We start from the raw sequence: 57175 nt of genomic DNA, 5'->3' as shown, positions 1-57175 counted from the left end.
GGTCGGTGCTGGGCGCCCGGGCCGGCTGGTCGGTGACCGTCTACTGCGCCACCATCTGCGGCCTGTTCGGGATCAGCGCGCTGTACCACCGGCGGCGCTGGTCACCGCGCGGCTGGAAGCTGATGAAGCGGCTCGACCACTCGATGATCTTCCTGTTCATCGCCGGCACGTACACGCCGTTCGCCCTGCTCGCGGTCGACCAGCCGACCGGCTACTGGGTCCTCGCGGGCGTCTGGGCGGGAGCGCTGGCCGGCGTGTTCCTCAAGCTCACCTGGCCGACCGCGCCGCGCTGGGTGGGCGTGCCCCTGTACATCGGGCTGGGCTGGGTCGCCGTCTTCATCCTGACCGACATCCTGCACATCGCCGGCGTGACCTCGCTGGTGCTGCTGGCCGTCGGCGGCGTGCTGTACACGCTCGGCGGGGTGGCCTACGCGATCAAGCGGCCCAACCCCTGGCCCGGCACCTTCGGCTACCACGAGGTCTTCCACGCGATGACCGTCGTGGCCGCGATCTGCCACTACATCGCCGTGTACTTCGCGATGTACTCGTCGCCGTTCGTCGGCGCGGGACGACAGCCGGCCGGCGGTGCGCCAGGCGCGGGCGACGAGGTCGCCGTCCTCGTCGGTCACGAGGTTGCCCATCACCCGCAGGGCCACGGTCATGAGGGACCGCGAGCGCATGCCCACCGGGCCGGCCGCGGGCAGGAAGCGGGGCACGGTGAGCAGCCCGGCCAGCCGGCGGGCGATGGAGAACGCCTCGCCGTAGTGGCGCCGCAGCTCCGCCGGCCAGGCGGCGGTCCAGTCGTCCTCGCCGAGGAGCTCCACCACGCTGCGGCCGGTCTCCAGGCCGTAGTCGATGCCCTCGCCGTTGAGCGGGTTCACGCACCCCGCGGCGTCACCGACCAGCGCCCAGTTCCGCCCGGCCACGCCGGAGACCGCTCCGCCCATGGGCAGCAGCGCCGACGCCGGGGCCTCCACCGGCCCGTCGAGCCGCCAGTCCTCGCGGCGGGCGTCGGCGTAGACCTCCACCAGCGCCTTGAGCTGCACCCCCGCCGGACGGCGGGCGGTGGCCAGCGTGCCGACGCCGATGTTCACCTGCCCGGCCTCCGCACCCAGCGGGAACACCCACCCGTAGCCGGAGAGCAGCTCCCCCTCGGCGCCGCGCAGCTCCAGGTGCGAGGAGATCCACTCGTCGTCCGCCCGCCCGGAGCGCACGTAACCGCGGGCGGCGACGCCGTACGCGGTGTCGCGGTGCCACTCGCGGCCGAGCACCCGGCCCAGCGGTGAGCGGACGCCGTCGGCCACGACCAGCCGCCGGCAGCCGACGGTGACCGTCTCCTCGTCGGCGAGCTCGAACACCACGCCGGTCACCCGCTCGCCGTCCCGCTCGACGTCGACGGCGCGCGCCCCCTCGAACGGGACGGCGCCGTCGGTCAGCGCCACCCCGCGGATCCGGGCGTCGAGCTCCGTGCGCGGCACCGCGCTGCCGTGGTCGGGGAAGGCACCGCCGGGCCAGGGCAGCTCCCAGGTCCGGCCGAAGCCGGCCGCACGCAGCCCGCGGTTGCGCGCCCGCGAGCGGGCCCAGTCGCCCAGGCCCAGGCGGTCGAGCTCGGCGATCGCGCGCGGGGTCAGCCCGTCGCCGCAGGTCTTGTCGCGGGGGAAGACCGCCGCGTCGGCGAGGACGACGTCGTGCCCCGCGCGCGCGGCCCACCCGGCGGCCGCCGCACCCGCCGGTCCGGCCCCGACCACGAGGACGTCGGTGTCGGTCGGGACGGCGGCGCTGGCTGGCACGGCCCCAGTGTCCCTGGCTGGGAGGAGTGGGGCCCGGAGGGTCCCCGACGAGTAGCCGATGGAGCTCAGCACAGGCGGGGGACGGCTCCTGGCCGCGGTGCGGTCCGGAGGACCGCGGTGTCATCCGAACAGAGGGAACCGCTCCGCGGCCGCCCCCAGGACGGCGCCGTCGCGGTCGTCCAGCGGTTCGCGGCCGGTGCCGCGCCGGGCCGCGGTGGCGTCGTCCCACGCCTCGGGCAGCGGGCCGCCGAGCAGCCCCTCGAGCACCCGGCGCACCTCCGCGAGGGCGTCCGGCGAGGGGCCGGGCCGGTCCAGGTGCGCCACCAGGTCCAGGTGGTGCACCGCGGCCTCCACGGCGAGCGAGGACAGCAGGTCGCCGGCGCGCAGGACGTGGCCCTGGGTGGCGACCAGGTCGTCGGGCAGGGTCCGCCCGGCGAGCACGGTCACGGCCGCGACGAGCTCCGCATACACCCCGGACAGCTCGGCGAGCCCGCCGGCGACGCTGGCGCGGACGCGGGTGCGCCAGGCGACGTCCTCGTCCTGCGCCGCGGTCGGCTGCCAGGACCGCCAGTAGGCGACCGCGTCGCTGGTGGCCGGCCCGTCCGCCGGGGTGGCCAGCGCGACCAGGCCCCGGCGGGCGTCGTCGACCAGGTGCAGGGTCAGGTCCAGGACCGCCCACCCGGCGCACCCGGTCGGCTGCCAGGCCTCCTCCGGCCGCAGGTCCGTGACCAGCGCGGACAGGGACCGGTAGGTGGCCGGGAGCAGCTCCGTCGACGAGGACACCCGGGCAGCGTGGCAGAGCTCAGTCCACCTGGGGGCCGCGGGCCCGGACCTCCTCGACCGAGGCCATCGCCGCGCGCAGCTCGCCGAGCCAGTCGTCGGTGTGCTGTGCGACCAGCCGGACCGCCCAGGCCAGCGCCTCGGAGCGGGACCGGGCGACCCCGGCGTCCACGAGGGTGTCGAGGACCAGCCGCTCGGGCTGGCGCAGCCGGGTCATCACCGGCACCGAGAGGTTGGTGAAGACCTCCCGGACGTCGCCGCAGGCCGCGCCCCAGGCGACCGAGCGGCCGTAGCGGGCCTGCGCGGCATCGGCGATCGCCATGCGCTGCTCGCGGGTCTCCTCGCGGAAGCGGGCGATCCGGCCGGCCCGCGCCGCCGCGGGGTCGCCCTCGCCGGCCTCCGGCTCGGCCAGGGTGCCGATGACGGTGATCTCGTCGCGGTCGACGGTGAGCTCGACCGGGCCGGTGAACCAGTCGTCGGGCAGCCGCCCGGCGAACCAGCCGGCGACCTCGCCGCGCTCGGCGGGCGGCGGGGCGTCCGGGCCCCGGCCGCGACCGCCGGGGCCGCGACCCCGCGGGCCGCGGAACCCGCCGCGCATCCCGGCGAAGGGGTTCTCGGAGGGGAATCGGTGGTGTCCGTGCACGACGGCCTCCCGTGTCGAGTGATTACACACTTACACGGTAAGCCCGGCGGGCGACGTCAGGAAGGGGCCATCGCTGCGCCCAGAGCGGACACGTCCGTGACGGGCGCGGAGCAGACGAACCCCCGGCACACGTAGGCGACCGGCCGGCCGTCGACCAGCGGGCGGCCGGCCAGCAGCGGGACGCCGGGCTGGTCGGGCTCGCCGACGACCACCACCGCGCCCGGGCTGGTCGAGGCCCGGGCGGCGGCCGCGAGGGCATCGCGCTCGGGCCCGGCCGGTCCGCTCACCGCGACCTCCAGTGGGCCGGTCACGAGCGCCTCCCCCACCGCGAGGGCCCAGCCCACCGCCTGCGGCGCGCGCTCGGCGAGCCGGGCCAGCGAGCCCACGGCCGCCTCACCGAGCTCCCGGTGCCGTGGCGCGCCGGCCGACGCGGCGTAGGACACGGCGGCCCCGGCCACGGCGGCGATGCCGGACGGCGTGGGACCGTCGGCCGGGTCGAACGGCCGGTGCACCAGCGCCTCGGCGTCGGCCGCGGTGTCGTGCCACCCGTCGGCGTCCACGAACTGCTCGGCGACGACGTCCAGCAGGTCGCCGGCCAGGTCCAGCCAGCGCCCCTCGCCGGTGGCCTGGTGCAGCGCGAGCAGCCCCTCGGCGAGGTCGCCGTAGTCCTCGAGCACCCCGGCCGGCGCGCCTGCGACGCCGTCCCGCGAGGCCCGGCGCAGCCGCCCGTCGACCCGGTGCACGTCGGCGAGCAGCGCCGCCGCCCGCCGCGCCGCGTCGACCGAGGACGGCGTCCCGGTGAGCACGCCGTGCTCGGCCAGGGCGGCGATCGCCAGCCCGTTCCAGGCGGTCACCACCTTGTCGTCGCGCGCCGGCTGCGGTCGCTGCGCCCGGGCCGCCATGAGGCGCTCCTGCACGGACGCCAGCCGGGCCGGGTCGTCGGGGTCGCGCAGCAGCTGCAGCGTCGAGGTGCCGTGCTCGAAGGTGCCGTGCTCGGTCACCGCGAACACCTCGGCGGCCCAGGCCCCGTCGTCCGCGCCGAGCACCTCGACCAGCTCTGCCCGCGTCCACACGTAGGTGAGCCCCTCGACGCCCTCGGTGTCGGCGTCCAGCGCGGAGGCGAAGCCGCCCTCGGGCGTGCCGAGGTCGCGGACGAGGAAGGCGGCGGTCGCGTCGGCGACCCGGCGGGCCCACTCCTCGCCGGTCGCCCGCCACAGGTGCAGGTAGCCGCGCAGCAGCAGGGCGTTGTCGTAGAGCATCTTCTCGAAGTGCGGCACGACCCACTGCGCGTCGACGGAGTAGCGGGCGAAGCCGCCGGCGAGCTGGTCGTGGATGCCGCCGCGGGCCATCGCCTCGAACGTGCCGCGCGCCATCCGCAGCGCCCGCTCGTCGCCGGTGCGGGCGGCGTGGCGGAGCAGGAACTCCAGCACCAGGGACGGCGGGAACTTCGGGGCACCGCCGAAGCCGCCCCAGCGCTCGTCGTACCCCTGGGCCAGCGCGGCGACGGCGCGGTCGAGCAGCTCGGCCGTGATCGGGGTCGGCGTCCCCAGGTCCAGCCGGGCGGAGATGCCCTCGGCGATGCGGGTGCCGGCCCCCTCCAGGTCCGCGCGCCGCGTCCGCCAGGCGTCGGTGACCGCGGCCAGCAGCTGGCGGAACGACGGCATCCCGTGCGCGGGCCGGGGCGGGAAGTAGGTGCCGCAGTAGAACGGCCGGCCGTCGGGTGTGGTGAACACCGTCATCGGCCAGCCGCCGGAGCCGGTCAGCGCCTGGGTGGCGGCCATGTAGACGCTGTCGACGTCCGGCCGCTCCTCGCGGTCGACCTTCACGCACACGAACCCGTCGTTCATCTGCGCCGCCGTCGCCTCGTCCTCGAAGGACTCGTGCGCCATCACGTGGCACCAGTGGCAGGCGGCGTAGCCGACGCTGAGCAGGACGGGCACGTCCCGGCGCCGGGCCTCGGCGAAGGCCTCCTCGCCCCACTCCCACCAGTCGACCGGGTTCTCCGCGTGCTGCAGCAGGTAGGGGCTGGTGGCGGCGGCCAGGCGGTTGGTCACGGCGGTCGCTCCTCACGTCCCGAGCTCACCGTCCCTTGCCCCGCAGGTCGCCGTGCCAACCGGACGCGGCGGCGCGACACCTCGAGGGGACCGACTCTCCGTCCGCGCCGGCGACCGCGTGGCACCCGGCGAGCGACTCCCCTCCACGGGGTCGGGAGCTTGATGCGAGAATGGTTCTCATGGCCATCTCGTCGATCCGTTCCCACAGCACGTTGGCAGCCGCCGCTGCCACTGCCGGCACCCTCCTCCTGACCGGGTGTGGAGGCAGCGCAGGGAGCGGCGGATCCGCCGAGCCGGCGGTGGACGGGTCGGGCGGCCTGGCCGTGGTCGCCGGCTTCTACCCGCTGGAGTGGGCCGCGGCCCGCGTGGGCGGGGAGCGGGTCGACGTCTCCTCGCTGACCCCGCCCGGCGCGGAGGCGCACGACCTGGAGCTGGCCCCGCAGGACGTCGCCGCGGTCGCCGAGTCCGACCTCCTCGTCTACCTGGAGGGCTTCCAGCCCGCCCTGGACGAGGCCGCGACGACCGAGGCCGCCGACACCGCCTGGGACGCCGGCCAGGCCGCCGACCTCTCCCTGACCGCGGAGGAGGACGGGCACGAGGGGGAGACCGCCGAGGAGCACGCCGAGCACGCCGAGGAGGGCGAGGCGCCCGTCGACCCGCACTTCTGGCTGGACCCGGTGCGCCTGGCCGCCGTCGGTGACGCCCTGGCCGCGGAGCTCGGTGAGCGCGACCCCGACGGCGCGGCGAGCTACGAGCAGAACGCCGCCGCACTGCGCGCCGACCTGGAGGCGCTGGACGGCGAGATGCAGGCCGCCCTGGCGAACTGCGCGGTGGACACCCTGGTCACCGGCCACGACGCGTTCGGCTACCTGGCCGACCGCTACGGTTTCGAGGTGGTCGGCATCAGCGGGCTGAGCCCGTCGCTGGAGCCCGACCCCGCGCAGCTGGCCGAGATCGCGACGCTCGTGCGGGAGCGCGGGGTGACCACCGTCTACACCGAGACCCTCGTCGACCCGGCCGTCGCCGAGACCGTCGCCGCCGAGTCCGGGGTGGCCACCGCCGTCCTGGACCCGCTCGAGGGGCTGACCGACGAGTCGGCCGGCAGCGACTACCTCGAGGTCATGCGGGCCAACCTGGCCACGCTGCAGGAGGGCCAGTCCTGCGCATGAGCGCGATCCGGCTGCGCGGGGCGCGCATCGGCTACGGCGACGTGGCCGTCGTGCAGGACGTCGACCTGACCGTGGCGCACGGCGAGGCGGTCGCCGTCCTCGGCTCCAACGGATCGGGCAAGACCACCCTCGCCCGCGGCCTGCTCGGCCTGGCGACCGTGCTCGGCGGCCAGGTCGAGGTGCTCGGCGCCCCGGTCGGCCGGCCCCGCGCCCGCGGCCGGATCGGCTACGTCCCCCAGCGGCACACCGTCACCGGCGCGGTGCCGGCCACGGTGCGCGAGGTGGTCGGCGTGGGCCGGCTGGCCCGGCACGGGCTGTTCGGCCGGCTGCGCCCGGCCGACCGGGCCGCGGTCGCCGACGCCGTGGCCGCCGTCGGGCTGGCCGACCGCATGCACGACCCGGTCGCGTCGCTGTCCGGCGGGCAGCAGCGCCGGGTGCTGGTGGCCAGGGCACTGGCCGCCGAGCCGGAGTTGCTGGTCATGGACGAGCCCACCGCCGGGGTGGACGCCGCCAGCCAGGACGCGCTGGCCGCGGTCCTGGCCGCCGTGTCCGCCGCGGGCACCACACTGGTGGTCGTGACCCACGAGATCGGACCGCTCAGCGGAGTGCTGTCCCGGGCGGTCGTCGTCGACCACGGGCGGATCGCCTTCGACGGGCCGCTCGCCGGGGCCGAGGCCACCGATGACGGGCACCACCACCCGGAGGACACGGGCCTGCCGCCGGCGCGCGGGTACCGCCAGGACCAGCCGCGGGTGACGACGGACGGAGGCCGCTGAGGTGGAGGTCCTGGAGTACGGGTTCATGCAGCGGGCGCTGCTGGCCTCGCTGATGGTCGGGCTGGTGGCGCCGGCGGTCGGCGTGTTCCTGGTGCAGCGCCGGCTCTCCCTGCTCGGTGACGGCCTCGGCCACGTCGCGCTCACCGGGGTGGCGGTCGGCGTCCTGACCGCCACCGCCCCGGTCGGCACGGCACTCGTGGCGGCCGTGCTCGGCGCCGTACTCATCGAACTGGTCCGCGCCCGCGGCCGCACCAGCGGCGACGTCGCGCTCGCCGTCCTCTTCTACGGGGGCATCGCCGGCGGCGTGGTGCTGCTCAGCCTCGCCCCGCGCGGGCAGGCGACCAACCTCGAGGCCTACCTGTTCGGCGCGATCACCACGACCACCGCGGCGGACGTCGCGGTGTTCGGCGTCATCACCCTCGTCGTGCTCGCCGTCGTGTGGCTGCTCGGACAGCGGCTCTACGCGGTCAGCGACGACGAGGAGTACGCCCGCGCGGTCGGCCTGCCGGTGCTGGCGCTCAACACCGTGCTCGCCGTCCTGGTCGCCGCCACCGTCGTGCTGTCCATGCGGGTGGTCGGCCTGCTGCTGATCAGCGCGCTGATGATCGTGCCCAGCGCGGTCGCGCAGCTGCTGGCCCGCAGCTTCCGCCAGACCGTCTACCTGGCCTGCGGGATCGGCCTGGGGGTCAGCGTCGCCGGCACCAGCGCCTCCTACTACACCGGCACCCCCTCCGGCGGCACGATCGTGCTGCTGGCCATCGCGCTGTTCCTGCTGGTCACCACCGTGACCGCGGTCCGCGAGGCGACCGCCCGCCGCCGGCACCAGCGGCAGGCCGAGGTGCACGCCGCCCACCCGCACGAGCACGGCGCCGGCTGCGGACACCCGGCGGTGCCGCACGGCGACCACGTCGACTACGACCACGACGGCCACCTGCACGCCCCGCACCACACCGGCGCCGGCGTGCACTACGACGAGCACGGCGAGCACCCGGCCCCCGCGCCGGTCGCCGGGAAGGCGGGGCGACCGTGACCCATCCCGAACCCGCGGGGGTGCCGGCCCGCCGGAACACCCGGCAGCGCAGCGCCGTGCTGGCCCTGCTCGAGGAGCTCGACGACTTCCGCAGCGCCCAGGACCTGCACGCGATGCTCCGCGCCCGCGGCGACTCGGTGGGCCTGGCCACGGTCTACCGGGCGCTGCAGGCCCTGGTCGACGACGGGCAGGTCGACCTCCTGCGCGGCGCCGACGGCGAGGCGGTCTACCGGCGGTGCTCGCCGGTGCACCACCACCACCTGGTGTGCCGCTCCTGCGGCCGCACCGTCGAGGTCGCCGACCCGCCGGTCGAGCGCTGGGCCGCCAAGATCGCCGCCGAGCACGGCTTCGCCGACGTCCAGCACCAGCTCGAGGTCTTCGGCACCTGCGCGGCCTGCGCCGCACGCTGAGGACTCCGGCGCGCGACCGAGGACGAGCAGGCCGGGCACCCACCTCACCGGGTCCGACCCGAGTCTCGATGGTGCGGACGACCGGCGGTGCTCTCCAGGCGCACGACCGGCCGGGTGCCGGTGGCGCGGGCCATCAGCCGGTCCCGCCCGGGCCGAGCCGGCGGCGGACGTCGGGGTCGGTGGCACGCAGCCGGGCCACCGTCTGCAGGAGACCGTGCGGGATTCCCGCGGCGTCCTCGCGGGTGGCTGCGCACCGGACGGCGACCCGGGCGCCGGCCTGCCCGTCCCGCTGGTGGAGGCGGTCGTCGGTCTCGGCCCACCGGTACGGATCCACCGCGACGCCGGCCGACCGTGCACCCCGGCCCGGACGGCGCCGGGGTGCAGGGGACACCGGCCGGCTACCCGGGCGACTCCGCGGCGGGCTCCGGCGCCGGGGTGGGGCCGCCGCCCTCCCCCTCGTCCGGCTCCCGCTCCTTGCGGCGCAGCAGCCACGACGTGCCCCCCAGCAGCAGCACGAGCACGCCCAGGACGCCGATCTCGGTGATGCGGTCGGTGAAGCCCGCCCCGTCGCCGACGACGCCCGCGGCCTCGACCGACAGGACGACGATCTCCTTGATCGAGGCGATGATCCCGATGACCAGGAACGGCTCGGCGACGAGCTCCCGCTTCTCCACCGTCGTCCGGACGGCGAACAGCAGCTCGACCACGATGAACACCAGCAGCAGGACGTCGAGCAGCTCGAGCATCGGCGCCTGCGAGAGGTCCCCGGTCAGCGACCACGTCGTCCGTGCGGCCAGCACCAGCAGGGCCAGCGCGGCCAGGACGAGGAACAGCGCGATGCCGGCGTAGACGACGTTCTCGGCCACCTCCAGCACCCGGGTGCCGACCCGGCCGAAACCCGGCGGGGGGACGCGCTGCTCGGGGTCGTGCCGTCGCTGGGCCATCCCGGGATCCTGGCCCGTCCGACGGCGCGTGGCGACCCCCAGGAGTCGGGGGGTCACCTGGATGGTCCATATCACGAGCTGACGAGAAGCAGTCGGAGGCGCGCCCGAGACACCTGTCAAGTCCTGCCGGGAGGAGGCGAGATGCTTCGTCGAGTCGACATGTCGACAGCCATGGCGCCGGGTGCCGTGTCGGGCGGATCCTGCCGTCGCCACCACTCCCCAGGAGGCCTGCCATGAGCCGGTCCCGGTTCCTCGTCCTCGCCGTCTCCACCCTCGCTGTGCTGGGGGTGGTCGCGCCCGCCTCGGCGGGTGCGAGTCCCTACTGCGGGATCACCTGGGGCTCGCAGCCGGAGAGCGCCGACCGCGGCGACCGGGAGGTGGTGTTCGACGTCCGCTCCGGTCGGCACGACTGCTTCGACCGGCTCGTCGTCGACGTGGGCGGGGAGGACGCCACCTTCGGCTCCTACTCGGTGCGCTACGTGCCGGTCGTGCGGCAGGACGGCTCCGGGGACGCGGTGCCGGTCCGCGGCGCCGCCGACCTGGAGATCGTGGTGCGCGCACCCGCGTACGACGAGCAGGGCCGTCCGACGTTCCTGCCGGCCGACCCCCGGGAGGTCGTGGACGTCGCCGGCTACCGCACGTTCCGCCAGGTGGCCTACGCCGGCTCCTTCGAGGGCTCCACGACCCTGGCCCTCGGTGTCCGCGCCCGGCTGCCGTTCCGCGTGTTCACCCTCGACGGCACGCCGAACTCCGACCACACCCCGCGCCTGGTGATCGACGTGGCGCACCGCTGGTAGCCGCACCTCCCGGCGACGGCCGGCCGGTCAGCCCGCCCCGGCGCCCGGCCGGTCGTCGTCACGGCGGGGCCCCTCGATGGCCCGGGGCGCCCGGCGCAGCGTGTCGAGCAGCGCCTGCCCCGGCTCGGGCCGGGGGTCGAGCAGTTCGGCCGGGGTGTCGGGCACGACGACCCGCGGGGCGTCGTCCTCGGTGTCGAAGCTGCGCGGCACCCGCTTGAGGTGCGTGGTCATCGACTTCACCAGCAGCAGGACGGCGAGGAAGAGCAGCACGGTCAGCAGGGCGCCGATGGGGCCCGCCTTGCCGACGTCCTCGGGTATCTGCTGCTCGGCGGCCAGCAGCACGACCTCCATCATCGGACCACCACCTCACTCCGCACGCCGGCGAACAGGTCGTCCTCGGGCACCGGCGAGTCGACGACCGACCGGGCCAGCTCGTAGTCCTCGGTGGGCCAGACCCGCTGCTGGACCTCCAGCGGGCAGGCGAACCAGCGGCCGTTCGGGTCGATCTGGGTGGCGTGCGCGATGAGTGCGGCGTCCCGGACGGCGAAGTACTCGGCGCAGGGCACCTTCGTGGTGACCCGGTGGGACAGGTCCCGGTCGGGGTCCCAGTTCTCCAGCCACTCGGCGTAGGGCGACTCCGCACCCGAGGCGAGGATGGCCTCGTGCAGCGCCCGCGTCCGCGGCAGCGTGAAGCCCATGTGGTAGTAGAGCTTGAGCGGCTGCCAGGGCTCGCCCAGCTGGGGGTAGCGGTCGGGGTCGCCGGCGGCGTCGAAGGCGTGCACCGAGACCTCGTGGGTCTTGATGTGGTCCGGGTGCGGATAGCCGCCGCGCTCGTCGTAGGTGGTGATCACGTGCGGCCTGAACCGGCGGATCAGCTCGACCAGCGGCGCGGCCGCCTCCTCGGTCGGCACCAGCGCGAAGCACTCCTCGGGCAGCGGCGGCAGCGGGTCACCCTCGGGCAGCCCGGAGTCCACGAAGCCGAGGAACTCCTGCTCGACGCCGAGGATCTCGCGGGCCCGGGCCATCTCCTCCCGGCGGATCTCCGGCAGGCGCTCCCAGACGTCGGGCCGGTCCAGCGCCGGGTTGAGCACCGACCCGCGCTCACCCCCGGTGCACGTCGCCACCATGACGCGGACGCCTTCCGCGACGTACTTGGCCATGGTCGCGGCGCCCTTGCTCGACTCGTCGTCGGGATGGGCGTGCACGGCGAGCAGGCGCAGCGGGTCTGCTTCGGTCACCCCGACATCATCCCCCGGCCGCACCGGGTGCCGCCGCCGCCGGGGCCCCCGATCGGGTGTTCGTGGCGCTCGTCACGCTGCGGTCCGCTACCGTTCCGGATTCCCGGCGGCCGACGCGGGTGGGAACACCGACCCGGCCGACGGTGTTACGTTGGCCGTTCTGAACGCGGCCGCTCCCCACGCGGGGGGCGGCCACCGACATTTCAGGAGCACCGCCGTGTCCACCCCCACTGACGAGCAGAACCAGGGCGTCTGGCTGACCCAGGAGGCCCACGACCGGCTCAAGGCCGAGCTCGACCAGCTGGTGGCGGGCCGACCGGCCATGGCCGCCGAGATCAACGCCCGCCGCGAGGAGGGCGACCTCCGCGAGAACGGCGGCTACCACGCCGCCAAGGACGAGCAGGGCAAGCAGGAGGCCCGCATCCGCCAGCTGGAGGACCTGCTGCGGAAGGCCCGTGTCGGCGACGCGCCCACGACGGCGACGCACGCCGCCACCGGCACCGTGATCACCATCCGCTTCCGGGGTGAGGACGAGACCGAGAAGTTCCTCCTCGGCTCACGCGAGATCGCCGGGACGACGGGGCTGCAGGTCTACTCCCCCGAGTCGGCGCTCGGCTCGGCCATCCTGGGCGCCGCCCCCGGTGCGACGGTCACCTACCAGGCGCCCAACGGCCGCGACATCACCGTCGACGTCGTCGCCGTCGAGCCCTTCGTCCCCTGACCGAGGGCGCTGCGTGACCCGTCCGGTCCGCTCCCGGAGGGCGGAGAACACCGGGTTCGCCTGCGTGCACTGCGGGTCGGCGGTGCCGGCGAACACCGACGGCCACTACCGCAACCACTGCCCGGTGTGCCTGTGGTCGCTGCACGTCGACGACCTCCCCGGCGACCGGGCGAGTGACTGCCGGGCGCCGATGGAGCCGATCGGCCTGGTGGAGAAGTCGGGCAAGGGCTGGCAGGTGGTCCACCGCTGCACGGCGTGCGGCCACCGCCAGCCCAACCGGCTGGTCCGCGAGGGCGACGCCCCCGACGACCTCGACGTCGTCCTCTCGCTGCCCTGGCTCTGACATCGTCGGCCTACCGGCCGACACCGCGGCCAGGCGCCGTCCCCGACCGCCGTCGAGCCGCTGCGTCGCTCCTCGCGGGGACCCTCCTGGCCCCCACTCGTCACGACAGAGCGTGTCGGCTCAGGCCGGCAACAACCCCCGGCGGCGGAGCAGGGGCGTGGGGTCGGCATCCCGGCCGCGGACGGCGCGGAAGGCCTCCAGCGGGTCCACCGACCCGCCGACGGCGAGCAGCCGCGACCGGAAGACCTCGCCGTTCTCCCGCCGCAGCCCGCCGTTCTCCTTGAACCACTCCACGGTGTCGGCGTCCAGCACCTCCGACCAGATGTAGGAGTAGTAGCCGGCCGCGTAACCCCCCGCGAAGACGTGCTGGAAGTACGTCGTCCGGTAGCGCGGCGGCACCAGGTCGTAGGCGACGCCGGCCGCCTCGAGCGCGGCCCGCTCGAACTCCTGCGGGTCGCCGACCTCGGTCTCCGGGGTGATGCGGTGCCAGGCCTGGTCGAGCAGCGTGGCCGCCAGGTACTCCAGCGTCGCGAAGCCCTCGCCCCACAGCTGCGCGGCCTCGATCGCCTCGACGACGCTGGCCGGCAGCGGATCGCCGGTGTCCACGTGTCGCGCGTAGCCGGCCAGCACCTCCGGCCACAGCGCCCACATCTCGTTGACCTGGCTCGGGAACTCGACGAAGTCCCGCGGCACGCTGGTGCCGGCGAACCGGGGGTAGGTGACGGCGGAGCTCAGGCCGTGCAGCGTGTGGCCGAACTCGTGGAAGAGCGTGTTCACCTCGTCGAGGGTGAGCAGGGTGGGCTGCCCGTCGGCCCCGCGGGTGACGTTGAGGTTGTTCACCACCACCGGCCGGGTGCCCAGCAGCCGCGACTGGGTGACGAACGAGCTCATCCAGGCCCCGCCGCGCTTGCCCTCACGGGCGTAGAAGTCGCCGAGGTACAGGCCGACCGTCTCCCCCGCCGCGCCGGTGACCTCCCAGACGCGGACGTCGGGGTGGTAGCCGGCGAGGTCTGGGCGGGGCGTGAAGCGGTAGCCGTAGAGCCGCTCCGCGGCGGCGAAGACGCCGTCGACGAGCACCCGGTCCAGCTCGAACCACGGCCGCAGCGCCGTGGTGTCGACCGAGTACCGCTCGGCGCGCACCCGCTCGCTGTAGAAGGCCCAGTCCCAGGGCGCCAGGTCGGTCACGCCGTCCCGCGCCGCCACCTCGCCCAGCGCAGCGGCCTCGGCCTGCGCGTTCGCCAGCGACGGGCCGACCATCCGGCCGAGCATCGCGTCGACGGCCTCGGTGCTGCGTGCGGTCTGGTCGGCGAGCACCAGGTCGGCGTGGGTGTCGAAGCCGAGCAGGCGGGCGCGCTCGGCGCGCAACCGGGCGATCCGCACCGCGACCGGCCCGTTGTCGTGCTCACCGCCCGACGCCCGGGTGACCGAGGCCTCGAAGACCCGGCGGCGCAGGTCCCGGTTGCGCAGCTTGGTCAGGACTGGCTGGCCGGTGGGCAGCAGCAGCGGGATGAGGAACCCGGCCACCCCGCGGTCGGCGGCGGCGCGGCCCGCGGCGGCGACCTCCTCGGGGCTCAGCCCGTCGAGCTCGGCAGCGTCCGAGACCACCACCGCGGCCGCCTCCGTGGCCAGCTGCAGGTTCTGCCCGAACCGCGTCGACAGCTCCGACAGCTCCCGGTTGAGCTCGCTCAGCCGGGCGCGGCCGGCCTCGTCGAGCCGCGCACCGGCGAGCACGAAGTCCAGGTGGTAGCGCTCCACCAGCCGGACGGCCTCGGCGTCCGGACCGGACTCGTGCCGCCGCGCGTGGACGGCATCGATCCGCGCGAACAGGTCGGGGTCCAGCCGCAGGGCGTCGGCGTGCGCGGCCTCCAGCGGGGCCAGCTCCCGCTCGATCTCCCGCAGCCGGTCGGTGGCGACCGAGGAGGCGAGGTTGTGGAAGACCGCGCCGGCGCGGCGGTACAGCCGGCCGGACCGCTCCAGCGCGACGACGGTGTCCTCGAACGTCGGCGGCCCGGGCGAGGCCACGATGGCGGCGGCCTCGGCCCGCTGCTCGGCCATCCCGGCCAGCACCGCCTCGCGGCAGTGCTCGAGGGTGATCGCCGCGAAGGGCGGCAGCTGCAGCGGCAGTGTGGACGGCTCGAGCAGCGGGTTGTCGGCGGCTGGGGCGGCGGAGGCAGGCACGGGCACACTGTGACACTCCGGGGTCGTGCCCGTCGGCGGGCCCGGAGGGCCCGCGGCGGGGCTCAACGCTCGCCGGGGACGGCTCCTGGTCGCGGTGCGGTCCGGTAGGGCTGCGGTGTCACCGCGTCGCGGTGCGCTGGTAGAGCCGCACCGACAGCGGCACGAAGACCGCCAGGATGACCGCCGTCCAGATCAGCGTGTAGAGCACCGGGTTCTGCAGCGACCACACGTCGGGCACCGGGGCGCCGGCCGGGAAGTTGCCGAAGAGCTCCCGGGCTGCCTGCGCGACCGCCGACACCGGGTTCCACTCCGCGAAGGTCCGCAGCACCGACGGGAAGGTCTCCAACGGGACGAAAGTGCTGGCCACGAACGTCAGCGGGAAGATGACGATGAAGCTGGCGTTCTGCACCACCTCCGGTGTCCGGACCATCAGCCCGACCACCGCCATCAGCCAGGAGACCGCGTAGGCGAACACCAGCAGCACGAGGAAGCCGCCGACCGCCTCGCCGAACGACGAGTTGATCCGCCACCCGACGACCAGCCCGGTCAGGGCCATGACGGCGATCGAGATGGCGTTGAGGCCCAGGTCGGCGACCGTGCGCCCGACGAGCACGGCCGAACGGGACATGGGCAGGGAACGGAACCGGTCGATCAGGCCCTTCTGCAGGTCGTCGGCCAGCGAGGCGCCGGTGATGGTGCTCCCGAACACCACGGTCTGGGCGAAGATCCCGGGCAGCAGGAACTCCGCGTAGCTGACTCCCGGGGGCAGTCCGCCGATCGCGCCGCCGAACACGTAGCGGAACATCACCACGAACATGATCGGCGAGAGCGTCGCGAACACGATGAGGTCCGGCACCCGCTTCACCTTGATCAGGTTGCGCTTGGTGATGACGACGCTGTCCGACAGCGTCGTCGCGAGGCTGTTCATGCCATCCCCCCGGTCGTGGCCGGCTGTGCCTGCGGGTCGGTGGCGGTCTCCTCCGCCGCGTGGCCGGTGAGGGCGAGGAAGACGTCGTCGAGGTCGGGACGCCGCAGGCCCACGTCGACGATCTCCGCGGTGTACCCGTCCAGCCGCTGCAGGGCCTCGGCCAGCACCTCCGCCCCGCCGGACACCGGCAGGCTGAGCCGGCGCGCCTGCTCGTCGACGTGCGGCTCGTCGACGGCCAGCCCGCGCAGCCGCGCCACGATGTCGGGCAGGACGGCGGCGGTCGTCACGGTGAACTCCAGCCGCTGGCCACCCACCTGCGCCTTGAGCTCGTCGGCGGTGCCGCGGGCGATCACCCGGCCGCGGTCGATGACCACCATCCGGTCGGCCAGCCGGTCGGCCTCCTCCAGGTACTGGGTGGTCAGCAGGATCGTCGTCCCGCCGTCGGCGAGGTCGGCGATGAACTCCCACATCGCCAGCCGGCTGCGCGGGTCCAACCCCGTCGTCGGCTCGTCGAGGAACAGCACTCTCGGCCGGGCGATCAGCGAGGCCGCGATGTCCAGCCGGCGGCGCATGCCACCGGAGTAGGTCTTGGCCGGCCGGTCGGCGGCCTCGGTCAGGTCGAAGCGCGCCAGCAGCTCGCGCGCCCGCGACCGCGCCTCGCCGCGGCCCAGCCGGTAGAGCCGGCCGACCATCTCGAGGTTCTCCGCGCCGGTGAGGTACTCGTCGACCGCGGCGTACTGACCGGTCAGCCCGATGGCGGCACGCACCGCGTCGGCGTCGCGCACCACGTCGAGCCCCACCACCTCGGCCCGCCCCTCGTCCGCGCGCAGCAGCGTGGTGAGGATCCGCACCACCGTCGTCTTGCCCGCGCCGTTGGGCCCCAGCAGCCCGAGGACGGAGCCCTCCTCCACGGTCAGGTCCACCCCGCCGAGGGCGGTGGTCGCGCCGAAGCGCTTGACCAGCCCCTCGACGACGATCGCGTCGCTCATGACCGCAACGCTAGATGCGAGGACCGACAGTTCCGACCGGTTTTCGGGTTCTCCACGCGACGGCAGACCCGGGCCGGCGCCGGGACTCATCGTTCAGCCGGTGGTCACCGCGTACCCGGCCCGGTCGAGCCGGGCCAGCACCTCCTGGGCGTGCTCGGGCCCGCGGGTCTCCAGGACGACGAAGACCTCGACCTCCCCCAGCCCCAGCCGGGTCGCCGTCCGCTCGTGCTCGACCTCCAGGACGTTGGCGCCGACCTGGGCCAGCTCACCGAGCACCGCGGCCAGCGACCCCGGCCGGTCGGGCACCCGCAGCCGCAGCGACTGGTAGCGCCCGGCCGCGGCCATGCCGTGCTGCACGACCTTGAGCAGCAGGACCGGGTCGATGTTGCCGCCGGAGACGATCGCGACCACCGGCGGCGCGAAGGCGGCGGGGTCGGCGAGCACGGCGGCCACCGCGGCCACGCCGGCCGGCTCGACGACGAGCTTGGCCCGCTCCAGGCAGAACAGCAGCGCCTGGGACAGGTCCTCCTCGCTGACCGTGCGCACCTCGTCGACGAGGTCCCGGACGTGCGCGAACGTCAGCTCCCCGGGCGCGCCGACGGCGATGCCGTCGGCCATCGTGGTCATCTCCGGCAGCGCCACCGGCCGGCCGGCGGCCAGCGACCCGGGGAACGCGGCGGCCGCGGCGGCCTGCACGCCGACCACCCGGACGCCGGGACGGCGCGCCCGCACCGCCGCCGCGATGCCGGAGACCAGTCCGCCGCCGCCGGTGCACACGACGACGGTCGCGACGTCGGGGCACTGGTCGAGGACCTCCAGGCCGACCGTCCCCTGCCCGGCGATCACGTCCGCGTGGTCGAACGGGTGGATGAACACCGCGCCGGTGCGCTGCGCGTGCTCGGCCGCCGCCGCCAGGGCCTCGGTCAGCGAGGCGCCGCCCAGCCGCGCCTCCGCGCCGTAGCCGCGGGTGGCCGCCACCTTGGGCAGCGGCGCGCTCTCCGGCATGAACACGGTGGCCCGGATGCCGAGCAGCTGGGCGGCGAGGGCGACGCCCTGCGCGTGGTTGCCGGCGCTGGCGGCGACGACGCCCCGCGCCCGCTCCTCGAGGGGGAGCCGCGCCAGCCGGGTGTAGGCGCCGCGGATCTTGAAGGAGCCGGTGCGCTGCAGGTTCTCGCACTTGAGCCACACCGGGCCGCCGACCCGCTCGGCCAGCGCGCGGGAGTGCTCCAGCGGCGTGTGCCGGACGACGTCGTCCAGCAGCGCGGCCGCGGCCTCGACGTCCGCGCCGCTCACCAGGGGGGTGTCCGTGGGACCCACGCGGCGATCCTCGCAGGCCGACGAGCCGGACCGGTGACCGCAGAGTGCTCCGCGTCGTACCGTGGCTGGGGTGACGGACCCCGGCGTTCCCGCCTCCGCTCCCCCCGCTCCCACGACCCTGGGCGAGCTCCGCGACAGCGGGGCCGCCTTCCGGCCCGTCAAGGCCGAGATCCGCGCCAACCTGCTCGCCCGCCTGGGCGCCGGCGAGCCGTCCCTGCCCGGCATCGTCGGCTTCGACGACACCGTCGTGCCCGAGGTCGAGCGGGCCCTCATCGCCGGCCACGACCTGGTCCTGCTCGGTGAGCGCGGCCAGGGCAAGACCCGGCTGATCCGCACCCTGGTCGGCCTGCTCGACGAGTGGACGCCGGTGCTCACCGGCAGCGAGCTCAACGAGCACCCGCTGGCCCCGATCAGCGTGTGGGCGCACCGGCAGATCGCCGAGCACGGGGACGCCACCCCCGTGGGCTGGCTGCACCGCAGCGAGCGGTTCGGCGAGAAGCTGGCCACCCCCGACACCAGCGTCGGCGACCTCATCGGCGACGTCGACCCGATCAAGGTGGCCGAGGGCCGCACCCTGGGCGACCCCGAGACGGTGCACTACGGCCTGGTCCCCCGCACCAACCGCGGCATCTTCAGCGTCAACGAGCTGCCCGACCTCGCCGAGCGCATCCAGGTGGCACTGCTCAACGTGCTCGAGGAGCGGGACATCCAGATCCGCGGCTACCGGGTGCGGCTGCCGCTGGACCTGCTGCTGGTCGCCAGCGCCAACCCCGAGGACTACACCAACCGCGGCCGGATCATCACCCCGCTCAAGGACCGCTTCGGCGCCGAGGTGCGCACCCACTACCCGATCGAGCTCGCCGACGAGGTCCGGCTGCTGCACCAGGAGGCGCGCACCGGCTGGCTGTCGGACGGCGCGCTGGACAGGCCGCTGATCCCGGAGCACCTGGCCGAGATCGTCGCCCGCTTCACCCGGCTGGTCCGCGACTCCAACCACGTCGACCAGCGCTCCGGCGTCAGCGCCCGCTTCGCCATCGCCGGGCTGGAGACGGTGGCCGCCTCCGCCGTCCGCCGGGCCGCCGTCGCCGGGGAGACCCGGCCGGTCGCCCGCGTCGTCGACCTGCCCAGCATCGTCCCGGCCAGCCGCGGCAAGGTCGAGTTCGCCGACTCCGGCTCCGACCCGGACGACGAGCGGGAGCTGGAGGTGCTCGAGCACCTGCTGCGCCAGGCGACCGCCCAGACCTTCCGGGCCCGCTGCGCCGGGCTGGACCTCACCGGCCTGCAGGAGCACTTCACCGGCGGGGAGACCGTCGAGTCCGGCGAGCTGGTGCCGGCCGCCGCGCTGCTCGGCCAGCTGGGCACCATCCCGAAGCTCGCCGAGCTGCTGGGACGCCTGGGCGTGCCGGAGGGCGAGCAGTCGGCCGAGCAGGCCGCCGCCGCGGTGGAGTTCGCCCTGGAGGGGCTCTACCTGACCCGCCGGCTGGCCAAGGACACCGACGGCCCACGCACGGTCTACGGGGCCTGACGATGGTGAGGCGGCCCGGGAAGGGCTACCGGTACGGGCGCTGGCGGGGCGGGCCCGATCCGCTGGCGCCGCCGTACGACCTGGGCAGCGCGGTCGACGAGATCGGCGACTCGGTGCTCGGCGGCAGCGGCGTCCGTGAGGCGCTGCGCGAGCTGCTGCGCCGGGGCATGGACGGCCGGCGCGGGCTGGACGAGCTGCGCCGGTCGGTCCGCGAGCGGCTGCGCCAGGCGCGCAACGCGGGGCGGCTGGACGGCACGCTGCAGGAGGTCCGCGAGCTGCTCGACCGCGCCGTCGAGGCCGAGCGGCGGGAGCTGTTCCCCGACCCCGACGACATGGCCCGGCTCAAGGAGGCCGAGCTCGACGCGCTGCCCGAGGACACGGCGGGCGCCGTCCGGGCGCTCAAGGAGTACGACTGGCGCTCGGCCGAGGCCCGCCAGGCCTACGAGCGGATCCAGGACCTGCTGCGCCGCGAGGTGCTCGACAGCTCCTTCGCCTCGATGAAGCAGGCGCTGGAGAACGCCACCGAGGGTGACGTGCAGGCGATCAAGGACATGGTCGCCGACCTCTCGCAGCTCATCGACGCGCACAACCGCGGCGAGGACACCGACGAGCGGTTCCGCGACTTCATGGACAAGCATGGCCAGTTCTTCCCCGACGACCCGCAGTCGGTCGAGGAGTTGATCGACTCCCTGGCCCGGCGGGCGGCCGCGCAGGAGCGGATGATGGCCGGCCTCTCCCCCGAGCAGCGGGCCGAGCTGGCCGACCTGATGGCCCAGACGATGCAGGACATGGGCCTGGCCAGCGAGATGGCGCACCTGCAGGACGCCCTCCGCCAGGCCCGGCCCGACCTGCCGTGGGGCCAGCGCGGGCAGGTGCCCGACGGCGAGCAGTCCCTCGGCCTGGGCGACGCCACCACCGCCGTCGCCGAGCTGGCCGACCTCGAGGCGCTGTCCAACCAGCTCTCCCAGGGCTACGCCGGGGCCTCGCTGGCCGACGTCGACGAGGAGCTGCTCGAGCGGGCGCTCGGCCGGCCCGCCGTCGACGACCTCGCCGCGCTGCGCCAGATGGAGCGCGAGCTAGAGCGGCAGGGCTACCTCAACCGCTCCGACGGCAAGCTGGAGCTCTCCCCCAAGGCGGTGCGGCGGCTGGGCGCGACCGCGCTGCGCCGCGTCTTCGCCCAGCTCGACGCCACCGGCCGCGGGGAGCACGACGTCGCCGACGCCGGTGCCGCCGGGGAGCTGACCGGCAGCTCGCGGGAGTGGCGGTTCGGCGACGAGCAGCCGCTGGACGTCGTCCGGACGGTGAAGAACGCCGTGCTGCGCACCGCGCACGAGCCGCGTGCGGACGACGACCGGGCGGTGCGCATCGCCGTCGAGGACTTCGAGGTCGTCGAGACCGAGCGGCGCACCGGGGCCGCGGTCGCGCTGCTGGTCGACCTCTCCTACTCCATGGCGCTGCGCGGTACGTGGGGCGCGGCCAAGTCGACGGCGATGGCGCTGCACTCGCTGGTGACCACCCGCTTCCCGCAGGACGCCATCCAGATCATCGGCTTCTCCTCCACCGCCCAGGTGCTGCGGCCGGAGACCCTCGCCGAGCTGAGCGTGGACACGCTGCAGGGCACCAACCTGCAGCACGGGCTGATGCTGGCCCGCCGCTTCCTCGCCCGGCACAAGGACGCCGAGCCGGTGGTGCTCGTGGTCACCGACGGCGAGCCGACCGCCCACCTGGAGGACGACGGGACGCCGTTCTTCTGCTGGCCGCCGATGCCGGAGACGATCGCCCGCACCGTCGCCGAGGTGGAGCGGGTGGCCCGCTCGGGGGCGACGATGAACGTCTTCGCCCTCGACCCGGAGCCGGGGCTGGTGCACTTCGTCCACGACATCACCCAGCGGGCCGGCGGGCGGGTGTTCACCCCCGACAGCGAGCGCCTCGGCGAGTACGTCGTCGCGGACTACCTGCGCACCCGACGGGGCCGCCGGGCGCGCTGAGCGGCGGTAGGTGGGCTCAGCGCCGGACCGGGTGCGAGCCGCTCGAGCTGATCCCGGGGATCCGGCCCGCCCGGAAGGCGTCGACGAACAGCCGGAAGTCGTCCTGGGTGCGGTGGGCGTAGTCGTGCGCGAAGCCGACGATGTCGGCGACGAACTCCTCCTGCCGGTCCCCGACCAGCTCGGTGACCGCCTCCTCGGTCTGGAACGGCACCAGGGTGTGGTCGCTGTCGACGTCCCCGACACAGTGCATCTTCGCCGTCGCCCGGCCCAGCTGGACCAGCACCGGGGCGATTTCCTCCGGCTCGGTCAGGTCGTCCCAGTCCAGGTCGACCTCGTACGGCGAGAGCTCCTGGACGACGAAGCCCACGCCGTCGATCTCGGTGTGGCCGAGGAACTGCGAGGCGTTGGCCTGGAGCGCACGCTGCGAGATCGCCGTCCGGTGACCCTCGTGCTCGAAGGACGCCCGGATCTCCGGATCGCGCACGATGCGGCTGGGGGCCGGCACGTTGCCCTGCTTGAGCGAGAGGACGACGTCGTTCTCCAGGGCCTGGTCGTACCCCTCGAGCAGCACGTTGTAGGCCGGCAGCCCGGCGCTGCCGATGCCGAAGCCGCCGGTGGCGACGACGTCCTTGACGTCGTAGGCGACGTCGCGGCGCCGCCGGGGCGGGAACACCGTCTCCCGGTAGCGGGCCAGGGCGTCGAGCACCCGCGCGCGCTCGGCGTCCTCGAGCCGCCGGGTGCGCGGACCGTCGGCGAAGCGCCGCTGGTAGTCCTCGACGACGGTCATCCGGTCCAGCAGCGCCGAGCGGCTGCGGGCGCTGGTCCGCAGGATCGCGTCGTGCACCGCGCCCTCGGTGTTCTCCCGGACCAGCGCGAAGGACTTGTCGTCCTCGAGGCGGGTGAACGCGCGGACCTGGTCGAGGTAGCCGGTGAGGTAGCCGCGCAGCAGGTCGGAGATGACCTCGTCGCCGAAGGCCTTGCGCCAGGCGAGCAGCGCGAAGCTGGCGGCGAACCGGCGCAGGTCCCAGCTGACGTGCCCGACGTAGGCCTCGTCGAAGTCGTTGACGTCGAAGACGATCCGTCCCGCGCCGTCCATGTAGGTGCCGAAGTTCTCCGCGTGCAGGTCGCCCTGGATCCACACCCGGCTGGTCCGCTCGTCGGACCAGCGGTCTTCGAACGCGGCCATGTCGGCGTAGAACAGGCAGGCGGTGCCCCGGTAGAAGGCGAACGGGTCGGCCGCCATCTTGCGGAACTTGGCGCGGAACGCGTCGGCGTCGGCGCTCATCAGCTCGGAGAAGGCGTCGACGAGCACGTCCACGATCTGCTGGGAGCGATCACCCTGGGTGACCCGTGCGAGGGATTCAGCCACGAGGCGACCGTAGGGGGCGGTTAGCCTGCTGGGACAGGTGTGCACCACTCCCGAGCGGACGGAGCGGCGGTGACTCGAGCGACCACGGCATGGCGGCTGGCCACGGGGGCCGCTTACGGCGGCGGCGGGCTGGGCCTGGCCGGGGCCGGGATGCTCGCCGTGCTCCGGCAGCAGGCCCGCTCCGCCCGGCGCCACGTGGAGTCCCGCACCGTCAAGGCCACCCCGCCCCCGGGTGACGGCGTCTACGGTCGCGGCCGCGGCCGGCCCATCGTCCTCGCCGTGCTCGGTGACTCCACCGCGGCCGGCCTCGGCGTCGAGCGCGCCGCCCAGACCCCCGGCGTGCTGCTCGCCGCGGCGCTGGCCGAGCTGGCCGAGCGCCCCGTCCGGCTGGTGCGGCTGGCCGTGTCCGGCGCGAAGTCCTGGCAGCTGGACGAGCAGGTCGACAAGGCCCTCCTGGAACACCCGACCGTCGCCCTGATCATGATCGGGGCGAACGACGTCACCAGCCGCACCGCGCCCGAGGTCTCCGTCCGGCACCTGCGCGACGCCGTCCACCGGCTCACCGAGGCCGGCACGCAGGTCGTCGTCGGCACCTGCCCCGACCTCGGCACCGTGCGTCCGATCGGGCGGCCGCTGCGCTGGCTGGCCCGCCGGTGGAGCCGGCAGCTGGCCGCCGCGCAGACCATCGCGGTCGTCGAGGCCGGCGGGCGCACCGTGTCGCTGGGCTCGGTCCTCGGCCCCTCGTTCGCCGAGGACCAGGACCTGTTCAGCGTCGACGAGTTCCACCCGAGCGCGGCCGGCTACGCCGCGGCGGCCGCCGTCCTGCTGCCCTCCATCGCCGACTCGCTCGGCGTCTGGCCGGCCGCGGCCGACCGGGGGCTGCGCAACCTGCGCCGCGACACCGTCCGCCCGGTCGCGACGGCCGCCGCCCGGGCGGCCGGCCGGACCGGCACCGAGGTCCAGGCGACCGCCGTCCGCGGTCAGGAGACCGGTCCGCGGGGCCCGTGGGCCCGGCTGCGCCGCCGCCGGCCGCCGGACCTGCCGACGCCCGAGCAGGCCGAGCGCGCCGCGGAGGGCACGCCGCTCGGCTGAGGCCGGTGTCCCGCTACCGGGGAGTAGGTTCGGGGGTGACCCGACGTCCGGCGCCCCGTCGTCGGATCCCCTCATCGTGGAGGACCCATGCCCGAAGCCGTCATCGTCGCGACCGCGCGCTCGCCCATCGGCCGCGCGTTCAAGGGCTCGCTCAAGGACCTGCGACCCGACGACCTCACCGCCACCATCGTGCGCGCGGCCCTGGACAAGGTGCCCGCCCTCGACCCCACCGACATCGACGACCTGATCCTCGGCTGCGGCCTGCCCGGCGGAGAGCAGGGTCACAACATGGGCCGCGTCGTCAGCGTCCTGCTCGGCATGGACCACTTGCCCGGGACGACGATCACCCGGTACTGCTCCTCCTCGCTGCAGACCACCCGCATGGCCATGCACGCGATCAAGGCCGGCGAGGGCGACGTCTTCATCTCCGCCGGCGTCGAGATGGTGTCCCGTTTCGTCAAGGGCAACAGCGACTCGCTGCCCGACACCCAGAACCCCGCCTTCGCCGACGCCCAGGCCCGGGTGGCCAAGACCGCCGAGAGCGGCGCGGACTCCTGGACCGACCCGCGCGGGAACGGCGAGGTCCCCGACGTCTACATCGCCATGGGGCAGACCGCGGAGAACCTGGCGCTGCTCAAGGACGTCTCCCGGCAGGAGATGGACGAGTTCGCCGTCCGCAGCCAGAACCTGGCGGAGCAGGCGCTGGGCGCGGGCTTCTGGGAGCGGGAGATCACCCCGGTCACCACGCCCGACGGCACCGTGGTCAGCAAGGACGACAGCCCGCGCGCCGGCACCACGCTGGAGGGCATCGCCGGTCTCAAGCCGGTCTTCCGCCCCGACGGCCGGGTCACCGCGGGCAACGCCTGCCCGCTCAACGACGGCGCCGCCGCGGTGGTCGTCATGAGCGACACGAAGGCCCGCGACCTCGGCCTCACCCCGCTGGCCCGCATCGTCTCCACCGCGGTCACCGGACTGTCGCCGGAGATCATGGGCTACGGCCCGGTCGACGCCTCCAAGCTCGCGCTGCAGCGGGCCGGGATGAGCATCGGCGACATCGACCTGGTCGAGATCAACGAGGCGTTCGCCGCGCAGGTGATCCCCAGCTACCGCGACCTGGGCATCGACATCGACCGGCTCAACGTGCACGGCGGCGCGATCGCCGTCGGGCACCCGTTCGGCATGACCGGCGCCCGGATCACCGGCACGCTCATCAACGGCCTGCAGACCGAGGACAAGACCTTCGGCCTGGAGACGATGTGCGTCGGCGGCGGCATGGGCATGGCGATGGTCCTGGAGCGCCTCTCCTGACAAAGGACCCCCTTGCCCCCCGCCACTCGCGAGCTCGCGGCGGGACCCTGCAAGGGGGCCGTTCCAGCACGTCACCTCCAACGGCCAGTGGCCCGGCCCCCTCGCGGGGACCGGGCCACTGCTGTTCCACGGCCCCGTCCCGGGTCCCACCCTGAGCCTGCGAAGGGTGGGGAGGACGGGGTCCTTCTTCAGTCGTTCTGGAAGTACGACAGCAGCCGCAGGATCTCCAGGTACAGCCAGACGACCGTGATGAGCAGGCCGAAGGCGATGTACCAGGCGAACTTGGCGGGAGCACCGCGACGGATCGCCTCGTCGGCCATGTCGAAGTCGAGCAGCAGCGAGAACGCCGCGACACCGATCACGACCAGGCTGAAGACGATCGACAGGGTGCCGCCGTCACGCAGGCCCAGGCCGCCGGGGACGAAGAAGCCGGCCACCAGGTTGACCAGGACCAGCGCCAGCACACCGAACATCGCGCCGACGATCCAGCGGGTCAGCTTGGGGGTGACCCGGATGGCGCCGGTCTTGTAGACGACCAGCATGCCGGCGAAGACGCCGAAGGTGCCGACCAGCGCCTGCATCACGATGCCGGGGTAGACGGCGTTGAACGCCTCGCTGATGGCCCCGAGCGCGATGCCGTACAGCGCGCCGTAGGACAGGGTGGCGACCGGGTTGGCGATCTGCTTGAACGAGATCACCAGGCCGAGCACCAGGGCCACGAGGACCGCGGGCAGGGCCAGCCCGAACGCCAGCTCCTGCGGGAGCAGCGCCCAGGTGACGGCGGCCGAGAGGACGGTGACCAGGAAGGACAGGCCCGTCTTCTGGACGACGTCGTCCATCGTCATGTAGCGGGTGGTGGGCGGCGCGTACGGCGACTGGGCGTACGGCGCCGGCGCGGCGTAGGGGTCCTGCGTCCCGTAGCCGTACTGGGGAGCTCCGTACTGCGGCGTGCCACCCCACGGGGCGGACTGCTGGCCGTAGCCGGGGCCCGTGTTCTGGAACCCCCGGCCGAAGACCGGGTTGTGGCTGGGCATCGTCATCTCCTCGAGGTGACCGGGCTGTCGTGGGGCCCACGGTCCTGCACCCCACTCGTCCAGGTCAACGCCAGAACGTCCCGGTGCGTTCCTGGACGTCGGCCGGACACCCGGACGAGGGGTGCGACAGACGCCACGCGGGGCCGACGGCATCGACCGCCGGCCCCGCGGACCGGGTTCAGATGGCGTCGCCGCCGTGGTCGTGGTCGTGCTCCAGACCCCCGCCACCGGCCGGCCGCTGCGCCCCGATGCGGTACTGGCGGTCCGTCGGGTCCTCCTCGAAGGTGCCGCCGGGGACCGGCTCGCCGACGACGCCGTTGACCCGCTGGGTGTCATGGGCCAGCGTCAGCACCGCGTAGGCGATGGCGTCGGAGTTCTGGTCCAGCGCCTCCTCGGACAGGTTGGTGATGTCGTCCCCGACCTGGTGGTAGTTGGGGTCGTAGGCGACGCCCGCCTCACCGCCGTAAGCCGCCGCCTGGTACTCCTGCTTGAGGACCTCCGCACCGGTGAACAGGCCACCGGAGGGGATGCCCGCCTCGATGAAGGCCTGGTAGTCGCTGCGGCCGCTGAACTCCGAGCCCTCGTAGAAGAGCTCCTGCGCCTCGTAGAAGTCCTCGAAGACGTACTCGATCTGCGCCGAGCCCTCCGGGACGGCGACCGGTGCCGCGAACGCGGACTGGTCCCCGTCGTAGATCATCCGGGCGAAGTTGGGCGAGCCGACCATGTCGAAGTTCAGGTACAGCCCGATGTCCTCGCGCTCCTCGGCGGTCAGCGACGCGACGTAGTGCTCCGAGCCCAGCAGCCCGAGCTCCTCGGCACCCCACCAGGCGAACCGCACGGTGTTGGGCAGTTCGGTGCCGGCGAGGTTCTCCGCCACCGCCAGGAGCGCCGCACTCCCGCTGCCGTTGTCGTTGATGCCCGGGCCCGCGAGCACCGAGTCGAGGTGGGCACCGGCCATGACCACGTTGTCCGACGTCGCACCCGGCAGTTCGGCGACGACGTTCTCGGTGGTGCGGACCTCGCTGGTCGCGTCCACGGTGAGGTCGACCGTCGTGCCCGCGACGGCGAGGTCCCGCCCGAGGGTGGTCGGGACGCCGAGGACGGGGATGCCGACCCCGGGGTTGCCCAGGGTGCCGTTGAGCGGACCCTCCACGTTGTTGAACACGATGACCGCGGAGGCGTTCGCGGCCTCGGCGTTGGCCGCCTTGACGCCGAAGGCGCAGGCGCCCCGCTGGACGAGGGCCACGGACCCGGCGGGGAAGGCGGCGAAGTCGGCCGCCTCGCAGCCGCTGTTCGCGGAATCGATGTCGACCGGGGTGACGGCGCCGTCGTCCACCGAACCGCTGCCGGTGTAGGTCATGGGCACGTAGTCGGTGCCGACCGCGTACGTCGTCGCGGTGGGGGCGACGCGGCTGAACGAGCTGCCCCGCAGTTCGAAGAAGGGGAACGGGAACTCCTGCCGGGAGACCTCCCAGCCGGCCTTCCCGAGCATCCGCTCGACGTAGTCCACCGAGGCGTCGTAGCCCGGCGTCCCGGAGGCGCGGGTCCCGGAGTTTTCGGTGGCGATCTCCTGGAACTCCTCCAGGTGCTCCATGACCCCGTCGAGGGTCACGCAGCCGGTCAGCTCGGCGACGGTGAGGCCGGTCCGCTCGCCGCAGGCCGGAGCGGCGACCGGTGCGGCCGCGGCCGGGCCGGCCGCGGCGACGGTGCCCGCCAGTGCCATCGCGCCGGCGGCGCCGAGCGCCACCAGTCGTGGCCGGCGGGCGCGGGTTCGGGTCATGCAGGGTCTCCCTCTGCTCGCGGGTGCCTCCACGGTGAGACACCCTGGGTGACCCCTGCGACTCTCCGTCGTGTCACAGTGCGTAGTCAAGTCCTGACTCGTCCGCCCTGGTCCACTCGTGCCCCCGGTCGGGTTCGAACCGACACTCGGACCCTTTTAAGGGGTCTGCCTCTGCCAGTTGGGCTACGGGGGCGGCCGGTCAGCCGGCCTTCGCCGACCCCGACTGGTCGAGGTCCTCCCGGGACGGCGGGGGAAGCGACCCGGTGCGGCCGGTGTTCGCCGCCTGCACGAACTCGCGGCGCGGGTCCTGCAGCTGGCCGAGCGAGATGATCTCCCGGCGGAAGAGCGCGGCCATGGTCCAGTCGGCCACCACCCGCGCCTTGCGGTTGAAGGTGGGCACCCGGCTGACGTGGTAGGTGCGGTGCATGAACCAGGCCGGCCAGCCCTTGAGCTTCACGCCGTAAACCTGCGCGACCCCCTTGTGCAGCCCCAGGCTGGCCACCGACCCGGCGTAGGCGTGCCGGTAGACCTCCGGCTCCCGGCCCTCGATCGAGGCGACGATGTTGTCGGCCAGCCGCTTGGCCTGCCGGACGGCGTGCTGCGCGTTGGGCGCGGTGGTCGCACCCGCGGTCTCCTTGGTGAGGTCCGGGACGGCGGCGAGGTCACCGGCCGACCACGCATCGGGCAGCCCGCGCACCTGCAGGGTCGGCTCGCACACGACCCGCCCGCGCTCGTCCACCGGCAGGTCGGTCTCCCGGAGCATCGGGTTGGGCTTCGTGCCCGCCGTCCACACCAGGGTGTCGCTGTCGAACTCGTCTCCGTCGCTGAGCCGGACGTGGCAGTCGGTCACGGACTCCAGCCGGGTGTTGAGCCGGACGTCCATCCCGCGCGCGGTCAGCTGCTTGACCGTCCACGCGGCCATGTCCAGGTCCACCTCGGGCAGGATCCGGCCCATCGCCTCGACCAGCACCCAGCGCATGTCCGTCGGGGACAGCCGCGGGTAGTAGTGCGTGACGGCGTAGTGGGCCATGTCCTCGAGCTCGGCGAAGGCCTCCACGCCCGCGTACCCGCCCCCGACGAAGGTGAAGGTCAGCGCGCGGCGGCGGACCTCCGGGTCGTCGGTGGAGCTGGCGGCGTCGAGCCGGGCCAGCACGTGGTTGCGCAGGTAGATGGCCTCGCCGACGTTCTTGAAGCCGATGCCGTGCTCGGCCAGCCCCGGGATGGGCAGGGTGCGGGCCACGGAGCCCGCCGCCATCACCAGCACGTCGTAGTGGATCTCGTAGGGCTCGCCCTCGAGGGGGGCGATCCGCGCCCGCTTGTCGGCGTGGCTCAGGCCGGTGACCGCCCCGGTGACCACCCGGCAGCGCGGCAGCGTGCGGCGCAGCGGGACCACGACGTGCCGCGGCTCCACCGAACCGGCCGCGGCCTCGGGCAGGAAGGGCTGGTAGGTCATGTGCGGCTGGGGATCGACGACGACGACCTCCGCCCGCCCGTGCGAGAGGCGCTTCTGCAGCCGCAGGGCGGTGTAGAGCCCGACGTAGCCGCCGCCGACGATGAGGACCACGGGTCGGTCTGCCATGCGCCGAGCCTAGGGCCGCGGGGTGGTACCGGCACGGTCGCGGCCAGCTCGGTGGCGCGGGTGAGGACGGCGTCCAGCATCGGCTCGGTGAGCCGGCCGGTGAAGGTGTTCTGCTGGCTGACGTGGTAGCTGCCCAGCAGGGTCAGCGGCCCGCGCGGCCCCTCCAGCGACACCTCGACGCCGTGCCCGAACGCCGGTCGCGGCCGGGGCAGCGCGTAGCCGGCCTCGGCCAGCACCGGCCACAGCGCCGTCCAGCCGAACCCGCCGAGGACGACGGCCACCCGCAGCCGCGGCAGCAGCGCCAGCTCCCGCGCCAGCCACGGGGAGCAGGTGTCCCGCTCCTCGGGCGTGGGCGCGTTGGCCGGCGGCGCGCAGCGGACGGCGGCGGCGACCCGCACGTCGGTGAGCTCCAGCCCGTCGCCGACGTGGGTGGACGTCGGCTGGTTGGCCAGCCCGGCCCGCCACAGCGCGGCGAAGATCCAGTCCCCGCTGCGGTCGCCGGTGAACACCCGCCCGGTGCGGTTGCCGCCGTGCGCGGCCGGCGCCAGCCCGACGACCGCGATCCGGGCGTCCGCCGGACCGAGGCCCGGCACCGGGCGGCCCCAGTAGTCCTCGTCCCGGAAGGAGGCCCGCTTCACGCGGGCGACCTCCTCCCGCCAGGCGACCAGGCGGGGACAGGCGCGGCAGCCGGAGACCCGGGCGTCGAGGACGGCGAGGTCGCGGGCGCCCCGCGCCGAGCGGACGACGCCGGCCGGGCTGCGGGTGACCGGGAAGCCGGCCGCGTCGGTTGCCACGCCCACCAGCAGACCACCTGGACGAGCGCGGGTGCGCCGGGGGGCGGCATGATCGCCGCATGGCTCGGAAGGCGAAGCAGAAGGCCCCGCTGACCTGGAAGCTCCTGGGCGCGGGCACGGCGGTCCCCGCGGGGATCGCCGTCCGCAAGCTCAGCGACGCCGCCTGGTACGCCGTGCGCGGCACGCCGCCGCCGAAGAACCCGGCCGCGCCGGGCGTCGGCTGGGGCGAGGCGCTGGCGTGGGCCGCGGTGTCCGGGGTCGCCGTGGCGGCCGGCCGGCTGGTCGCCGCCCGCGGCGCGGCGGCGGCCTACCAGTCGCTGACCGGCAAGCTGCCGCCCGGCCTCAACGAGGGCTCTCCCTGACCGGTCCCCGGGCCAACTGCAGCGCGATGCCGTCGAGGATGTCGTGCTCGCTGACCACGACGTGGTCCAGCGCGAAGGCGTCCATGAGCACCCGCAGCACCAGCGAGCCGGCGCCGATGACGTCGACCCGGCCGGGGTGCATCACGGCGTACGCCGCGCGCCGCTCCCGCGTGGCGGTGAGCAGCCCGGCGGTCACCGCGCGGACGGCGGACACCGGGATGCGCGAGCCGTGGATGGCCACCGGGTCGTAGACGGGCAGGCCGAGGGCGAGCGCGGCGACCGTCGTGACCGAACCGGCCAGGCCCACGAGGGTCGCGGCCTCCTCCACCGGGACGGCGGCGGCGACGTCGGCCAGCGCGGCTCGGATGTCGGCCTCGGCGCGCTGGATCTCGTCGGCGGACGGCGGGTCGCCGTGCAGGTGCCGCTCGGTGAGCCGCACGCAGCCCACGTCGACCGATCGGGCGGCACGCACCCCGCCGGAGTCGCCGAGCACGAACTCCGTGGAGCCGCCGCCGATGTCGACGACCAGGTACGGCGGATGCGGCCGCGGCTGGCCGTGGGCGGCGACGGCGGCGTCCAGCGAGGCGGTCGCGCCGAGGAAAGACAGCCGCGCCTCCTCGTCGCCGGCGACGACGTCCGGGAGCTGCCCGAGGGTGGCCAGCACCATCCCCTCGAAGTCGGCGCGGTTGGCGGCGTCCCGGCTGGCGCTGGTGGCGACCATGCGCACCGCCGTCGCGCCGAGGTCGCGGGCCTGCGCCGCGTACTCCGCCAGCACCACCCGGGTGCGCTCGATGGCCTCCGGGGCCAGCCGCCCGGTGGCGTCGACGCCCTGGCCGAGCCGGACGACCTCCATCCGGCGCAGCAGGTCGGTGTGCGGGCCCTCCGGCGGCACGTCGGCCACCAGCAGGCGGATCGAGTTGGTGCCGCAGTCGATCGCGGCGACGCGGGTCATGGACGGTCTCCTCCGGGGAGCGCGCAGGGGCCGTGGGCCCACCACTCCCCCATCTCGGCCACGGCCCGGTCGCCGACCGGGTTGACCCCGGGGCCGGCGGCGAGCGCATGAGCGGCCAGGGCGTGCAGGCACTTGACGCGGTCGGGCATCCCGCCGGCGGTGTGGCGGGTGGACAGCTCCCCGAGGGCGTCGCGCTCGGCGAGGTAGGCCTCGTGTGCGGCGCGGTAGCCGGCGGCGAGGTCGGGGTCGGTGGCGAGCTGGTCCTGCCACTCGCGCATCCGGCCGGTGGACTCCAGCCGGCTGGCGGCGGCGGTCGCGCGCGGGCAGGTGAGGTAGTACAGCGTCGGGAACGGGGTGCCGTCCTCCAGCCGCGGGGAGGTCTGCACGACGTCCGGCTGGCCGCAGGGGCAGCGGTGCGCCACCGCGCGCAGGGCACGCGGCGGCCGCCCGAGCTGGCGGGCCACGACCTCCCGCTCCTCCGGCGTGATGGGTTCGCTCACGCGGCCTCCTCGCTGACGCTCGTCGGCCGCGTTCCCGTCGCTGCTGTACCCACTGGTGAGCTCGCGAGCTCGCTCACTGGCTGGGCTCCTCGTCGCCGTCGGCGACCGCGACCGACTGCAGCAGCGCCTCGTACCAGGGCAGGTCGCCGTCCTCGGGCTCCGGCACCGTGCCGGCGTCCCCCTCGACGGCCTCGCCGTCGACCACGACCACCAGGCGGTCACCGGGCAGCACGTAGGCCAGCCGCTCACGGGCCTGGCGCACGGTGTAGTCCGGGTCGGCCTGCCGCTCCAGCTCCTGCTCGAGCTGCTCGACCCGCTGGTCGAGGGCCGTGCCCTCCGCCGCCAGCCGGGTCAGCTCGGCCCGGCCGGCCAGGAACTGGCGCACCGGGCCGGCCAGCGTCAGCAGCAGCACCAGGACCAGCCCGGCCAACAGGACCGCCCGGCCGGTGACCAGCGGACGGCGCGCCGCGCCGGACGCCGCCGCGGTCCGTGCCGTGCGACGAACGGCGCGCCGCGGCTCCGGCCGGATGCCCGCACCCGAGCGGGAGCCGGCCGGGACCGGGCGGGACGCCGCACCCGACAGCGGGCGTCCGGTGGAGCGCCGCCAGCCGGAGGGAGCCGCGCCCGACCCGCCGCGGCGGCCGCGCGCCGCGCTCATGGGCGGGCGCGGCCGGTCACTCGCCGGCCGCCGCGCCCAGCCGCGGGAAGGCGGCCGCACCGGCGTAGCGGGCGGCGTCGTCCAGCTCCTCCTCGATGCGCAGCAGCTGGTTGTACTTGGCGACGCGCTCGCTGCGCGCCGGCGCACCTGTCTTGATCTGCCCGCAGTCGGTCGCGACGGCGAGGTCGGCGATCGTGGTGTCCTCGGTCTCGCCGGAGCGGTGGCTCATCATGCAGCGGTAGCCGCTGCGGTGCGCCAGGTTCACCGCGTCCAGCGTCTCGGTGAGCGTGCCGATCTGGTTGACCTTGACCAGCAGCGCGTTGGCCGCGTTGCGGGCGATGCCGTCGGCCAGCCGAGCGGGGTTCGTGACGAAGAGGTCGTCCCCGACGATCTGCACCCGGTCGCCGAGGGCGGCGGTCAGCGCGATCCAGCCGTCCCAGTCCTCCTCGGACAGCGGGTCCTCGATCGAGACGATCGGGTAGGAGTCGACCAGGCCGCGGTAGTAGTCGGTGAGGTACTCCGCCGACCGGGTCTGGCCCTCGAAGTCGTAGCCGCCGTCGGCGTGGAACTCGGTCGCGGCCACGTCGAGGGCGAAGGCGATGTCCGAGCCCAGGCTGTAGCCGGCCTTCTCCACGGCCTCGGCGATGAGGTCGAGCGCGTCGCGGTTGCTCGGCAGCGAGGGGGCGAAGCCGCCCTCGTCGCCCAGGCCGGTGGCCAGGCCACGGCCCTTCAGCACCGACTTGAGCGCGTGGTAGGTCTCGGTGCCCATGGCCAGCGCCTCGGCGAAGGTCGGCGCGCCGATCGGGGCGATCATGAACTCCTGCACGTCGACGTTGCTGTCGGCGTGGGCGCCACCGTTGAGGATGTTCATCATCGGCACCGGCAGCAGGTGCGACGAGGGGCCGCCGACGTAGCGGAACAGCGGCAGCCCGGCGGACTCCGCGGCGGCCTTGGCCACCGCGAGGCTCACACCGAGGATCGCGTTCGCGCCCAGGCGCTCCTTGTTCGGTGTCCCGTCCAGGTCGAGCAGCCGCTGGTCGACCAGGCGCTGCTCGCTGGCGTCGTAGCCGACCAGCTCGGGGCCGATGACGTCGAGCACGTTGTCGACCGCCTTGGTCACGCCCTTGCCGGCGTAGCGCTCACCGCCGTCGCGGAGCTCCACCGCCTCGAAGGCGCCGGTGGAGGCACCGCTGGGCACGGCGGCCCGCGTGATCGTCCCGTCGTCGAGGGCGACCTCGACCTCCACGGTGGGGTTTCCGCGCGAGTCGAGGATCTCCCGCGCGCCTACGGCGTCGATGCTGGGCACGGGGATCAGCCTAGCGACGCCGGAGCAGGCTGCTCACGCACCGCGCGTCCACGGGGCCGCGCCATCACCCTCCGGCTCCCACTCGCGCTCTCGCGTCGACCTCGACAGGGCGGGAGGTCGAGGTCGGTGCCGAAGCGGGGCGGGTGACCGACCCGGACCTCGCCGTTGGGCAGGGGACGACCAGGCCGCCGTCGTCGGCCGCCTCGAAGCGCCAACCTGGGGCCTGGTGCTCGAGCCGGTGGTGGTGCTCGCACAGGCAGACGGATTGGCGTGCGCGGCCGACCCGTCGGGCCAGCGGCGGCGGTGGTCCAGGTCGCAGGTGCGGGCGCGGGTACACCCCGTCGAACCCTGCCGCGCCACCCTCGACGGCCGGCGGCTCCAGCACCGCGGTCAGACCCCGCTCGACCGACGAGGCACCACCCGGCGACACGTCCACGTCATCGGACACCTGTTCGATCACATGCCCACGGATGACCGCCTGACCAGCAGAAACGACCCCGTGGATGGCGCAGGACCCTGTGGACGGACGGATCCGCGACGGCTCGCACCGCTAGACCGCGCGGGACTCCGCCTCGGCGTCGAGCTCCCCGGCGTAGCGGCGCACCGCCTCGCGCAGCGCGTCCTCCACGTCCCACCCGCGCTGCTCGGCGGCGGTGACGACGGCGAGCAGCCGCTCCCCCAGCTCCTCGGGACTGGCCGACCCGAGCTCCGCGGGCTCGGGCGTGGACAGCCCGGCGCGGGTCGCGCGGCGCACCAGCGCCGCGCCCCACGACGCCGCGGGCTGCGAGCGGGACACCCCCTCGGTGGGGGAACGCCGCTGCTTCTCCGCCTTCTTGATCTCCTCCCAGCCCGCCTCGACCTGGGCTGTGTCCGGGCGAGGCCCCGCGTTGCCGGCGTCGCCGAACACGTGCGGGTGCCGCCGGACCAGCTTGTCGACCAGGTCGCCGGCGACGTCGTCCACCGTGAACCGGCGGGACGGGTCGGCCTCGGCCGCGACCCGGGCGTGGAAGACCACCTGCAACAGCACGTCGCCGAGCTCCTCGCGCATCGCCGCCGGGTCGTCGTCGACGATCGCGTCGTAGGCCTCGTGCGCCTCCTCGAGCAGGTAGCCGCGCAGCGAGGAGTGCGTCTGCTCGGCGTCCCATGGGCAGCCCCCGGGCGAGCGCAGCACGTCCATCACCCGGACGACGTCGAGCAGCCGGTCGCCGGGGAGCGACGGGGCGTCGACGACCTCCCCGGCGTCCACCTCCGTACCGGCCGGGACGAGGGCGACGACGCTGTCGGGGCGGGCGGCGGCGGCCGCGGCGTCGGGGACGTCGTCCACCGCCCAGCCCTCGCCGCGCAGCGCCTCGGCGGTCGGGGCGGCGCCGGGCAGCGCGACGACCGGGCGGCCGCTGGACACGGCCCGCCAGGCGGCGGGAGCGAGCAGGCCCGGGAGGGCCGGGTGGACGACGACGGCGAGCGCGACGGGCACCCGGTCAGTCTCCGGCAGCCGCCGGTGCGGTGCCGCCCGCCTCCTCGAGGATCTCGACGACCCCGCCGTCGGACGGGACGATCGCCCCGTCCTCGATGACGCCGAACCGCGGGTTCACCGTGACGTCGATGCCGGCGCGGACGTCGGCGACCAGCTCCTGCGCGGCGGCGTCGGCGTCGCCCCGGGCGCCCTCCTCCAGCTGGGGGCGGACCTCCTCGAAGCTCGGCACGACCGGCTCGCCGACGAAGACGACGAGGACGCCGGGCAGGTCGGCCACGGTGAGCGAGGTGGCCGTGTTCGGCGCGGCGGACGTGACCACGTCGGCGATCGGCGCCGGCACCTGGTCCGGCGCACGGGGCGACACCTCGGGCAGGGTGGCCTCGCCCGGGAACTGCGCGGCGATCGCCGGGTAGGCGCCCGGGTCGGCCTGGAGCGCGGCGACCGCGGCGTCGGCGGCCGCCTGGTCGGGCACGTTGACGTACCCGAGGCGCACCTGCGTGAGGCCGGGCAGCGCCTCGGCGTAGGCGGCGCGCAGCTGCTCCTCGCTGACCCCACCGAGGCCCTGGGACTCGGCGACCCGCTGGCGCAGCAGCTGCTGCCGGATCGTCTCGAAGACGTCGGCCCGGGCCACGCCCTGGGCGGCGGCCTGCGCGTAGACCGCCTCCGGGTCCTCCCCGGCGAGCAGCTCGTCCAGCCGGGCCTGCACGTCGCCGTCGTCGACCGTGACGTCGTAGCGCTGTGCGAACCGGTCGTACAGCTCAGCCTGGACCAGCCGGGTGAGGACCAGCCGGGTGAACTCGTCCTCCCGGCCCGCGGCGGCCTGCGCCAGGGCCGGGTCCTCCAGGCGCGAGTCGACCGCCGTCGTCAGCTCGTCGACGGTCACCTGCTCCTCGCCCACGTAGGCCGCCACGCCCGGGTCGGTCCGGCAGCCGGCCAGCCCGGCGAGCGCCACCAGTCCGGCGGCCAGCGATGCGGTCAGGCGACGGGTCTGCACGGTTCGGAGGGTGCCACACACGGTGTGACCCACAGCGCAGGCGCCAGTGGCTCAGCCGGCCTTCGCGACCGGCTGTTCCAGGACGGCGGCCAGCAGGGAGTGCAGGTGCTCCAGCAGCGCGACGTCGCGCAGCGGCGTCCGCCGGTCGGGGCCGACGGGCACCTTGAGCGAGATGGTGTCGGCGGCGGCCTTGTAGGTGGCGCCGTCGGCGAGGCGGGCCAGCCGCATCTGCTTGGACTCCGGCAGCGGCACGGGGCTGATCCGGATCGCCCGGCCCTGCAGGGACACCTCGGTGATCCCCCACTGCCGGACGGCGGCCCGGAAGCGGGCCACGGCCAGCAGGTTGAGCACCGGCGCCGGCGGGCTGCCGTAGCGGTCGGTGAGCTCGTCGAGCACCGCCTGCGCCTGCTCGTCGGACTGCACCGAGGCCACCTTGCGGTAGGCCTCCATCCGCAGCCGCTCGCCGGGCACGTAGTCGTGCGGCAGGTGGGCGTCGACCGGCAGGTCCACCCGGACGTCGGCCGGCTCGGCCGGCGGCTCCTCCCCGTGGAGCTGCGCCCGGTAGTCGGTGACCGCCTCGCCGACCAGCCGCACGTACAGGTCGAAACCGACGCCGGCGATGTGCCCGGACTGCTCGCCGCCGAGCAGGTTGCCCGACCCGCGGATCTCCAGGTCCTTCATCGCCACCGCCATGCCGGCACCGAGGTCGGTGTTGTGCGCGATGGTGGTCAGCCGGTCGACCGAGGTCTCGGTGAGCGGGCGCGACGGGTCGTAGGTGAAGTAGGCGTAGGCCCGCTCCCGGCCGCGGCCGACCCGCCCGCGGATCTGGTGCAGCTGGGAGAGCCCGAAGGTGTCGGCCCGGTCGACGACCAGGGTGTTGGCGTTCGGGATGTCCAGGCCGGACTCGACGATCGTCGTCGCCACCAGGACGTCGTACTCCTTCTCCCAGAAGCCGACCATGATCCGCTCCAGCTCGTGCTCCTTCATCTGCCCGTGGCCGACGGCGACGCGGGCCTCGGGCACGAGGTTGCGGATCTTCGCCGCGGCCTTGTCGATCGACTGCACCCGGTTGTGGATGACGAACACCTGCCCGTCGCGCAGCAGCTCCCGGCGGATCGCCGCGGCCATCTGCTTGTCGTCCCACGCGCCCACGTAGGTCAGCACCGGGTGCCGCTCCTCCGGCGGGGTGAGGATCGTCGACATCTCGCGGATGCCGGTCAGCGACATCTCCAGCGTGCGCGGGATCGGGGTGGCCGACATCGACAGCACGTCGACCGCCGTCCGCATGGTCTTCAGGTACTCCTTGTGCTCGACACCGAAGCGCTGCTCCTCGTCGACGATGACCAGGCCGAGGTCCTTGAACCGGGTGGTCGGCTGCAGCAGTCGGTGGGTGCCGACGAGGATGTCGACCTCGCCCTTGGCCAGCTCGTCGAGGATCTGCCGCGACTCGGCGTCGGACTGGAACCGGGAGAGGACGCGCACCTTGACCGGGAACTGCGCGACCCGCTCGGAGAAGGTCTTGTAGTGCTGGTTGGCCAGCAGCGTCGTCGGCACCAGGACGGCGACCTGCTTGCCGTCCTGCACCGCCTTGAACGCCGCCCGGACGGCGATCTCGGTCTTCCCGTAGCCGACGTCCCCGCAGATGATCCGGTCCATCGGGACCGGGTTCTGCATGTCGGCCTTGACCTCGTCGATGGCCGCCAGCTGGTCGGGCGTCTCCTGGAACGGGAAGGCGTCCTCGAGCTCGCGCTGCCAGACGGTGTCCGGGCCGAACGCGTGCCCCTTGGTGGCCATGCGCGCGGAGTACAGCCGGATGAGCTCCGCGGCGATCTGCTTGACCGCCTTGCGCGCCTGGCCCTTGGTCTTCTGCCAGTCCGCACCGCCGAGCTTGGACAGCGCCGGGACCTCGCCGCCGACGTAGCGGGTCAGCTGGTCCAGGGCGTCGGTGGGCACGAACAGGCGGTCCGGCGGCTGGTTGCGCTTGGACGGCGCGTACTCGACGATCAGGTAGTCCCGCTGCCCGCCGTTGACGGTGCGGCTGACCATCTCGATGTAGCGGCCGATGCCGTGGTGCTCGTGGACGACGAGGTCGCCGGGCTGCAGCTGCACCAGGTCGACGGCGTTGCGGCGGCGCGCCGGCATCTTCACCGCGTCGCGCATCGTCGTCCCGCGCTGCCCGGTGAGGTCGTGCTCGGTCAGCAGCGCCAGCCCCACACCGGGGAAGGCGAAGCCCGTCTCCAGGTTGCCCTGGGTGACGTGGGTGAGCCCTTGCTCGGGGGCGGTGGCGACGTCGGGTACCAGGCGGGTGCCGAGGTCGGCCTCGGTGAACTGGTCGGCGGCGCGCTGCGCGGGGCCGGGACCGGCGAAGGTGACCACGACCCGCCAGCCGTCGCGGGACCAGCCGCGCAGCTGCTCGACCGCGCGCGGCACGTCGCCGGCGAAGCGCTCGACGGTGGTCGCGTCGAGGGTGACGTGGGTGTCGTCGTCCTCGGCCTGCAACGTGAACGCGCCGGTGCTCCACCACGGCAGGCCGCGGCCGCGGGCGGCGGCCTCGACGTCGGCGAGGTCGCGGAAGGACGACGCACCGAGGTCGATCGGCGCCTCGCCGGCCTCGGCGGCGGTGGCCCAGCTCGCCGCCAGGAACTCCTCGGCGGTGCGCACCAGGTCCGCGGCGCGGCTGCGCACCCGCTCGGGGTCGCACACCAGCACGTGCGTGCCGGCCGGCACCAGGTCGGTGAGGAGCTGCAGCTGCCCCTCGATCAGCGCCGGGGTCAGCGACTCCATGCCCTCGACGGCGATGCCCTCGGCCAGCTTGCCGAGGATCTCCACCAGGCCGGGGTGCGCGGCCGCGAGCTGGGCGGCGCGGGCGCGCACCTCGTCGGTGAGCAGCAGCTCGCGGCACGGCGGCGCCCACAACCGCTCCGGGCGCTCGTCGAGGGAGCGCTGGTCGGCCGCGGAGAAGTAGCGCAGCTCGTCGACCTCGTCACCCCAGAACTCCACGCGCACCGGGTGCGGCTCGGTGGGCGGGAAGACGTCGAGCAGCCCACCGCGGACGGCGAACTCGCCGCGCTTCTCCACCAGCTCCACGCGGGTGTAGGCGGCGTCGGCGAGCGCACGGGCGACGTCGTCCAGCTCGGTGGTGTCGCCGGGCCGGAGTTCCACCGGCACGAGGTCGCCGAGGCCGGGGGCCAGCGGCTGCAGCACGCTGCGGACCGGCGCGACCAGGACGTCGATCGCTCCGTTGACGCCCGGGTGGGTCAGGTCGCGCAGCACGGCCAGCCGCCGGCCGACGGTGTCCGCCCGCGGGGACAGTCGCTCGTGCGGCAGCGTCTCCCAGGCGGGGAAGACCTCGGTGCGCCGGTCGGGCAGGAAGCAGCGCAGCTGGTCGGCGACCTGGTCGGCGTCCCGCTCCCCGGCCGTCACGAGGAGGACGGGCACGCCGGCACCGGCCGGCCGGGCCGCGAGCGCCGCGGCGACCAGCGGCTGCACGGACGGCGGGGCGGCGACCGCCAGCTCCGCGTTCCCGGCGGCGGCCACGACGCGGGCCATGCCGGGGTCGGTGAGGACGACGTCGAGCACGCCGCGAAGGGTCACGAGTGGATCGCTCCTGGGTCAGCGGCCACGCACGTCGCGCCGGGTGCACGGGGGGCCGGTCCTCCAGGTTAGTCCCGCTCCACCGACCCCGCCGCCGCCGCGAGGCGCCCCCCCGATGGGGTGATCCGCCCGCCCGGACCCGGGCCCGGGCGCGGCCGCGCACCTACCGTGCGCTGCGGAAGGCTGGACCGACGGCGGGGGAAACGGCGTGGAACTGCGGGACTACGGGACGGCGCTGCGCCGCCACTGGACGACCGGCGTCGGGGTGGTGCTGGCCTGCCTGCTCGCCGCGGTCGTCGTCGTGCTGGCCACGCCGCCCACCTACCGGGCGACGGCGCAGGTGTTCGTCGCGAGCAGCGGGGAGGGCACCAGCGGCGCGCAGTTCGTCAACCAGCGCGTCACCAGCTACCCCGACGTCGCCCGCAGCCGCGCCGTCCTGGACCCCGTCATCGAGGACCTCGGGCTGGACGAGTCCTTCGCCGACCTGCGCGCCCGCGTCGAGGCGTCCAACCCGCTGGAGACCTCCCAGATCGACATCGCCGTCACCGGCCGCGACGCCGCCGAGGCCGCGCGGGTCGCCGACGCCGTCGCTGAGGAGTTCGGCGCGGTCGTCGAGCAGCTCGAGCGGCCGGCCGGCGGCGCCGCGCCGGTCGACCTCACCGTGACCAACCCCGCCACCGTGCCGACGTCGCCCGCCTCGCCGCAGACCGCGCTGCTCATCGGGCTCGCGCTGGTCGTCGGGCTGGCGCTGGGCGCGGCGGCCGCCGTCGTCCGCAGCCGGGTGGACGGCCGGCTGAACTCCGCCGATGACGTCCGCGCGGCGTGGCACGGGGCGGACGACGTCCCGGTGCTGGCCCGCCCGGCCGGCCGTGCCCGGCGCAGCGCGCTGGCCGGCGAGCCGGGAGCCGTCCTGGCCCGGCGGCTGGAGGCGCTGGCCGAGGACCGGCCGGTGTCGGTCGCCCTCGTCTCCTCCTCCCCGGAGCTGACGCCGTGGTCCCTGGTCGAGGAGCTGGCCCAGCGGCTGCGCGCGGCCGGCCTGCCGACGGCGGTCGTGGACCCGGCCGGGGACGACGCGCCCGCCGGGCCCGTCCGGGTCCGGCTGTCGGTGGTCTCCCCGCTCATGGCGTCGCACGACTGGCGCCGGCTCGCCGGCACCACCGACGTGGTCGTCGCCGTCGCCCCTGGGCGGGCGCAGCGGGCCGACCTCGCCGAGCTGGGCACGATCCTGACCGGCGCCGGCATCCGGCCGCTCGCGCTGGTCCTCACCCCGATCCGCTCCGGCGGCGGCACCCCGCAGCCGGTCGCGCACCCCGAGGGGACGCCGGCACTCCCGGCCGCCCCGGTGCCGACGCCGCGCTGAGCGCCGTGACCGGCTCCGCTCCCGTCGCGGCCGGCTCCGCTGTCGCCGCGCCGCCGGCCGACGCGCGGCGTCCGGGTGTGCTGGCGGTCGCGGTCCTGCTCGTCGTCGTCACGGTGGGCTGGCGGCGCGGCGAGTACTTCACCGGGTCGCTGGACCCCGTCGTCCTCGCCAAGGCGGCGCTGAGCGCGGTGGCGCTGGCCGGGGCCTTCCTCCTGGCGTCGTCCGGGCCGCGCCGGCGGGTCGGCACGGCCTGGCTGTGGTGGCTCGGCGCCGTCCTCGGCTGCTCGCTGTTCGGGGCGCTGACCAGCGGCGACCTGGTGGCCGGCGGCACGGTCGCCGTCCGCGTGGCCGTGCTGGGGGCCACCGTGCACCTGCTGCTGCGGGCCGCGCCCGGCGTGCAGGTCCTCACCAGCCTGGCGGTCGCCTGCGGCGCGGTGGCGACCGTCGCCGCCGTCACCGGGCTGCCCACCCTCGCCGAGGGCCGGCTGGCCGGCGGCGTCCCGGCGCTGAGCCCCAACGAGCTGTCCCTGCTGGCCGGGGTGGTCGTCCTGCTGCTGGCCTGGCGCACGGTGCTCGGGCGGGCCGGCTGGGCCGACGCCGTCACGGGCGCGGCCTTCCTCGGGGTCATCTGGGCGACCGAGTCGCGCACCGGCCTGCTCATGCTGCTCGTCGCGGTCGCGGTCATGGCCCTGTACCTGCGCCGCCCGCCGGTCGGGCTGGTGGTCGGCGGCCTCCTCCTCGGCGCGCTGGCGGTGGTCGGGGCGGTCGCGACCGGCGTCGTCAGCGCCTTCGTCACCCGCGACGGGGACGGCGTGGGCACCCTGGAGTCCCGCTTCATCGCCTGGCGGGCCGCGGTGGACCTGCCGCAGACGGCCTGGCAGGACCTGTTCGGCGGGGGCATGGCGCTCAAGGTCATCCCGATCAAGGGCCAGTGGTGGGACGAGCAGCCGCTGGACAGCAGCTGGGTCTCGCTGCTCGTGCAGGCCGGCGTCCTGGGCCTGGCGGTCGGCCTCGGCTGGGTGCTGTGGACCCTGCGCGGCGCGGCCCGGGCGCCGCGGCCGGTGCGGGTCCTCGTCCTCAGCCTGCTGGTCTTCCTCGTCGGGCGCAGCACCGTGGAGAGCGGCATGTTCGACGCGACCCCGGCCTTCCTGCTGCTCGCCGCGGTGTCCGCGCTCACCGAGCGAGGATCGGCCGACCGGCTGGCCGCCGAGGCCGAGGCGCTGCCCGACTGACCTGGCCCGCGGGCTTGCTCATCCGTCCCCGGGACCTGGCCCGGCCGGCATCGCGCCTCTCGCGTCCGACCGTCGCGCCGGTCACGGTGACACCGTGGATTCTCAGCCAGGGCGATCCGGGCCGACTGGGCTCGTGCCCCACCCACGTGCAACAGCAGGAGGCGGAGCGCGAAGCAAGCGCTACTGCACAAGTCCGCACGTGAACTCAGCCGTTGACCTGCGCGCGACGCCGATCTCGGAAGTCGCCTGCGCCGCCGATCGCCGCGTTGGCGCCCGACAAGGCCAGACGAAGAGGTGGGTCGACTCAGAACCAGTCTGCCGAAGACGTGAGTGACGCCGCGGTGATGGCATGGGCGGCACGCTCAACGCCCACCGGTCCCACGGGCTTCGCCTGAGGCCCTACCTGAGGAGGTGGCGCCGGTGACCGCCAAGCCGTTGCACTTCGTGCACCTGCAACCCAAGGACCCCCACAGCGTGGCACGGTGCACACCACCGACGAGCCCGCCACCATTCCAGCCCATAGCGCTGGTGCTCAAGCAGGTGGATCCGCAGCGACTGGGCGATATCGGCCGAGCGGCGCTCACCCTCTTCTCCTCGTTCTGGCAGGACTGGGATCGGACCAAGGAGACCGTCGCCGAGGAGGCCAAGACAGAGGTCGATGCCTTCCTGGGGCGACCCGGTTGGGACACCCAACCCACCACGAGCGCCGACCGACGATTCTCCGGCGACGGACACCTGCCCCGGGGCCGGTACTTCTCGGTGTGCCACTCACCCGACGGGTGGGACGGCGGCACGATGGTCCGGGAACTCACCGCATACCACGACCCGCTCAGGGCAGGCATCCTCGACATCCACGACGTCCAGGACGAGATGAGGGGGGCGGACGCCGCGCACCCCCGCCACGGCGACGACCCACCCGTCTACCTCCTCGACATCCCCGGCTTCCTGCGTGACTCGCATCCGTGGCTGCGACCGTTCGTCGAGGACGGGCACGACGCCGTGGAAGTCGCTCTGCAGGCTTCGGTGACGAACGAGAGCTTCCAACGACTCATCGACCTGCGCATTCCGGCGGTCGCCGAGTGGTTCACGCAGAACCTGACCCGGCTGCGCTGGCTGTCGGCCGACGGCGAGGAGACCGCGGCGTTTCCCCGGAAGCCGCCGCTCGATCGGTTCGTCGATCTCCTGCCTACCCTGCTGGTACAAAGACCCGGCGGCGGCGCTGGCGCTTCGCTCATTGCCGGCCAGTGGCTACGGTGTCTCGGCGCCGACGGCCTGGTGTTCCCCTCGGTTCGCTCGGATGCCTCGGTCACCGTCCGAGGCGGTCAGCTCGAGCGGTCCCGCGGCTGGAACCTCGTCGACTTCCGGGACGCGCCACCCATCCGGCTCACGTCCTGGGACCTGACTTCCGAATGGGTCCGGCACGTCGCCAGCGAGGTTGATGATGAACCGCTGGCGCTGTACTCCGGCGTCACGGTCGAAAGCGGACGACGTCCGTGGCGCCGGAAGGGCTCGTGGCGGGTGCAGGGACTGGAGCAGGTGAACGCGGACTTCCGGACCTTCCGCTCAGCGCTGGCGCTCTACCGGTGGGCGGTTGGCAGTGACCTCTCCCCCGCCTGCGAGGCGGCCCTGACCCGGGCAACAGCCGGGCGGGGACCGGCGGCGGAAAGCCTCGGCCGGCAAGCGGCGGTGTTCATCCGCGCATTGTTCGGCGACGCCGACCTCCAGCAGGGGATCATGACCGCGTACGCCGACCTGGCACCCGAGGACCGCGCACAGATCGACCTGGGCGCGGCATTCCGGGGCATGAAGGACAAACTTGCCGCCATTGCTGCTGAGCGTGGCCGCCATGCCTGATACCTCTTCGGACTCCCGATGACTGCCGGCGGCTCGAGGCCCTCGAGGAGCTGCTGAGCACGGCGGAGGTCCGTCGCCGGCCCCGACCTGCCCGCCGGCCAGCCGCCGCCGGCTCAGTTGCCGGCGGCCCGGAACTTCTCCACGACGTCTGCCTTGATGCGCCCGCGGGCATTGACCTCGATGCCCTGCCCGGCCGCCCACGCGCGTACCGCGGCCGGGTCGTATCCGGCGTAGGCGGGCTTCGCCGTTTGCGCGCTCCGGCGCCCGCCGCCGGTCACCTTCCGCGCAGCGTCAACGTACCGAGAAAGTCCTTCCCGCAGTTCCGCTGCGTTCTCATTCGAGAGGTCGATCTCGTACTCGGTCTTGTCCAGAGCGAACTTCACGGTCGTGTCTGCCGGGTCGCCGGTGAGGTCATCGACCAGGACAACCTGGGTCTTGGTAGCCATAGAGCAAAGACATCAAAGGCGCAGACGGGTTGTCAACTGAATGGAACCCCGCAAGGGTGAGGATGAGCAGACCTCGGCGACGTTCGTCGTCAACGGAGATGGGCAACGGTCAGCCTGAGAGGTGACGGCTCACGACCGATCAGGCGCCGGCCGATCGCGGTTGTCGCTCGCCGGCGGGAACTGACGGCTCGTTGGGGTCCGCCGCCGGGTCCTCAGTCGCCGTGGGTTGCCGCGGGGCGGGTCTTTCAACTCTTCCCCGGAGGCCGCCATGGCACGCCCCTGCAGCGTGTTACGGGCATCGACGACGCGACGCATCGGTCGGCTGGGAGATCCCTTCGCAGCCCCGGGACGGCGCGGTGGGGCCAGGGTCCCTGAGACACCGAAAGACGACGGTGAGGCCCACACGGCCAGGCCGTCACGATCGCGTTCATGGCGGCGCACCGCCGTCCCCAGGCCGCCGCACCGGCAGGTTCGCGCGGCCCGCCAACTCCCCGCACGCCGTCGACTGCGACCGCAACAGGGCTCGTGCCGACCCGCCAGACGCCCGGCCTCCACTCCCCCCACGGCCGTAGCCGGTTCGTCGACCCCGAGCAGCCGACCTGAGCCGCCCCGGGGCCGGTGCCAAAGTGGAGATGTGACCAGCCTCGACGACGTCGCGGCCATCGCCGCCGACGAGCACCACCTCGCGGTCGTCTCCACGCTGCGGGCCGACTCGACCATCCAGGCCTCGGTGGTCAACGCGGGGATCCTCGCCCATCCGGCGACCGGGCGGCCGGCGCTGGCCTTCGTCACCTACGGCCGGGTCAAGCTGGCCAACCTCCGCGCCCGCCCGCAGGTGACCGTCACCTTCCGGCACGGCTGGCAGTGGGCGACGGTGGAAGGACGCGCGCAGGTGGCCGGGCCCGACGACCCGCAGCCGTGGCTGGCCGACGCCGACCGGCTCCGCCTGCTGCTGCGCGCGGTGTTCGCCGCGGCCGGCGGCCGACACGAGAACTGGGAGGAGTACGACCGAGTCATGGCCGAGCAACGGCGCACCGCCGTGCTGATCGATCCGCACCGGATCTACAGCAACGAATAGGCCGCGTCGCAACCGTGCCCCTCGGCCGACAGGCCCCGGCGATCACCGCACCTCGTGCGCCGGGACGGCCTCGACCGGGCCCAGCCGGCGCGAGAGACCCTTCCCCGGGGGAGTGGCTTGCGTCGAGGGGCCGGCCAGCACCCCGCCTCGGGCGATCCACCCACTGCCCGGACATCGACAGTCCCCCGGGGCGGGGATCGAGGGGTGTTCGCCTGGGCGTGGCGCGGAGGCGTGCGATGGGGCCGCACGTCGCCACAGAGGAGAGCGGTAGGTCGGCAGGCACTCGCTCAGCAGGCAGCGGGCCCATTGCCGGCGGATCTCCCGCATCGCGGGTGCGATCGCGCCGGCAGAGCGGGAAGAACGCTGGCACCGGGTCCGCCGTCCGCGGCTCGCAGGTCCCGTCTCATGCGGGGATGAGCACCGAGGCCGGTGCCGTCGACCGCGCCATCGGCACGACGACCGACTGCCGGACGGCGAGGGCCGCGAGCGCCGGGCCGAGCGCCAGGGCCAGCGGCGCCCAGGCCACGCCCCCGGGTGCGAGCAGGACCAGGGCGGCGACCGCGCCCAGCGCGCAGAACTCCAGCGCACGCAGCGCCAGCACGCGGCGCTGGCCGCCGTGCACCGAGGCCAGCGAGGAGTACGGCAGGAGGACCGCGCCGGCGACGGCGTACACCGCCCAGCCCGCGACGGCGGCGGCGGGCACCGCGTAGTCCCCGCCGGTCAGCGCCGGCCCCAGCCACGGCAGCGCGAGCAGCCCGGCAATGCCGACCGCTCCGACCCCCGCGGCCAGCCCCACCGCGGCCCGGTCGGCGACGCGCAGGCTCTCGGCCGGCGGCCGGCCGCGCAGCCCGACGAAGTGCGGCAGCAGGAAGGAGCCGATGCCGGCCACCAGGGTGAGCGTCGGGGCGGTGTAGACCCGGGCGGCCTCCAGCGGCCCGTAGGCCGCGGCCCCCGCCGTCGCGACCACCAGGACGCGCAGCAGGGTCAGCGAGCTGGGGCGGACGGTCTGCGCAGCGGCCCGCCAGACGCCGAAGGAGGCGACGCCGCGCAGGTCCGGACGGCGCCATGGGCCGCGCGGCCGCTCGTCCGACGGCACCCGACACCAGGCCACGACCGCGGCCGACGCCTGGCCCACGAGCAGCGCCACGACGAAGGAGGCGAGGGTGACACCGCCGGTCATCCCGGCGACGCCCAGCGCCGCCAGCGCCCCGGCGAGGCTGGTGAGGTCGACCACCGGGAGCGCCCGGTACCGGCCGGTCGCCATGAGCAGTCGGCGCAGCGTGTCCTCGACGACGAAGGCGGCGCAGGCGGGTCCGAGCAGCAGCCCGGCCCACACCGGCACCAGCCCGCTGGCCAGCGCCGCGGCCGCGCCGGCCAGCCCGACGCCGGTGGAGACCAGCGCCGTCCACACGTGCAGGCCGGCCCGGGTGCCGCGGTCGGCGCGGTCCAGCACGGTCAGCGAGTCGCCGACCAGGCCGCTGCAGACCGCCGTCCCCAGGACCAGCGCGCCGTAGACGAGGGCGAACACCGCCAGCCCACCCGCGCCCAGGAGCCGCGCGGCGGCCACCTGCAGCGCCAGCCCGGCCAGCGCCTGGGTGCCCTGCCCGAGGACCGCCGCGGTCGCGCGGCGGCCCAGCAGCCGGCCGAGCCTCCCCCTCATGACCGGCTCAGTCCCGCGCGGACGCGGACCGCAGCCGCAGGGTGTGCCGGGCCAGCCGGGCCACGACGTGCGCCCGGGTGTCGCGCGGGCTGACGTAGCAGCGCGGCAGCGTGACCCGGTCGCCGGGCCGGTAGTCACCGGTGACGCAGGCGTTGTCGTAGCCCGCGGCCCGGACGGCGTCGGCCGCGGCCTCGTCGTAGGAGCCGTAGGGGTAGCAGAAGCTGGCCACCTCGGCCTGCAGCACGTCCTCCAGCACGCGGCGGCTCTCCCCCACCTCGGCGGCGAGGACGGCCGGGTCGGCGCCGGCCAGCCGGGCGTGGGTCATCGTGTGGCTGCCGACCTCCTGGCCGGCCGCGGCCACGGCGCGCACCTGCTCGGCGTCCATGATGTCGAAGCGCGGGCCGGTGTCCCACTCGTTCTGCCCGCCCATGCGCCCGGCGACGACGTAGACCGTGCCGGTCATCCCGTGCCGCTGCAGCACCGGGACGGCGTGGTCGAGGAAGTCGGTGTAGCCGTCGTCGAAGGTGAGCCCGACCAGCCCCGCCGCCTCGCCGCGGTCGGCCGCGCGCACCAGCTCGGTGAGCGAGACCCCGCGCAGGCCCAGCCGGCGCAGCAGCCGCAGGTGCCGGTCCAGCCGGTCGGGGTGCACGCGCAGCCGGTGCGGGTCGAGCTCGGCCGACGGGCTGATCGAGTGGTACATGAGCACCGGCGGGAGCGGCAGCCGCACCCGGGGCGCGGTCGCGACGCTCACCGGGCGGCTCCGGCCGACGCGGGGGCCTCGAGGGCCGCCAGCGCGCGGCGCAGCGCGGTGCTCGAGGTGTGCATCGTGTACGGGAAGTAGCGGACCTCCACGCCCACGGCGGCGAAGTCGCGCTCGAGCCGCGCGCCCTTGGTGGTGCCCCGCCAGTCGTCACCCTTGAAGATCACGTCGAACCGGACGTCGCGCCAGGTGTCGAGCTTGTCCGGGACCACCTCGGCGTGCACGTCGTCCACGCACCGGATGTTGCGGACGATCTCCATCCGCTCGGCGAGCGGGACGAGCGGCAGCCGGCCCTTCGTCTGCAGCAGCACCTCGTCGGCGACCACGCCGGCGATCAGCCGGTCGCAGTGCGCCGCAGCGTGCTTGAGGATGTTCAGGTGCCCGATGTGGAACAGGTCGTAGGCACCGGGCGCATAGCCGATCACAGGCACGTCAGGAATCCCCCCGTGGACGATGAGTGCACCGAGGAGTCCACCAGCTGCGGTGACGGACCGTCATCACCCGAAGGGGGCCCGTCACCCGTTCGTGGCCGTGACCAGCGCCGCAGCACCGCCGTCCGGTGACTGCGGGTCACTGGTGAGTGCGACGGGTGGTTCGTCCGCGACGGCGCCGAGGGCGGCCACCGCGGCCACCAGCTCGTCCCGGAACCGCTCGGGCGCGTGCCGGCGGCGGGCCTCGGCGGCGTCGGCCAGTGCCGCGGCCCGCGTCGCGTCCCAGTCGGCGGTCAGCCGCTGGACGGCGTCGGCCCACTCCTCGGGCCGGCCGGCGTCCACCGCCTGCGCGGCGGCGTAGCCGGCCGCGGCCTCCCGCAGCCCGCTGTGCGCGCTGACCACCAGCGGCCGGGCGGCGAGCAGCGCCTCCACCGCGGTGTTGCCGAACGACTCGTCGCCCACCGAGGGCACGAGCACGACGTCGGCGGCGGACAGGTGCGGCCAGACGTCGGAGGAGAACCCCGCGAACTCGACCCGGTCGGCCAGGCCGGCCTCGTCGACCGTCCGGCACAGCTCGTCGGCGAACCACTCGTAGCCCTCGAAGACCGAGCCGACGAGGGTCAGCCGGGCGTCGACACCGCGGGCCAGCAGCTCCTGCAGGGTGGCGACGGCGACCTGCGGGCCCTTCCGCGGGGAGAGCCGGCCGACGTAGAGCAGCCGCAGCGGTCCGGTCAGCTCGGCCCGCGCGGGCACCGGTTCCTCTGGTCCGCGGACGGCGTTGCGCACGAGGGTGCTGCGCCCGCGCAGCCGTGGGGCGACCTCGGCGAGGACGTCGAGGGTGAACCGGCTGTTGGCCACCACCCGGTCGGCCAGCGCGGGGCACAGCGCCATCCCGAGCCGCAGCAGCCGCGGGGCGGACTGCTCGGCCTCGTGCACGTGGCACAGCGACCGCCGCCCGGCCAGCCGCGCCAGCAGCGGCCAGGACGGGAGGGTGAGCGTGTTGACGTACACGCCCGCGGCCCCGTGCCGGCGGAGCAGCCGCAGCGCCGGCAGCGTGCCGCGGACGGCGTCGGCGAGCAGCCGCACCGCGCCGCGCGGGCGCAGCGCGGCGTTGCGCAGCACCGGCATGGGGCACAGCTCCACGCGCACCCCGCGGGCCTCCAGCTCCCCGACCAGCGGGCCGGGGCCGGGCACGGCGACCGTGACGGTGAAGCGGCCGGACAGCGCGGTCGCGGACTCCAGCAGCACCCGGTCGGCGCCGTAGAGCTCCGCGCCCGGGTGGACGACCAGCAGCGGCGGCCGCGGGGTGGCGGGCTCCGACGGCGCGCGCGGGGCGGGGACGGTCACCGGGTCAGGCCACCGGTCCGGTGAACAGCAGCAGCGGCGCGCCCGCCTCGTAGCCGACCTCGACCATCACCCGGTCGCGCTGGTCGGCGGGGACGGTGAAGACGTACACGCCCTCGGCCGACTCCCCCGGCTCCACCATCGTGGCGAACGGCCGCCGGGACGGGTCGTCCAGCGGCGAGGCCGGCGTGCGGTCCGGGCCGTAGGCGAGGTTCACCGCGACGCCGCCGAGCGCGACCGGCTCGGCCGTGCCGTTCTCCACCCGCACGGTGACCCGCAGCGCGGGCCCGGCGATGTTGCCCGGGCCGACCGCGGTGCCCTCGATCGCCTCGATGGCCGGCAGCGTCACGACGACGTCGCCGACCGCGCCCTCGGCGTCCAGCGGCACCTCCGGCAGCGTCGGCGGCGCCTCGTCGACGTCCTCGGTCGGGCCGGTGGGCTCCGGCGTCGGGAGCTGCGGCACGACGTCCGGTGCCGTGGTGGCCGTGGTGGCCGCCGGGGCCTCCGTGGGGGTGGCGGTCACGGCCGAGGGCGCGCTCGTCGCCTCGTCGTCGCCACCGAGGACCACCCCGAGCGTGACCAGGGCGGCCAGCACCGCGACGAGGGCCGCGGTGAGCGCCAGCCGGCGCCGCCGGGCCGGGGTCGGAGGGGACGCGGGCGTCCCGGGTTCGGTGCTCATCGCGGCAACCTGCCCATCTCGCGGAACCACTTGACCGAGGCGAGGGCGAGGAAGGCCGCCGCCGCCAGGAAGAGGACGGTGTAGGTCGGGACGAACAGCACGGGCGCCCCGAACAGGACGAAGACGCAGGCCAGCAGGCCGTAGTCGGTCGGCAGCGTCAGCAGCGAGCGGCCCACGCCGACCCGCTGGCCGGTGCGCTGGGCGCGGGTGGGGACCCCGTGCTGGGCCCGCAGCGCCTCGTTGAGCATCGTGCCGAAGTAGGTGACGGCGTCGACGACGCAGTAGCCCAGCGGGACCAGCAGCCAGACGTCGTCGACCACGTCGGCGCGGTACCAGCCGACGAGCACGGCCAGGTGCAGGCCGGAGGCCTTGGCGGCGTCGACCATGTGGTCCAGCCACTCCCCCGCCGGTGAGCCGCCGCCGCGCAGCCGGGCCAGCTGGCCGTCGGCGGCGTCCAGGGCGTAGCCGAGCACCAGGCAGGCGGCCACGGCCAGGCCCATCGGCACCGACGGCGGGGCCAGGGCGAGCAGGGCGACGCCGGTGGCCGTGAACGCGGCGCTGACCGCGGTGACCGCGTTCGGCGTGAGGCCGGCGTGGAAGGCCAGCGCGGCGAACACCCGGCCCAGCGGCCGGTTGACGAAGCGGGAGTAGGCCGGCGCGCCGGTCGCGCCCTTCTGCGCGGCGGTCAGCCGGCGCAGCGTCGTCCGCAGGTCCCCGGCCGGGCGGGCCCCGACGACCGCGGTCACGGCCGCACCGCCGGGAGGTCCTCGACGGCCGGGGCGGGCGCGGGCAGGACGACGACCTCGGCCGGCCGCGGCGCCGGGCGCGGGCCCACCGGCGCGTCGGCCGCGGTCGGCCGGCGGCGACCGGTCGGACGGCGGGCCGGGAAGCGGCGCCCGGCCAGGACACGGGCGAGCTCCTCGTAACCGGCGGCGACCTGGTCCCAGTCGTAGCCGCCGGCCAGCTGGCGGGCGCGCGCCCCCGCGCGGAGAACCCAGGCCGGATCGGCCTCCACGGCGGCGACCTCCCGGGCGACGTCGGCGGGGGTCCGGAAGAAGCGGCCGGCGTCGGCGACGACCTCGCGGTTGAAGTCGACGTCGAAGGCGGTGACGGCCGCGCCGGCGCCGATCGCGCGCAGCAGCGAGGGGTTCGTGCCGCCCACGGAGTGCCCGTGCAGGTAGGTGGCGCAGTTGGCGTAGAGCTGGTCGAGCAGCTCCTGGTCCCAGACCCCGCCGAGGAAGCGCACCCGGTCGTCGGCCAGCGCGTGCACCCGGGCGGTGTACTCGTCGGCGTAGGGCGCCGAGCCCACGACGACCAGCGGCTTGCTGGCGGTGCTGGCGGCGTAGCCCTCGACGATGACGTCGACGTGGTTCTCCGGCTCGAACCGGGCCACCACCAGGTGGTAGCCGCGCGGCTCGAGGCCGAGCTCGGCCAGCCGGTGCGCGCCCGGCTCGATCAGCGGGGCGCCGTAGGTCAGCAGCGTGGTCGGCGCCGCGAAGGCGTCCCGGTAGTAGTCGGCGATGCCCTGGGCGTCGGCGATCAGCACGTCGGACCAGCGGACTGCCAGCGCCTCGGCCGCGCGGTAGTAGCGGCGTCCCGTGCCACCCCACTTTGCGCGCTTCCACTCCAGCCCGTCCACGTGCGTGGCGACCGGGATGTGAGCGGCGCGCAGCGCCGGCAGCAGCGGTGCGTTGGCCGCGTTGAACAGGATGGCCGCGTCGGTGCGGTGGACCAGCAGGTGGCGGACCGACAGGGCGGTGTGGCTCAGGGTCTCCAGCGAGCGGCGGCGCGCGGCCGGCAGGTGCACCAGCTCCATGCCCAGGTGCTCGGCCGGCTGTGGCTCGGAGGCCCCCGGGACCGTGCGGCAGTACACGACCACCCGGTGCCCGCCGTCGGCGAGCCGGCGGCCGATCTCCTCGACGGCGGTCTCGAAGCCGCCGTACCGGGCCGGCACGCCGCGCGTGCCGACCATGGCGATGCTCAAGCGGTCCATTCGGGCCTCCGTCTACGTCCGTGCGGGCGAACGACGTGTGCGTGCAGGACGCACGCATCTCGTCGCCCTGGGTGAGCATTGACCGGCGTGGAGCCGGGCGGGAGGTCTGCGGGGGGTGGACTCACCCCCACGGGGCACGCGGCGGCCCCGGCGGTGACGCTCAGTAGGCCCCGGAGCTGCTGGCGACGGCGCGGACGGTCTTGACGAGGATCAGCAGGTCCATGGCCAGCGACCAGTTCTCGACGTAGCGCAGGTCCAGGCGCACCGACTCCTCCCACGACAGGTCGGAGCGGCCGGAGATCTGCCACAGACCGGTGAGGCCGGGCTTGACCAGCAGCCGGCGGCTGACCGAGGTGTCGTAGCGGGCGACCTCGCCGGGCAGCGGCGGGCGTGGGCCGACCAGCGACATGGAGCCGCCGAGGACGTTGAACAGCTGGGGCAGCTCGTCCAGCGACAGCCGGCGCAGCACCCGGCCGACGGGGGTGACCCGCGGGTCCACCCGCATCTTGAACAGCAGCCCGTCGGAGATGTTCTGCGCCCGCAGGGTGTCGACCTGGCGGTCGGCGTCGACGACCATGCTGCGGAACTTGAGCATCGTGAAGGCCTGCCCGTTCACCCCCACCCGCTCCTGGCGGTAGAGCACCGGGCCGGGGCTGGTGACCGTCACGGCCACGGCGATGGCGAGCAGGACCGGGGCGAGCAGGAGCAGCGCCAGGGCGGCGACCGCGCGGTCCAGGCCGCCCTTGACGACGCGCTGCCACCCCTCGAACCGCGGCTGCTCGACCGACAGCAGCGGCAGCCCCTCGAACGGGCGGATGTGCAGGCGGGGGCCGGCGACCTCGATCAGGCCCGGCGCCACGAGCAGCTCGATGCCGGTGCCCTCCAGCTGCCAGGACAGCGAGCGCAGGTACTGCGAGGCGGTCTCGCTGGCGGAGGTGACCGCGATCGTGTCGGCGCCGAGGTGCCCGGCCAGCGTCAGGACGTCGTCCAGCCCGCCGACGGGGACGCCGGCGGTCCGGGCCACCCGGTCTCGGTCGTCGGGGGTCACGCAGGCGGCGACGACCTCCAGGCCGGCGAACTGCTCGCGGCGCAGCCGCTCGACCAGCTCGAGGGCGGCCGTGCTGCGGCCCACGACGACGACCCGCTTGGTGCAGCGGCCCTGGGCGCGCAGGCCGCGCAGCGCGCACCGGGCGGCGAAGCGTCCCAGCAGGGTGCCGAGGGTCAGCGTCGGGACGGCGCCGACGACCAGGGCCCGGCTGAGGTCGAGGTCGGCGGCGTAGGAGGCGAACCCGGCGACGGCGAGCAGGAGGAACCCGGCCCGCCCGACGGCGCGGTACTCGTCGCTCCCGGTGCCGAAGACCCGCTCGGCGTGGGCGCCGGTGGCGTGCAGCAGGACGGGCCAGACGACGACCAGCCCCACGCTGGCCCAGAACAGCGAGGTGGTGGGCGAGGCGTCGGGATGGGTGCCGAGCACCACCACCCCCGCCACCGCGGCGGCCACGACCTCGAAGGCGGTGAGGGCGCGCGAGTAGCGGCCGGCCCACGGGGCGCGGCCGGCCCGCAGCCGGGGCCGGCGCACGGTGGACGGCGGTGTGGCCAGAGCGCGGGACGCCGTCCCGAGACGGACGGCAGAGTGGTCGAGCAGCACGGTTCCCCCCGGACACGTGTGACAACGTGTAGTCGGCGTCACCCGTGCGAGGACGATGACTTGCCTGTCACCAGGGAGTTCGTCCGAGCCCCAGGCCTGACGCCGCAACGACCATCACAGCGCGTCACGGACGGGTCAATGCGAGGCGGACCTGTTCACCCGATCGGGACGGCGACTCACCCACCCGTGCCGGGGTCAGCTGCGGGGGTGGACCAGGTTCTGCGCGGGCTCGAGGCCCAGCGTCAGGAGCTCCTCCGTCGCGTCGGCCGCCTCGGCGATCAGCAGGTCGAGCTCCTTGCGCTCGGTGGCCGAGAAGTCCTTGAGCACGAAGTCGGCGGGGTCCTGGCGGCCGGGCGGGCGGCCGATGCCGACGCGCACCCGGAGGTAGTCCCTGGTGCCGGTGGCGCGGGAGACCGACCGGAGGCCGTTGTGGCCGCCCTCGCCGCCGCCGCGCTTGAGCCGCACGCTGGCGAAGGGGATGTCGAGCTCGTCGTGCACCACGACGAGGTCGGTGACCGGGATGGAGTGGTAGTCCAGCAGGCCGCGGACGGGGCCGCCGGACTCGTTCATGTAGGTCGTGGGCCGGGCCAGCACGACGCGGCGACCGGCCAGCCGGCCCTCGCCGATGAGGGTGCGCGCCCGCTTGCCCTTGCCCGGGGACAGCTTCACCCCGGCGCGGGCGGCGAGCTCGTCGAGCACCATCGCGCCGACGTTGTGCCGGTTGCGGGCGTAGCTGGGCCCGGGGTTGCCGAGCCCGACGACGAGGAACGGGCCCTCGGACACGACCGCAGGGGCGCCGGCGTCGCCGGCGCCCCTGCGGGGAGTGATCTCGCTCAGGGTGGACCTCAGCCCTTCTCGGCCGACTCCATGGACTCGCCGCTGCCCTGGGTCTGCGGCTCGGACACGACGTCGCCCTGGCCGGCGCCCTCCTCGGCCGGCGCGGACTCCTCGCGCTCGATGCCGGCCTCGGCCTCGGCCTCGGCGAGCTCGGCCTCGAGGGCCTCGGCGGTGGGCGCACCGAGGAAGCCGATGACGAGCGCCTCGGCGTCGGTGACCAGCGTGGCGCCGGCGGGCAGCGCGATGTCACCCGCGGTGATGTTCTGCCCGGCGGTGTGACCGGTGACGTCGACCTCGATGGACTCGGGCAGGTGGGTCGCCTCGGCCTCGATCGAGATGGTGTTGAGCTGGTGGTTCGGGATCGCGTCCACACCGGGCTGGCCCACGATGACGATCGGGACGTCCACGACGGTCTTCTCCCCACGGCGCACGAGGAGCAGGTCGACGTGCTCGTGGACGCGGGTCAGCGGGTCGCGCTGCACGGACTTGGTGAGCGCCAGCTGCTCCTTGCCGTCGAGGACGACGGTCAGCAGCACGTTCGAGCCGCCGTTGCGCAGCGCCGCGGCGAACTCGCGGGCCGGCAGCGACAGGTGGACGACGTCCTGGCCGTGCCCGTAGAGGACGGCGGGGACGCGGCCGGCCCGGCGGGTGCGGCGGGCGCTGCCCTTGCCGAACTCGGTGCGGGCCTCGGCGACGAGGCGGAAGTCAGCCACGGTGGTGTGCTCCTCGGGGAGGTGGATCGGGTCGGTGGCCGGCACACGGCGCGGCACGCCCGTCGAGGGGCACTACCCCACAGGAGCGTGGCACGTCGATCACGGAGCAGAGCTCCCTCGCCGGGCAACCGCATCAGAGTACCTGACCCCGGCTCGACGCCGAGCCGGGGTGGACCGGTCGCGGGGGCCCGAGGGTCTCCCGACCGGGACACGGGCAGCGGCTCAGCGGCAGCCGGGAACGGCACCTGGTGGCGGTGTCGCACCCGAGTGGGGGCCGGAGGCTCCCGCGAAGGGTGCGACGGCTGGGCTCAACGGCAGCCGGGAACGGCACCTGGTGGCGGTGTCGCACCCGAGTGGGGGCCGGAGGCTCCCGCGAAGGGTGCGACGGCTGGGCTCAACGGCAGCCGGGAACGGCACCTGGTGGCGGTGTCGGCCGGTAGGCCGACGGTTAGGACGCGCCGTCGAAGAGGCTCGTCACCGAGCCGTCCTCGAAGACCTCCTTGATCGCCCGCGCGAGCAGCGGGGCGATGGACAGGACGGTGAGCTTGTCGAACTGGCGCTCGGGCTCGATGGGCAGCGTGTTGGTCACGATGACCTCGCTGACGCGGCTGTTCTTCAGCCGGTCGACCGCGGGGCCGGAGAGGACGCCGTGGGTGGCGCACACGATGACGTCGGCGGCCCCGGCGTCGAACAGCGTCTCGGCGGCCTTCACGATCGTGCCGCC

51 protein-coding genes, 1 tRNA gene and 2 pseudogenes (2 of these 54 only partly in view) are annotated in these 57175 nt (G+C 74.8%); 17 read left to right on the top strand and 37 right to left on the bottom strand.

From position 1 onward, the window contains the following. Positions 1-479 (top strand): annotated as a pseudogene (gene trhA / locus ACI78Z_RS05910) (PAQR family membrane homeostasis protein TrhA) (its annotated part extends 268 nt beyond the left edge of the window); the annotation flags it as partial. A 360-nt stretch (positions 480-839) separates the two neighbouring features. Here trhA and ACI78Z_RS05905 read toward each other — a convergent pair. From ACI78Z_RS05905 to ACI78Z_RS05890, 4 genes and pseudogenes are all read right to left on the bottom strand, one after another. After that, positions 840-1790: pseudogene (locus ACI78Z_RS05905) on the bottom strand (geranylgeranyl reductase family protein); the annotation flags it as partial. Between the two features lie 120 nt (positions 1791-1910). After that, on the bottom strand, positions 1911-2573 hold the full coding sequence (locus ACI78Z_RS05900) for a maleylpyruvate isomerase N-terminal domain-containing protein (RefSeq protein WP_457035596.1): 663 nt from the start codon (positions 2571-2573) through the stop codon (positions 1911-1913). A gap of 19 nt (positions 2574-2592) precedes the next feature. Next, positions 2593-3213 carry a hypothetical protein gene (locus ACI78Z_RS05895; protein WP_457035595.1) on the bottom strand — a complete coding sequence of 207 codons (621 nt, stop codon included), beginning with the start codon at positions 3211-3213 and terminating at the stop codon, positions 2593-2595. Positions 3214-3269: 56 nt separating this feature from the next. Beyond that, positions 3270-5267, bottom strand: coding sequence for a thioredoxin domain-containing protein (locus ACI78Z_RS05890; protein ID WP_457035594.1), 1998 nt, complete (start codon positions 5265-5267; stop codon positions 3270-3272). A 299-nt stretch (positions 5268-5566) separates the two neighbouring features. Between ACI78Z_RS05890 and ACI78Z_RS05885 the strand changes: the two genes are divergently transcribed. From ACI78Z_RS05885 to ACI78Z_RS05870, 4 genes are read left to right on the top strand one after another with little or no spacing between them, the layout of a single operon-like run. After that, a complete protein-coding gene (locus ACI78Z_RS05885) occupies positions 5567-6436 on the top strand; it encodes a metal ABC transporter substrate-binding protein (RefSeq protein ID WP_457035593.1) in 870 nt (289 codons plus the stop codon). Beyond that, positions 6433-7212, top strand: coding sequence for a metal ABC transporter ATP-binding protein (locus ACI78Z_RS05880; protein WP_457035592.1), 780 nt, complete (start codon positions 6433-6435; stop codon positions 7210-7212). Before ACI78Z_RS05885 ends, ACI78Z_RS05880 begins: the two co-directional genes overlap by 4 nt. Before the next feature lies 1 nt (position 7213). Then, positions 7214-8242, top strand: a complete 1029-nt coding sequence (locus ACI78Z_RS05875; RefSeq protein WP_457035591.1) for an iron chelate uptake ABC transporter family permease subunit — start codon at positions 7214-7216, stop codon at positions 8240-8242. Next, positions 8239-8652, top strand: coding sequence for a Fur family transcriptional regulator (locus tag ACI78Z_RS05870; protein ID WP_457035590.1), 414 nt, complete (start codon positions 8239-8241; stop codon positions 8650-8652). Before ACI78Z_RS05875 ends, ACI78Z_RS05870 begins: the two co-directional genes overlap by 4 nt. A gap of 133 nt (positions 8653-8785) precedes the next feature. Here ACI78Z_RS05870 and ACI78Z_RS05865 read toward each other — a convergent pair whose 3' ends face one another. Both ACI78Z_RS05865 and ACI78Z_RS05860 read right to left on the bottom strand, forming a co-directional pair. After that, entirely contained in the window at positions 8786-8986 is a 201-nt protein-coding gene (locus tag ACI78Z_RS05865) for a hypothetical protein (protein WP_457035589.1), read from the bottom strand. 64 nt (positions 8987-9050) lie between these two features. After that, the gene (locus ACI78Z_RS05860; protein ID WP_457035588.1) at positions 9051-9596 is read right to left on the bottom strand and encodes a phosphate-starvation-inducible PsiE family protein; all 546 of its coding nucleotides are present in this window, start codon (positions 9594-9596) and stop codon (positions 9051-9053) included. A 233-nt stretch (positions 9597-9829) separates the two neighbouring features. Between ACI78Z_RS05860 and ACI78Z_RS05855 the strand changes: the two genes are divergently transcribed. Continuing rightward, positions 9830-10393 (top strand): AMIN-like domain-containing (lipo)protein, encoded by a 564-nt coding sequence (locus ACI78Z_RS05855; protein ID WP_457035587.1) that lies wholly within the window; start codon positions 9830-9832, stop codon positions 10391-10393. A gap of 27 nt (positions 10394-10420) precedes the next feature. On the opposite strand, the gene ACI78Z_RS05850 is transcribed toward ACI78Z_RS05855, so the two are convergent. Then, on the bottom strand, positions 10421-10747 hold the full coding sequence (locus ACI78Z_RS05850; protein ID WP_457035586.1) for a hypothetical protein: 327 nt from the start codon (positions 10745-10747) through the stop codon (positions 10421-10423). Further along, positions 10744-11631 carry a mycothiol conjugate amidase Mca gene (gene mca / locus ACI78Z_RS05845; protein WP_457035585.1) on the bottom strand — a complete coding sequence of 296 codons (888 nt, stop codon included), beginning with the start codon at positions 11629-11631 and terminating at the stop codon, positions 10744-10746. The genes ACI78Z_RS05850 and mca overlap by 4 nt, the downstream gene beginning before the upstream one ends. 217 nt (positions 11632-11848) lie before the next feature. Between mca and greA the strand changes: the two genes are divergently transcribed. Beyond that, on the top strand, positions 11849-12352 hold the full coding sequence (greA, locus tag ACI78Z_RS05840; RefSeq protein ID WP_457035584.1) for a transcription elongation factor GreA: 504 nt from the start codon (positions 11849-11851) through the stop codon (positions 12350-12352). Between the two features lie 13 nt (positions 12353-12365). Beyond that, on the top strand, positions 12366-12695 hold the full coding sequence (locus tag ACI78Z_RS05835) for an RNHCP domain-containing protein (RefSeq protein ID WP_457035583.1): 330 nt from the start codon (positions 12366-12368) through the stop codon (positions 12693-12695). A 120-nt stretch (positions 12696-12815) separates the two neighbouring features. Here the strand turns inward: ACI78Z_RS05835 and ACI78Z_RS05830 are convergent, their stop codons facing one another. From ACI78Z_RS05830 to ilvA, 4 genes are all read right to left on the bottom strand, one after another. Beyond that, positions 12816-14873, bottom strand: a complete 2058-nt coding sequence (locus ACI78Z_RS05830) for a M3 family metallopeptidase (RefSeq protein ID WP_457035582.1) — start codon at positions 14871-14873, stop codon at positions 12816-12818. A gap of 118 nt (positions 14874-14991) precedes the next feature. After that, on the bottom strand, positions 14992-15801 hold the full coding sequence (locus ACI78Z_RS05825; RefSeq protein ID WP_457035581.1) for an ABC transporter permease: 810 nt from the start codon (positions 15799-15801) through the stop codon (positions 14992-14994). Beyond that, entirely contained in the window at positions 15798-16790 is a 993-nt protein-coding gene (locus ACI78Z_RS05820) for an ATP-binding cassette domain-containing protein (RefSeq protein ID WP_457035580.1), read from the bottom strand. The genes ACI78Z_RS05825 and ACI78Z_RS05820 overlap by 4 nt, the downstream gene beginning before the upstream one ends. Positions 16791-16883: 93 nt before the next feature. Beyond that, on the bottom strand, positions 16884-18107 hold the full coding sequence (gene ilvA, locus ACI78Z_RS05815) for a threonine ammonia-lyase (protein WP_457035579.1): 1224 nt from the start codon (positions 18105-18107) through the stop codon (positions 16884-16886). A 70-nt stretch (positions 18108-18177) separates the two neighbouring features. Between ilvA and ACI78Z_RS05810 the strand changes: the two genes are divergently transcribed. Together ACI78Z_RS05810 and ACI78Z_RS05805 are read left to right on the top strand one after the other, a co-directional pair. After that, entirely contained in the window at positions 18178-19632 is a 1455-nt protein-coding gene (locus tag ACI78Z_RS05810; RefSeq protein WP_457035578.1) for a sigma 54-interacting transcriptional regulator, read from the top strand. Between the two features lie 2 nt (positions 19633-19634). Next, the gene (locus ACI78Z_RS05805) at positions 19635-21620 is read left to right on the top strand and encodes a VWA domain-containing protein (RefSeq protein WP_457035577.1); all 1986 of its coding nucleotides are present in this window, start codon (positions 19635-19637) and stop codon (positions 21618-21620) included. Positions 21621-21636: 16 nt separating this feature from the next. On the opposite strand, the gene ACI78Z_RS05800 is transcribed toward ACI78Z_RS05805, so the two are convergent. After that, positions 21637-22989: a DUF2252 domain-containing protein gene (locus ACI78Z_RS05800; RefSeq protein ID WP_457035576.1), complete on the bottom strand. Its 1353-nt coding sequence runs from the start codon at positions 22987-22989 to the stop codon at positions 21637-21639. Between the two features lie 69 nt (positions 22990-23058). Here ACI78Z_RS05800 and ACI78Z_RS05795 point away from each other — a divergent pair, with 69 nt between their 5' ends. Both ACI78Z_RS05795 and ACI78Z_RS05790 read left to right on the top strand, forming a co-directional pair. Continuing rightward, on the top strand, positions 23059-24081 hold the full coding sequence (locus ACI78Z_RS05795) for an SGNH/GDSL hydrolase family protein (RefSeq protein ID WP_457035575.1): 1023 nt from the start codon (positions 23059-23061) through the stop codon (positions 24079-24081). Between the two features lie 87 nt (positions 24082-24168). Beyond that, a complete protein-coding gene (locus tag ACI78Z_RS05790) occupies positions 24169-25389 on the top strand; it encodes an acetyl-CoA C-acetyltransferase (protein WP_457035574.1) in 1221 nt (406 codons plus the stop codon). Positions 25390-25577: 188 nt separating this feature from the next. Here the strand turns inward: ACI78Z_RS05790 and ACI78Z_RS05785 are convergent, their stop codons facing one another. The 5 genes from ACI78Z_RS05785 to ACI78Z_RS05765 form a co-directional block, all read right to left on the bottom strand. Next, a complete protein-coding gene (locus ACI78Z_RS05785) occupies positions 25578-26423 on the bottom strand; it encodes a Bax inhibitor-1/YccA family protein (RefSeq protein ID WP_457035573.1) in 846 nt (281 codons plus the stop codon). A 178-nt stretch (positions 26424-26601) separates the two neighbouring features. Then, positions 26602-28203, bottom strand: a complete 1602-nt coding sequence (locus ACI78Z_RS05780) for a M28 family metallopeptidase (RefSeq protein ID WP_457035572.1) — start codon at positions 28201-28203, stop codon at positions 26602-26604. A gap of 119 nt (positions 28204-28322) precedes the next feature. Beyond that, a tRNA-Leu gene (locus tag ACI78Z_RS05775) sits at positions 28323-28396 on the bottom strand. A 6-nt stretch (positions 28397-28402) separates the two neighbouring features. Further along, positions 28403-29767 carry an NAD(P)/FAD-dependent oxidoreductase gene (locus ACI78Z_RS05770; RefSeq protein WP_457035615.1) on the bottom strand — a complete coding sequence of 455 codons (1365 nt, stop codon included), beginning with the start codon at positions 29765-29767 and terminating at the stop codon, positions 28403-28405. Continuing rightward, entirely contained in the window at positions 29653-30576 is a 924-nt protein-coding gene (locus ACI78Z_RS05765) for a uracil-DNA glycosylase (protein WP_457035571.1), read from the bottom strand. Before ACI78Z_RS05765 ends, ACI78Z_RS05770 begins: the two co-directional genes overlap by 115 nt. 59 nt (positions 30577-30635) lie before the next feature. On the opposite strand from ACI78Z_RS05765, the gene ACI78Z_RS05760 reads away from it, so the two are divergent. Further along, entirely contained in the window at positions 30636-30938 is a 303-nt protein-coding gene (locus ACI78Z_RS05760; RefSeq protein ID WP_457035570.1) for a DUF4235 domain-containing protein, read from the top strand. Here ACI78Z_RS05760 and ACI78Z_RS05755 read toward each other — a convergent pair. The 7 genes from ACI78Z_RS05755 to mfd form a co-directional block, all read right to left on the bottom strand. Continuing rightward, positions 30919-31890 carry a Ppx/GppA phosphatase family protein gene (locus ACI78Z_RS05755; protein ID WP_457035569.1) on the bottom strand — a complete coding sequence of 324 codons (972 nt, stop codon included), beginning with the start codon at positions 31888-31890 and terminating at the stop codon, positions 30919-30921. The genes ACI78Z_RS05760 and ACI78Z_RS05755 overlap by 20 nt on opposite strands. Beyond that, a complete protein-coding gene (locus ACI78Z_RS05750) occupies positions 31887-32390 on the bottom strand; it encodes a DUF501 domain-containing protein (protein ID WP_457035568.1) in 504 nt (167 codons plus the stop codon). The genes ACI78Z_RS05755 and ACI78Z_RS05750 overlap by 4 nt, the downstream gene beginning before the upstream one ends. 73 nt (positions 32391-32463) lie before the next feature. Then, a complete protein-coding gene (locus tag ACI78Z_RS05745) occupies positions 32464-33048 on the bottom strand; it encodes a septum formation initiator family protein (protein WP_457035567.1) in 585 nt (194 codons plus the stop codon). A gap of 16 nt (positions 33049-33064) precedes the next feature. After that, positions 33065-34354 carry a phosphopyruvate hydratase gene (gene eno / locus ACI78Z_RS05740; RefSeq protein WP_457035566.1) on the bottom strand — a complete coding sequence of 430 codons (1290 nt, stop codon included), beginning with the start codon at positions 34352-34354 and terminating at the stop codon, positions 33065-33067. 550 nt (positions 34355-34904) lie between these two features. Further along, positions 34905-35828, bottom strand: coding sequence for a MazG family protein (locus ACI78Z_RS05735; RefSeq protein ID WP_457035565.1), 924 nt, complete (start codon positions 35826-35828; stop codon positions 34905-34907). Positions 35829-35832: 4 nt separating this feature from the next. Beyond that, a complete protein-coding gene (locus tag ACI78Z_RS05730) occupies positions 35833-36822 on the bottom strand; it encodes a SurA N-terminal domain-containing protein (RefSeq protein WP_457035564.1) in 990 nt (329 codons plus the stop codon). Between the two features lie 51 nt (positions 36823-36873). Beyond that, on the bottom strand, positions 36874-40416 hold the full coding sequence (mfd, locus tag ACI78Z_RS05725) for a transcription-repair coupling factor (protein WP_457035563.1): 3543 nt from the start codon (positions 40414-40416) through the stop codon (positions 36874-36876). 208 nt (positions 40417-40624) lie between these two features. Here mfd and ACI78Z_RS05720 point away from each other — a divergent pair, with 208 nt between their 5' ends. From ACI78Z_RS05720 to ACI78Z_RS05710, 3 genes are all read left to right on the top strand, one after another. Then, positions 40625-41776 carry a YveK family protein gene (locus tag ACI78Z_RS05720; protein ID WP_457035562.1) on the top strand — a complete coding sequence of 384 codons (1152 nt, stop codon included), beginning with the start codon at positions 40625-40627 and terminating at the stop codon, positions 41774-41776. Between the two features lie 5 nt (positions 41777-41781). Then, a complete protein-coding gene (locus ACI78Z_RS05715) occupies positions 41782-43008 on the top strand; it encodes a hypothetical protein (protein ID WP_457035561.1) in 1227 nt (408 codons plus the stop codon). A gap of 420 nt (positions 43009-43428) precedes the next feature. Beyond that, positions 43429-44862 (top strand): hypothetical protein, encoded by a 1434-nt coding sequence (locus ACI78Z_RS05710; RefSeq protein WP_457035560.1) that lies wholly within the window; start codon positions 43429-43431, stop codon positions 44860-44862. A 113-nt stretch (positions 44863-44975) separates the two neighbouring features. Here the strand turns inward: ACI78Z_RS05710 and ACI78Z_RS05705 are convergent, their stop codons facing one another. After that, positions 44976-45308 carry a histone-like nucleoid-structuring protein Lsr2 gene (locus tag ACI78Z_RS05705; protein ID WP_457035559.1) on the bottom strand — a complete coding sequence of 111 codons (333 nt, stop codon included), beginning with the start codon at positions 45306-45308 and terminating at the stop codon, positions 44976-44978. A gap of 634 nt (positions 45309-45942) precedes the next feature. Between ACI78Z_RS05705 and ACI78Z_RS05700 the strand changes: the two genes are divergently transcribed. Continuing rightward, entirely contained in the window at positions 45943-46386 is a 444-nt protein-coding gene (locus ACI78Z_RS05700) for a TIGR03618 family F420-dependent PPOX class oxidoreductase (protein WP_457035558.1), read from the top strand. A 403-nt stretch (positions 46387-46789) separates the two neighbouring features. Here the strand turns inward: ACI78Z_RS05700 and ACI78Z_RS05695 are convergent, their stop codons facing one another. The 11 genes from ACI78Z_RS05695 to ACI78Z_RS05645 form a co-directional block, all read right to left on the bottom strand. After that, positions 46790-48046: an oligosaccharide flippase family protein gene (locus ACI78Z_RS05695; RefSeq protein WP_457035557.1), complete on the bottom strand. Its 1257-nt coding sequence runs from the start codon at positions 48044-48046 to the stop codon at positions 46790-46792. Positions 48047-48053: 7 nt separating this feature from the next. Then, positions 48054-48797, bottom strand: coding sequence for a polysaccharide deacetylase family protein (locus tag ACI78Z_RS05690; protein ID WP_457035556.1), 744 nt, complete (start codon positions 48795-48797; stop codon positions 48054-48056). After that, complete coding sequence (locus ACI78Z_RS05685; RefSeq protein ID WP_457035555.1) at positions 48794-49237, bottom strand: adenylyltransferase/cytidyltransferase family protein; 444 nt, start codon at positions 49235-49237, stop codon at positions 48794-48796. The genes ACI78Z_RS05690 and ACI78Z_RS05685 overlap by 4 nt, the downstream gene beginning before the upstream one ends. Positions 49238-49321: 84 nt before the next feature. After that, positions 49322-50584: a glycosyltransferase family 4 protein gene (locus tag ACI78Z_RS05680; protein ID WP_457035554.1), complete on the bottom strand. Its 1263-nt coding sequence runs from the start codon at positions 50582-50584 to the stop codon at positions 49322-49324. 4 nt (positions 50585-50588) lie between these two features. Next, on the bottom strand, positions 50589-51260 hold the full coding sequence (locus ACI78Z_RS05675; protein ID WP_457035553.1) for a hypothetical protein: 672 nt from the start codon (positions 51258-51260) through the stop codon (positions 50589-50591). Beyond that, positions 51257-52006 (bottom strand): CDP-alcohol phosphatidyltransferase family protein, encoded by a 750-nt coding sequence (locus ACI78Z_RS05670; RefSeq protein WP_457035552.1) that lies wholly within the window; start codon positions 52004-52006, stop codon positions 51257-51259. Before ACI78Z_RS05670 ends, ACI78Z_RS05675 begins: the two co-directional genes overlap by 4 nt. After that, positions 52003-53253: a DUF1972 domain-containing protein gene (locus tag ACI78Z_RS05665; RefSeq protein ID WP_457035551.1), complete on the bottom strand. Its 1251-nt coding sequence runs from the start codon at positions 53251-53253 to the stop codon at positions 52003-52005. Before ACI78Z_RS05665 ends, ACI78Z_RS05670 begins: the two co-directional genes overlap by 4 nt. Positions 53254-53413: 160 nt before the next feature. Further along, positions 53414-54901 (bottom strand): sugar transferase, encoded by a 1488-nt coding sequence (locus ACI78Z_RS05660; protein WP_457035550.1) that lies wholly within the window; start codon positions 54899-54901, stop codon positions 53414-53416. Between the two features lie 195 nt (positions 54902-55096). Further along, positions 55097-55684: an aminoacyl-tRNA hydrolase gene (pth, locus tag ACI78Z_RS05655; RefSeq protein ID WP_457035549.1), complete on the bottom strand. Its 588-nt coding sequence runs from the start codon at positions 55682-55684 to the stop codon at positions 55097-55099. 62 nt (positions 55685-55746) lie between these two features. Then, positions 55747-56451: a 50S ribosomal protein L25/general stress protein Ctc gene (locus ACI78Z_RS05650; protein WP_457035548.1), complete on the bottom strand. Its 705-nt coding sequence runs from the start codon at positions 56449-56451 to the stop codon at positions 55747-55749. Positions 56452-56899: 448 nt separating this feature from the next. Then, on the bottom strand, positions 56900-57175 hold the 3' portion of the coding sequence (locus ACI78Z_RS05645) for a ribose-phosphate diphosphokinase (RefSeq protein WP_457035547.1). 705 nt of this gene lie beyond the right edge of the window; only the last 276 of its 981 coding nucleotides appear in the window; the start codon falls outside the window, past its right edge; its stop codon occupies positions 56900-56902.

This window comes from Geodermatophilus sp. SYSU D01176 (genome assembly GCF_054050015.1).
Note: the sequence above shows the minus strand (reverse complement) of the source record. Positions and strands in the feature narration are given on the sequence as shown.

What these genes read in the sequence shown, in the direction of transcription:
- ACI78Z_RS05760 (WP_457035570.1), top strand. Translation starts at nt 30,636, where the DNA reads ATGGCTCGGAAGGCGAAGCAGAAGGCCCCGCTGACCTGGAAGCTCCTG.
- ACI78Z_RS05850 (WP_457035586.1), bottom strand. Translation starts at nt 10,747, where the DNA reads ATGATGGAGGTCGTGCTGCTGGCCGCCGAGCAGCAGATACCCGAGGAC.
- ACI78Z_RS05755 (WP_457035569.1), bottom strand. Translation starts at nt 31,890, where the DNA reads ATGACCCGCGTCGCCGCGATCGACTGCGGCACCAACTCGATCCGCCTG.
- ACI78Z_RS05780 (WP_457035572.1), bottom strand. Translation starts at nt 28,203, where the DNA reads ATGACCCGAACCCGCGCCCGCCGGCCACGACTGGTGGCGCTCGGCGCC.
- ACI78Z_RS05705 (WP_457035559.1), bottom strand. Translation starts at nt 45,308, where the DNA reads ATGGCTACCAAGACCCAGGTTGTCCTGGTCGATGACCTCACCGGCGAC.
- ACI78Z_RS05860 (WP_457035588.1), bottom strand. Translation starts at nt 9,596, where the DNA reads ATGGCCCAGCGACGGCACGACCCCGAGCAGCGCGTCCCCCCGCCGGGT.
- ACI78Z_RS05745 (WP_457035567.1), bottom strand. Translation starts at nt 33,048, where the DNA reads ATGAGCGCGGCGCGCGGCCGCCGCGGCGGGTCGGGCGCGGCTCCCTCC.
- ACI78Z_RS05880 (WP_457035592.1), top strand. Translation starts at nt 6,433, where the DNA reads ATGAGCGCGATCCGGCTGCGCGGGGCGCGCATCGGCTACGGCGACGTG.
- ACI78Z_RS05855 (WP_457035587.1), top strand. Translation starts at nt 9,830, where the DNA reads ATGAGCCGGTCCCGGTTCCTCGTCCTCGCCGTCTCCACCCTCGCTGTG.
- ACI78Z_RS05820 (WP_457035580.1), bottom strand. Translation starts at nt 16,790, where the DNA reads ATGAGCGACGCGATCGTCGTCGAGGGGCTGGTCAAGCGCTTCGGCGCG.
- ACI78Z_RS05675 (WP_457035553.1), bottom strand. Translation starts at nt 51,260, where the DNA reads ATGAGCACCGAACCCGGGACGCCCGCGTCCCCTCCGACCCCGGCCCGG.
- ACI78Z_RS05785 (WP_457035573.1), bottom strand. Translation starts at nt 26,423, where the DNA reads ATGCCCAGCCACAACCCGGTCTTCGGCCGGGGGTTCCAGAACACGGGC.
- ACI78Z_RS05805 (WP_457035577.1), top strand. Translation starts at nt 19,635, where the DNA reads ATGGTGAGGCGGCCCGGGAAGGGCTACCGGTACGGGCGCTGGCGGGGC.
- ACI78Z_RS05665 (WP_457035551.1), bottom strand. Translation starts at nt 53,253, where the DNA reads ATGGACCGCTTGAGCATCGCCATGGTCGGCACGCGCGGCGTGCCGGCC.
- ACI78Z_RS05695 (WP_457035557.1), bottom strand. Translation starts at nt 48,046, where the DNA reads ATGAGGGGGAGGCTCGGCCGGCTGCTGGGCCGCCGCGCGACCGCGGCG.
- ACI78Z_RS05825 (WP_457035581.1), bottom strand. Translation starts at nt 15,801, where the DNA reads ATGAACAGCCTCGCGACGACGCTGTCGGACAGCGTCGTCATCACCAAG.
- ACI78Z_RS05790 (WP_457035574.1), top strand. Translation starts at nt 24,169, where the DNA reads ATGCCCGAAGCCGTCATCGTCGCGACCGCGCGCTCGCCCATCGGCCGC.